This window comes from Maritimibacter sp. (genome assembly GCF_016774595.1).
GTDB lineage: Bacteria > Pseudomonadota > Alphaproteobacteria > Rhodobacterales > Rhodobacteraceae > Maritimibacter > Maritimibacter alkaliphilus.
The window spans coordinates 222424-277462 of the sequence record NZ_JACBWT010000001.1 but is presented as its reverse complement, the minus strand read 5'-3'; the positions used below and the strand labels follow the sequence as shown (position 1 = coordinate 277462).

The 55039-nt window shown below is 64.8% G+C and carries 60 protein-coding genes (2 of these 60 running past the window's edge); 42 read left to right on the top strand and 18 right to left on the bottom strand.

Translation table 11 applies throughout. The features are described 5' to 3' along the window. From tatC to HOY44_RS01415, 3 genes are all read left to right on the top strand, one after another. Positions 1 to 712 carry the 3' portion of a twin-arginine translocase subunit TatC gene (gene tatC, locus HOY44_RS01425; protein WP_287432612.1) on the top strand. 212 nt of this gene lie to the left of the window's left edge, so only the last 712 of its 924 coding nucleotides appear in the window; the start codon falls outside the window, past its left edge; it ends in the stop codon at positions 710 to 712. Then, a complete protein-coding gene (locus tag HOY44_RS01420; protein WP_008328007.1) occupies positions 712 to 1554 on the top strand; it encodes an ATP-binding protein in 843 nt (280 codons plus the stop codon). The genes tatC and HOY44_RS01420 overlap by 1 nt, the downstream gene beginning before the upstream one ends. 111 nt (positions 1555 to 1665) lie before the next feature. Further along, positions 1666 to 2670, top strand: coding sequence for a fatty acid desaturase (locus HOY44_RS01415; protein ID WP_287432610.1), 1005 nt, complete (start codon positions 1666 to 1668; stop codon positions 2668 to 2670). Between the two features lie 188 nt (positions 2671 to 2858). Here the strand turns inward: HOY44_RS01415 and serS are convergent, their stop codons facing one another. After that, positions 2859 to 4151, bottom strand: a complete 1293-nt coding sequence (gene serS / locus HOY44_RS01410; protein WP_287432608.1) for a serine--tRNA ligase — start codon at positions 4149 to 4151, stop codon at positions 2859 to 2861. A gap of 315 nt (positions 4152 to 4466) precedes the next feature. Between serS and HOY44_RS01405 the strand changes: the two genes are divergently transcribed. Together HOY44_RS01405 and HOY44_RS01400 are read left to right on the top strand one after the other, a co-directional pair. Beyond that, entirely contained in the window at positions 4467 to 5588 is a 1122-nt protein-coding gene (locus tag HOY44_RS01405; RefSeq protein WP_287432607.1) for a GNAT family N-acetyltransferase, read from the top strand. A 90-nt stretch (positions 5589 to 5678) separates the two neighbouring features. Next, positions 5679 to 6803, top strand: coding sequence for a cobalamin-independent methionine synthase II family protein (locus HOY44_RS01400; RefSeq protein ID WP_287432606.1), 1125 nt, complete (start codon positions 5679 to 5681; stop codon positions 6801 to 6803). Between the two features lie 116 nt (positions 6804 to 6919). On the opposite strand, the gene HOY44_RS01395 is transcribed toward HOY44_RS01400, so the two are convergent. Beyond that, complete coding sequence (locus HOY44_RS01395) at positions 6920 to 7711, bottom strand: TIGR00266 family protein (RefSeq protein WP_287432605.1); 792 nt, start codon at positions 7709 to 7711, stop codon at positions 6920 to 6922. A gap of 295 nt (positions 7712 to 8006) precedes the next feature. Here HOY44_RS01395 and yajC point away from each other — a divergent pair, with 295 nt between their 5' ends. The 11 genes from yajC (at position 8007) to HOY44_RS01340 (ending at position 15981) form a co-directional block, all read left to right on the top strand. Further along, positions 8007 to 8300: a preprotein translocase subunit YajC gene (gene yajC, locus HOY44_RS01390; RefSeq protein WP_040885374.1), complete on the top strand. Its 294-nt coding sequence runs from the start codon at positions 8007 to 8009 to the stop codon at positions 8298 to 8300. 45 nt (positions 8301 to 8345) lie between these two features. Beyond that, positions 8346 to 10013 (top strand): protein translocase subunit SecD, encoded by a 1668-nt coding sequence (gene secD / locus HOY44_RS01385; RefSeq protein WP_008328020.1) that lies wholly within the window; start codon positions 8346 to 8348, stop codon positions 10011 to 10013. A 1-nt stretch (position 10014) separates the two neighbouring features. Next, complete coding sequence (gene secF, locus HOY44_RS01380) at positions 10015 to 10983, top strand: protein translocase subunit SecF (RefSeq protein ID WP_008328021.1); 969 nt, start codon at positions 10015 to 10017, stop codon at positions 10981 to 10983. 1 nt (position 10984) lies between these two features. Continuing rightward, entirely contained in the window at positions 10985 to 11728 is a 744-nt protein-coding gene (locus HOY44_RS01375; RefSeq protein ID WP_287432604.1) for a TSUP family transporter, read from the top strand. 101 nt (positions 11729 to 11829) lie between these two features. Next, complete coding sequence (locus HOY44_RS01370; protein WP_287432602.1) at positions 11830 to 12183, top strand: Mth938-like domain-containing protein; 354 nt, start codon at positions 11830 to 11832, stop codon at positions 12181 to 12183. Beyond that, positions 12183 to 12806 carry a heme ABC exporter ATP-binding protein CcmA gene (gene ccmA, locus HOY44_RS01365; RefSeq protein WP_287432600.1) on the top strand — a complete coding sequence of 208 codons (624 nt, stop codon included), beginning with the start codon at positions 12183 to 12185 and terminating at the stop codon, positions 12804 to 12806. The genes HOY44_RS01370 and ccmA overlap by 1 nt, the downstream gene beginning before the upstream one ends. Then, the gene (gene ccmB / locus HOY44_RS01360; protein ID WP_138422916.1) at positions 12803 to 13459 is read left to right on the top strand and encodes a heme exporter protein CcmB; all 657 of its coding nucleotides are present in this window, start codon (positions 12803 to 12805) and stop codon (positions 13457 to 13459) included. The genes ccmA and ccmB overlap by 4 nt, the downstream gene beginning before the upstream one ends. A gap of 52 nt (positions 13460 to 13511) precedes the next feature. Then, positions 13512 to 14285: a heme ABC transporter permease gene (locus HOY44_RS01355; protein WP_008328033.1), complete on the top strand. Its 774-nt coding sequence runs from the start codon at positions 13512 to 13514 to the stop codon at positions 14283 to 14285. Then, entirely contained in the window at positions 14278 to 14430 is a 153-nt protein-coding gene (ccmD, locus tag HOY44_RS01350) for a heme exporter protein CcmD (RefSeq protein ID WP_008328034.1), read from the top strand. The genes HOY44_RS01355 and ccmD overlap by 8 nt, the downstream gene beginning before the upstream one ends. Before the next feature lies 1 nt (position 14431). Then, a complete protein-coding gene (locus tag HOY44_RS01345; RefSeq protein WP_287432597.1) occupies positions 14432 to 14953 on the top strand; it encodes a DsbE family thiol:disulfide interchange protein in 522 nt (173 codons plus the stop codon). A 176-nt stretch (positions 14954 to 15129) separates the two neighbouring features. Then, positions 15130 to 15981: an SMP-30/gluconolactonase/LRE family protein gene (locus HOY44_RS01340; protein ID WP_287432595.1), complete on the top strand. Its 852-nt coding sequence runs from the start codon at positions 15130 to 15132 to the stop codon at positions 15979 to 15981. 106 nt (positions 15982 to 16087) lie between these two features. Here the strand turns inward: HOY44_RS01340 and trpE are convergent, their stop codons facing one another. From trpE to HOY44_RS01315, 5 genes are all read right to left on the bottom strand, one after another. Next, on the bottom strand, positions 16088 to 17596 hold the full coding sequence (trpE, locus tag HOY44_RS01335) for an anthranilate synthase component I (RefSeq protein WP_287432594.1): 1509 nt from the start codon (positions 17594 to 17596) through the stop codon (positions 16088 to 16090). 8 nt (positions 17597 to 17604) lie between these two features. Beyond that, positions 17605 to 19446 carry a peptidyl-prolyl cis-trans isomerase gene (locus HOY44_RS01330; RefSeq protein ID WP_287432593.1) on the bottom strand — a complete coding sequence of 614 codons (1842 nt, stop codon included), beginning with the start codon at positions 19444 to 19446 and terminating at the stop codon, positions 17605 to 17607. 226 nt (positions 19447 to 19672) lie between these two features. After that, complete coding sequence (locus HOY44_RS01325; RefSeq protein ID WP_287432591.1) at positions 19673 to 20842, bottom strand: aminotransferase; 1170 nt, start codon at positions 20840 to 20842, stop codon at positions 19673 to 19675. Continuing rightward, positions 20839 to 21858, bottom strand: a complete 1020-nt coding sequence (gene trpD, locus HOY44_RS01320) for an anthranilate phosphoribosyltransferase (RefSeq protein WP_008328045.1) — start codon at positions 21856 to 21858, stop codon at positions 20839 to 20841. The genes HOY44_RS01325 and trpD overlap by 4 nt, the downstream gene beginning before the upstream one ends. Beyond that, the gene (locus tag HOY44_RS01315) at positions 21855 to 22436 is read right to left on the bottom strand and encodes an anthranilate synthase component II (RefSeq protein WP_287432589.1); all 582 of its coding nucleotides are present in this window, start codon (positions 22434 to 22436) and stop codon (positions 21855 to 21857) included. Before HOY44_RS01315 ends, trpD begins: the two co-directional genes overlap by 4 nt. Positions 22437 to 22567: 131 nt before the next feature. Between HOY44_RS01315 and HOY44_RS01310 the strand changes: the two genes are divergently transcribed. Continuing rightward, positions 22568 to 23965 carry a divergent polysaccharide deacetylase family protein gene (locus tag HOY44_RS01310; RefSeq protein WP_287432588.1) on the top strand — a complete coding sequence of 466 codons (1398 nt, stop codon included), beginning with the start codon at positions 22568 to 22570 and terminating at the stop codon, positions 23963 to 23965. A gap of 171 nt (positions 23966 to 24136) precedes the next feature. Here the strand turns inward: HOY44_RS01310 and HOY44_RS01305 are convergent, their stop codons facing one another. Beyond that, positions 24137 to 25423, bottom strand: coding sequence for an O-acetylhomoserine aminocarboxypropyltransferase/cysteine synthase family protein (locus tag HOY44_RS01305; RefSeq protein ID WP_287432587.1), 1287 nt, complete (start codon positions 25421 to 25423; stop codon positions 24137 to 24139). 111 nt (positions 25424 to 25534) lie between these two features. Between HOY44_RS01305 and HOY44_RS01300 the strand changes: the two genes are divergently transcribed. Continuing rightward, positions 25535 to 25948, top strand: a complete 414-nt coding sequence (locus HOY44_RS01300; RefSeq protein WP_287432586.1) for a VOC family protein — start codon at positions 25535 to 25537, stop codon at positions 25946 to 25948. Between the two features lie 8 nt (positions 25949 to 25956). Here the strand turns inward: HOY44_RS01300 and HOY44_RS01295 are convergent, their stop codons facing one another. Beyond that, positions 25957 to 26472, bottom strand: a complete 516-nt coding sequence (locus tag HOY44_RS01295) for a DUF2239 family protein (RefSeq protein ID WP_287432584.1) — start codon at positions 26470 to 26472, stop codon at positions 25957 to 25959. A 60-nt stretch (positions 26473 to 26532) separates the two neighbouring features. Here HOY44_RS01295 and HOY44_RS01290 point away from each other — a divergent pair, with 60 nt between their 5' ends. After that, positions 26533 to 26868 (top strand): hypothetical protein, encoded by a 336-nt coding sequence (locus HOY44_RS01290; RefSeq protein ID WP_287432583.1) that lies wholly within the window; start codon positions 26533 to 26535, stop codon positions 26866 to 26868. Between the two features lie 3 nt (positions 26869 to 26871). Here HOY44_RS01290 and HOY44_RS01285 read toward each other — a convergent pair whose 3' ends face one another. After that, the gene (locus tag HOY44_RS01285) at positions 26872 to 27885 is read right to left on the bottom strand and encodes a GT-B fold glycosyltransferase domain-containing protein (RefSeq protein WP_287432582.1); all 1014 of its coding nucleotides are present in this window, start codon (positions 27883 to 27885) and stop codon (positions 26872 to 26874) included. A gap of 125 nt (positions 27886 to 28010) precedes the next feature. On the opposite strand from HOY44_RS01285, the gene HOY44_RS01280 reads away from it, so the two are divergent. Then, the gene (locus HOY44_RS01280) at positions 28011 to 28415 is read left to right on the top strand and encodes a hypothetical protein (protein ID WP_008328067.1); all 405 of its coding nucleotides are present in this window, start codon (positions 28011 to 28013) and stop codon (positions 28413 to 28415) included. Here the strand turns inward: HOY44_RS01280 and HOY44_RS01275 are convergent. From HOY44_RS01275 to HOY44_RS01260, 4 genes are all read right to left on the bottom strand, one after another. Further along, positions 28412 to 28909 carry a flavin reductase family protein gene (locus tag HOY44_RS01275; RefSeq protein ID WP_287432580.1) on the bottom strand — a complete coding sequence of 166 codons (498 nt, stop codon included), beginning with the start codon at positions 28907 to 28909 and terminating at the stop codon, positions 28412 to 28414. The two genes, HOY44_RS01280 and HOY44_RS01275, sit on opposite strands and share 4 nt — an antisense overlap. Positions 28910 to 28971: 62 nt before the next feature. Next, positions 28972 to 30033, bottom strand: coding sequence for a YeeE/YedE family protein (locus HOY44_RS01270; protein WP_287432579.1), 1062 nt, complete (start codon positions 30031 to 30033; stop codon positions 28972 to 28974). Between the two features lie 122 nt (positions 30034 to 30155). Next, positions 30156 to 30515, bottom strand: a complete 360-nt coding sequence (locus tag HOY44_RS01265) for an ArsR/SmtB family transcription factor (protein WP_040884281.1) — start codon at positions 30513 to 30515, stop codon at positions 30156 to 30158. 84 nt (positions 30516 to 30599) lie between these two features. Next, positions 30600 to 30974 (bottom strand): thioredoxin fold domain-containing protein, encoded by a 375-nt coding sequence (locus HOY44_RS01260; protein ID WP_287432578.1) that lies wholly within the window; start codon positions 30972 to 30974, stop codon positions 30600 to 30602. A gap of 89 nt (positions 30975 to 31063) precedes the next feature. Between HOY44_RS01260 and HOY44_RS01255 the strand changes: the two genes are divergently transcribed. The 19 genes from HOY44_RS01255 (at position 31064) to HOY44_RS01165 (ending at position 47982) form a co-directional block, all read left to right on the top strand. Then, positions 31064 to 31804, top strand: coding sequence for a cytochrome c biogenesis CcdA family protein (locus tag HOY44_RS01255; protein WP_287432577.1), 741 nt, complete (start codon positions 31064 to 31066; stop codon positions 31802 to 31804). Positions 31805 to 31818: 14 nt separating this feature from the next. Then, on the top strand, positions 31819 to 32406 hold the full coding sequence (locus HOY44_RS01250; protein WP_287432575.1) for a thioredoxin family protein: 588 nt from the start codon (positions 31819 to 31821) through the stop codon (positions 32404 to 32406). A gap of 133 nt (positions 32407 to 32539) precedes the next feature. Next, on the top strand, positions 32540 to 33019 hold the full coding sequence (gene soxX, locus HOY44_RS01245) for a sulfur oxidation c-type cytochrome SoxX (protein ID WP_040884283.1): 480 nt from the start codon (positions 32540 to 32542) through the stop codon (positions 33017 to 33019). Between the two features lie 34 nt (positions 33020 to 33053). Continuing rightward, entirely contained in the window at positions 33054 to 33470 is a 417-nt protein-coding gene (soxY, locus tag HOY44_RS01240) for a thiosulfate oxidation carrier protein SoxY (RefSeq protein ID WP_287432573.1), read from the top strand. Between the two features lie 24 nt (positions 33471 to 33494). Then, complete coding sequence (soxZ, locus tag HOY44_RS01235) at positions 33495 to 33824, top strand: thiosulfate oxidation carrier complex protein SoxZ (RefSeq protein WP_040884285.1); 330 nt, start codon at positions 33495 to 33497, stop codon at positions 33822 to 33824. A gap of 25 nt (positions 33825 to 33849) precedes the next feature. Further along, complete coding sequence (gene soxA / locus HOY44_RS01230; protein ID WP_138422950.1) at positions 33850 to 34701, top strand: sulfur oxidation c-type cytochrome SoxA; 852 nt, start codon at positions 33850 to 33852, stop codon at positions 34699 to 34701. Positions 34702 to 34808: 107 nt separating this feature from the next. Beyond that, entirely contained in the window at positions 34809 to 36506 is a 1698-nt protein-coding gene (soxB, locus tag HOY44_RS01225) for a thiosulfohydrolase SoxB (protein ID WP_287432572.1), read from the top strand. 19 nt (positions 36507 to 36525) lie between these two features. Continuing rightward, positions 36526 to 37803 (top strand): sulfite dehydrogenase, encoded by a 1278-nt coding sequence (gene soxC / locus HOY44_RS01220; RefSeq protein WP_287432570.1) that lies wholly within the window; start codon positions 36526 to 36528, stop codon positions 37801 to 37803. Beyond that, the gene (locus tag HOY44_RS01215) at positions 37787 to 38851 is read left to right on the top strand and encodes a c-type cytochrome (RefSeq protein WP_287432569.1); all 1065 of its coding nucleotides are present in this window, start codon (positions 37787 to 37789) and stop codon (positions 38849 to 38851) included. Before soxC ends, HOY44_RS01215 begins: the two co-directional genes overlap by 17 nt. Before the next feature lie 159 nt (positions 38852 to 39010). Continuing rightward, positions 39011 to 39712, top strand: a complete 702-nt coding sequence (locus HOY44_RS01210) for a c-type cytochrome (RefSeq protein ID WP_287432568.1) — start codon at positions 39011 to 39013, stop codon at positions 39710 to 39712. A gap of 27 nt (positions 39713 to 39739) precedes the next feature. Then, positions 39740 to 41011, top strand: coding sequence for an FCSD flavin-binding domain-containing protein (locus HOY44_RS01205; protein ID WP_287432567.1), 1272 nt, complete (start codon positions 39740 to 39742; stop codon positions 41009 to 41011). A gap of 57 nt (positions 41012 to 41068) precedes the next feature. Further along, positions 41069 to 41518, top strand: coding sequence for a DUF302 domain-containing protein (locus HOY44_RS01200; RefSeq protein ID WP_008328101.1), 450 nt, complete (start codon positions 41069 to 41071; stop codon positions 41516 to 41518). A gap of 215 nt (positions 41519 to 41733) precedes the next feature. Beyond that, positions 41734 to 42174, top strand: a complete 441-nt coding sequence (locus HOY44_RS01195; protein WP_287432566.1) for a YeeE/YedE family protein — start codon at positions 41734 to 41736, stop codon at positions 42172 to 42174. A 3-nt stretch (positions 42175 to 42177) separates the two neighbouring features. Then, positions 42178 to 42621, top strand: a complete 444-nt coding sequence (locus HOY44_RS01190) for a DUF6691 family protein (protein ID WP_008328103.1) — start codon at positions 42178 to 42180, stop codon at positions 42619 to 42621. Between the two features lie 268 nt (positions 42622 to 42889). Continuing rightward, positions 42890 to 43789: an MBL fold metallo-hydrolase gene (locus HOY44_RS01185; protein ID WP_008328104.1), complete on the top strand. Its 900-nt coding sequence runs from the start codon at positions 42890 to 42892 to the stop codon at positions 43787 to 43789. A gap of 24 nt (positions 43790 to 43813) precedes the next feature. Next, positions 43814 to 44146, top strand: a complete 333-nt coding sequence (locus HOY44_RS01180; protein ID WP_008328107.1) for a protein tyrosine phosphatase family protein — start codon at positions 43814 to 43816, stop codon at positions 44144 to 44146. Between the two features lie 64 nt (positions 44147 to 44210). Next, positions 44211 to 45980 carry a SulP family inorganic anion transporter gene (locus HOY44_RS01175; protein WP_287432565.1) on the top strand — a complete coding sequence of 590 codons (1770 nt, stop codon included), beginning with the start codon at positions 44211 to 44213 and terminating at the stop codon, positions 45978 to 45980. Between the two features lie 129 nt (positions 45981 to 46109). Beyond that, positions 46110 to 46925, top strand: coding sequence for a sulfite exporter TauE/SafE family protein (locus HOY44_RS01170; protein WP_008328109.1), 816 nt, complete (start codon positions 46110 to 46112; stop codon positions 46923 to 46925). Positions 46926 to 46995: 70 nt separating this feature from the next. Next, complete coding sequence (locus HOY44_RS01165) at positions 46996 to 47982, top strand: TDT family transporter (protein WP_287432564.1); 987 nt, start codon at positions 46996 to 46998, stop codon at positions 47980 to 47982. 4 nt (positions 47983 to 47986) lie between these two features. Here the strand turns inward: HOY44_RS01165 and HOY44_RS01160 are convergent, their stop codons facing one another. Beyond that, positions 47987 to 48325 (bottom strand): MmcQ/YjbR family DNA-binding protein, encoded by a 339-nt coding sequence (locus HOY44_RS01160; protein ID WP_287432563.1) that lies wholly within the window; start codon positions 48323 to 48325, stop codon positions 47987 to 47989. A 183-nt stretch (positions 48326 to 48508) separates the two neighbouring features. Between HOY44_RS01160 and cysS the strand changes: the two genes are divergently transcribed. The 3 genes from cysS (at position 48509) to HOY44_RS01145 (ending at position 52553) form a co-directional block, all read left to right on the top strand. After that, positions 48509 to 49882 carry a cysteine--tRNA ligase gene (cysS, locus tag HOY44_RS01155; protein ID WP_287432562.1) on the top strand — a complete coding sequence of 458 codons (1374 nt, stop codon included), beginning with the start codon at positions 48509 to 48511 and terminating at the stop codon, positions 49880 to 49882. A 246-nt stretch (positions 49883 to 50128) separates the two neighbouring features. Then, positions 50129 to 51751 carry a citramalate synthase gene (cimA, locus tag HOY44_RS01150; RefSeq protein WP_287432560.1) on the top strand — a complete coding sequence of 541 codons (1623 nt, stop codon included), beginning with the start codon at positions 50129 to 50131 and terminating at the stop codon, positions 51749 to 51751. A 49-nt stretch (positions 51752 to 51800) separates the two neighbouring features. Beyond that, positions 51801 to 52553, top strand: a complete 753-nt coding sequence (locus tag HOY44_RS01145) for a squalene/phytoene synthase family protein (protein ID WP_008328115.1) — start codon at positions 51801 to 51803, stop codon at positions 52551 to 52553. Positions 52554 to 52556: 3 nt separating this feature from the next. Here HOY44_RS01145 and HOY44_RS01140 read toward each other — a convergent pair whose 3' ends face one another. The 3 genes from HOY44_RS01140 to HOY44_RS01130 all read right to left on the bottom strand — a co-directional run. Then, positions 52557 to 53222, bottom strand: a complete 666-nt coding sequence (locus tag HOY44_RS01140) for a hypothetical protein (protein WP_287432558.1) — start codon at positions 53220 to 53222, stop codon at positions 52557 to 52559. 72 nt (positions 53223 to 53294) lie between these two features. Continuing rightward, positions 53295 to 54515: an MFS transporter gene (locus HOY44_RS01135; protein WP_287432557.1), complete on the bottom strand. Its 1221-nt coding sequence runs from the start codon at positions 54513 to 54515 to the stop codon at positions 53295 to 53297. A 40-nt stretch (positions 54516 to 54555) separates the two neighbouring features. Then, positions 54556 to 55039, bottom strand: partial view of a cobyrinic acid a,c-diamide synthase CobB gene (locus HOY44_RS01130; RefSeq protein WP_287432556.1) — the end only. It continues 779 nt past the right edge of the window; the window shows 484 of its 1263 coding nt (coding positions 780-1263); the start codon falls outside the window, past its right edge — the gene reads right to left on this strand; its stop codon occupies positions 54556 to 54558.

Below are 55039 nucleotides of genomic sequence, written 5' to 3'. Positions count from 1 at the left end.
GCTGCAAGAGGGCTTCTTCCTCGCCGTGTCGATCTCGCTTTTGGGTGGGCTCGTCCTGTCCTTCCCGATCATCTCCTACCAGATGTGGCGCTTCGTGGCGCCGGGCCTTTACAAGAACGAAAAATCGGCCTTTCTGCCGTTCCTGTTCGCCTCTCCGGTCATGTTCTTCCTCGGCGCGGCCTTCGCGTTCTACGTGGTCACGCCGCTGGCCTTCGACTTCTTCCTGGGATTCCAGCAGGACGGCACACTCACGAGCGATGGCGACATCACCAACACGACGGCGGGCGTCGCCTTTCAGGGGTCGGCGCAGGAATACCTCAAGCTCACGATCAAGTTCATCGTCGCCTTCGGGCTGTGCTTCCAGCTTCCCGTGCTGCTTACGCTGATGGGCAAGGCGGGACTGGTGTCGTCCAAGGGCCTGCGCTCGATGCGCAAATACGCGGTGGTCGGCATTCTGGTGCTCGCCGCCCTCGTCACCCCGCCGGACGTCATCACGCAGGTGATCCTGTTCGTCGTGGTCTACGGCCTTTACGAAATTTCGATCCAGCTCGTGAAGCGGGTCGAAAAGCAGCGCAAGGAAAAGCTTCAGGCTGAAGGTCTGTGGTTCGAGGATGACGATGAAGAGGCGGACGACCCGCTTATCGCCGAGTTCGACGAAGAAGACGGCACGGCCAAGGCGGACGACGACCCCGGCGCGGTCAACAAGGACTGATGACGGACGAGGCGCTCACCCGCATCGCCGAGGCGTTGGAACGGATCGCGCCAGCCCCGCTGGCCGCGCCCGATTTCGACGGGGCCGACGCCTTCGTCTGGCACACCGACCCGGATCGGCTGGTCCCCGTCGCGCGGGTCAACCGCGTCGACATCGCCCTTCTGATCGGGGTCGACCGCGCCCGCGACACGCTTCTCGCCAATACGCAGCAGTTCGCGCGCGGTCTGCCTGCGAACAATGCGCTTCTCTGGGGCGCGCGCGGCATGGGAAAATCGTCTCTCGTCAAAGCGGTGCATGCCGCAGTCAATGTGGACAACCCGGTGAAGATCGTCGAGTTGCAGCGCGAGGATCTGCCGAGTGTCGGGCGCCTGCTTGCCCATCTTCGCGGTAGCGATCACCGCTTTATCCTGTTCTGCGACGACCTGTCGTTCAGCCATGACGACGAGCATTACAAGAGCCTCAAGGCCGTGCTCGACGGCGGGATCGAGGGGCGGCCCGAGAATGTGGTGCTCTACGCCACGTCGAACCGCCGCCACCTCATGCCCCGCGACATGATCGAAAACGAACGCTCCACGGCGATCAGCCCGTCCGAGGCGACCGAGGAGAAGGTCTCGCTCTCGGACCGCTTCGGCCTTTGGCTGGGCTTTCACCCCTGTTCGCAGGACGAATACCTCGCCATGATCCGCGGCTATTGCGATGCACACGGGGTCACCATCGACGACGATGATCTGCGCGCACAGGCGATCGAATGGCAGGCGACGCGCGGCGGGCGCTCAGGCCGGGTCGCTTGGCAGTTCTTTCTCGATCTGGCCGGGCGAGTGGGCGTCAAACTGCCACAGTGATCGTTTACTCACCACCTGTGCCTTGCAAATCGTGAACCGAAATATAACCTCTGGCGTAATGGGTTAGACCGCAGCCACTGCCAGCGGTCTTAATGACTTTGGGGAATCATCATGGATGATCTGACCGTCCGACAGGCGTCCCGCGCCTATAACGAGAAGAACGACGCGCTTGCGTTCTTCAGCCTCGGCACGAACTTTCTGGTCTACTTCGGCTCGCTCTATCTGGCGATTCAGGCCGCGAACCTCGGGCTGTGGTGGCTCTATGCCCCGCTGGTGGTCGTCGTGGCCGTGTCGTCGGGGCGGCTTTACGTGCTCGAGCACGATTTCGGCCATCTCAGCTTCTTCTCGAAGAAACGCTGGAACGTGCTGGCGGGCCACGCCGTGTCGCCGTTCACATTGGCCGAATTCTACACGATGCAATACAACCACGATGAGCATCACCGCCAGATCGGCAACCTCGAACACCGCGAGGCGGGCGAGATTTTCACCATGACCGTGCGTGAATGGAACGAAGCGGGGTTCTGGAAGCGGCTATACTACCGCCTCTACCGCAACCCCTTCGTGCTGATCCCGCTCGGCGCCTTCTACACCTATTTCCTCGTCTGGCGGTTCCCGAAGAACACGATGAAGGTCGCGCCGAAATCGGTGCTGATCCACAACATCGTGCTGTTCGCGTGGTGGGGCCTCGTCTACCTGCTCGCGGGCTGGACCGGCGTGCTCACGATCTGGCTGTCGGTGTTCATCGCCGGGTGTCTTGGCGTGTTCCTCGTCTATCTTCAGCACAACTTCGAGGATACCTATTGGGATCGCCGCCCTGACCTGAGCTTCGACCAAGCCGCACTTCAGGGCGCCTCCTGCCTGTCCTTCGGGACGTGGTTCGATGAGGCCGTGGCGAACATCACCAAGCACGACATCCACCACCTGAACGCCTCGATCCCCTGCTACAAACTGCGGCAGGCGCACCGGGAGCTTGAAGATATCTTCCCGCTCCGGCGCATTTCCTTCCGCGAGGCGCTCCATGCGTTCACGCTGAAACTGTGGGACGAAGAGACCGACCAACTGGTCCCGTTCCCGAAGGAAAGGCAGATGGCGGCGGCACCGACCCCAGCGGAATAAGCCAGACACAAAAAGAAAAAGCGGCGTCTCTCGGGGCGCCGCTTCTCGTTTCAGGGCAGGTTTCGCCCCTTCTCTGGTCCGAAAATACTTCGGAGGGGTCGCCAGTGTCGCGCCATTGGTCCGAGCGACAATGGCGACGGGGGCTGGCCCCCCGCATCGGTCGGATTTCGCGCAAGCGAAATTCGAAATCAGGCCAGAGCGCCCTCGGCGGTGATCCGGGTCTTGCCGCCGAGATAGGGGTGCAGAACGCCCGGCAGCGTGACCGACCCGTCCGCTTCCTGCCCGTTCTCCAGCACCGCGATCAGGCAGCGCCCGACGGCCAGCCCCGAACCATTCAGCGTATGCACGTATTCGGGTTTGGCCCCGGCTTCGGGCCGGAACCGCGCGTTCATCCGCCGCGCCTGGAAATCGCCCGTTGTCGAGACCGAGGAAATCTCGCGATAGGTGTTCTGACCGGGCAGCCACACTTCGATGTCGTGCGTGCGCCGGGCACCGAAGCCGATGTCGCCGGTGCAGAGCTTCACGGTACGGTAGGGCAGTCCAAGCCGCTCCAGAATATCCTCGGCGCAGCGCGTCATGCGCTCGTGCTCGGCCTCGCTGTCCTCAGGTTTCGTCACCGACACCATCTCGACCTTCTCGAACTGGTGCTGACGCAGCATCCCCGCCGTGTCCTTGCCCGCGCTGCCCGCTTCCGATCGGAAGCACTGGGTATGCGCCACGTAGCGGCGCGGCAGGTAATCGGCCGAAATCGTCGCGCCGTTCACGATGTTGGTCAGCGTCACCTCGGCGGTCGGGATCAGCCACCAGCCGTTCGTGGTCTTGTAGCTGTCCTCACCGAATTTCGGCAGTTGCCCGGTGCCATACATCATCTCTTCGCGCACGAGGACGGGCGTGATCGTTTCGGTCAGCCCGTTCTCTTCGACATGCGTGTCGAGCATGAACTGCGCCAGCGCCCGGTGAAGCCGCGCCACCGCGCCCGAGAGCACCACGAAGCGCGAGCCGGAGAGTTTGGCGGCGGTCTCGAAATCCAGCCCGTCCTGAACGGCGGCAAGGTCATAGTGCTCCTTGGGCGCGAAATCGAACACACGCGGCGTGCCCCAGCGCCGAATCTCGACGTTGTCGTCCTCGTCTGCCCCGTCCGGCACGTCGTCCGCGATGACGTTGGGCAGGGTCATGAGAAGCTGGGTCAACTCTTCGTCCTTGGCCTTCGCTTCGTCGTTCAGCGCCGCGATATGCTTTTTCTTTTCAGCCACTTCCGCGCGCAGGCGTTCGAATTCCGCCTCGTCGCCGGAGGCTTTCGCGGCCCCGATTGCCTTGGCCGCCTTGTTGGCCTCGGCCTGCTCGGTCTCGGCTTTCAGGATCGCGGCCCGGCGCGCCTCGTCGATGGCCAGAACCTCGGCCGACACGCCGGACAACCCGCGACGCGTCATGGCGGCGTCGAAAGCTTCGGGATTGTCGCGGATGGTGCGAATGTCGTGCATCTTGGGCGGTCCTTGTCTGCGTTCGGCGTGGTTATGCCCGAAGCCGTGGCGGGACGCAAAGGGCGAAAGCACCGCTGGGAGGGCCGCAGTCGCCACGCCTCGGAGATGTGCCCCAAGGTGTCGCGCCGAACACCGCTCGCCGGGATGCGGTTTCGCGGCGGGCCGGGTGGGAGAGGGGCCGGTCGCCGCGCGCACCGGGATACCCCCGGCCTTTTGGGCGTGCCCATGTTCACCTTAATTTTTCCATGGAAAGGTCCGGTCCGGCGTGCATATGTGCGCGGGTCCGGTAACGAAGCCCCGACGAAAGCGCAGTAAATGGTATCCGAGCAGGTTCACATCGTCACCCAGTCCGAGGTCACGCCCGAAGCGTGGGATGGCGTCCTGTCAGCGCCGTGGCGCAGCCCGAAGCTGCTCTTCGCCTGGGCCAAGGCGATGGCGGCGCATTACAGCCGGATCGGCGCGCTCACGGTCGTGGTGGTCGGGCCCCTGAGCGAACCCAAGGCGCTGCTCGCCATGACGGTCGACAAGGGCTTCGTGCAGCGGCATCACTTCGTCGCGAATGACGATGGCGGCCTTTCGGTCCCGCGTCGCGATGACAGCGTTCTGCCGGCACTCGCCAAGGGCCTCATCGGCCTCGGGAAACCGGCCGATCTGGGCTATTACCCCGTCGAAGACCCGTTCATCGGTGAGGTGCAGAAGGCGGCACAGGGCAAGGCCAAGGTCGTGGTGCGGACCAAGGTCATTCCGGCGGCCCCCTGGCTCGACCTCGATGAAAGCTGGTCCGAACCCACCAACAACCTGCGCCGCAACATGCGGCAGTCGATCCGGCGCAACGAGCGGCGGATGCGGGAACTGGGCGAGGTGACGGTCGATTTCCTCGAACCCGCGACCGGGGCGGTGGACGGTCTGCTGGACACCGCGGTCGCGGTCGAGGCGAAAAGCTGGAAGGAACGCACCGGCACGGCCCTGACCCACGACCATCGGCAACAGGCCTTTTTCCGGGACTATGCCAAGGTGGTGGCGGGCGAGGGGCGTCTGCACGTCGCCTTCCTCCGGCTCGACGGCAAGGCGATCGCCATGAGCATCGGCGAGATCCGCGACAACGTCTTCTGGGCCTACAAGATCGGATATGACGAAGCCGTTGCCAAATACGGCCCCGGTGCGCTCATGCAATACTACCTGATCGGGCATCTCGCGGGGCGTGGCATCCAGCGGATCGAGATGCAGGGACACCTTCTGGAATACAAGAAGAACTGGACCGACAAGGCCATCGATACCGTCGCCGTGCGCATCTATCCCTATAATCCGCGGGGGGTCGCCGCGATGGGATACGACGCGATGCGACAGTTCGCGAAACGGCGCGAGGCGCGGCAGGAGGCGGCGGCGCGAGCGTCCAAATCCGCGGCGGCGAAGGCGGGCGCGGATAGGGACGCCTAGAGGCGCGCGCCCGGCGCGTATCCGGTTGTTTTTCCCCCGTCGCGGTGGTCTGGTGTGTCGGCACGATCAGAACAGGGACGGAGCCAGACCATGACCATCGAAACCACCCATGTCGGAAGCCTGCCGCGTGGTGACGCGCTGTCGGCGCTGCTCATCGCCAAGGACAAGGGCGAGGCATACGATGCCGCGGCATTCGAGGCGACGGTGGAAGAGGCCATTCGCGACGCGATCCGCCATCAGCGCGAGGCGGGCGTTTCGATCGTGTCGGACGGCGAGTTGGGCAAAGTCGGCTATTCGACCTATATGCAGGAACGCTTGTCGGGCTTCGGCGGACACATCGACCGCAAACCGGCCAAGGATCTGGCGGCGCATCCGAATCTGGCCAAGAAACTCAGCGCCATCATGGGGTCGCAGGAATTCACGCGGGCGTCCTGCATCGGTGAAGTGAAACTGGTGAACCTGCAACCGGCGCTGGATGATATCCGGCGGTTCAAGGAGGCGCTGGGGGCCGAGGCCGACACGGGCCGCGCCTTCATGAACGCCGCTTCGCCGGGGCTCATCACCGCGTTTCAGGTGAACAAGTATTACCCGTCGCACGAGGCCTATCTGGCCGATCTGGCGGCGGCCATGCGCCCCGAATACGAGGCTATTCTGGATGCGGGCTTCGACATCCAGTTCGACTGCCCCGACCTCGCCATGTCGGCCCACACCGGGTATCAGGATATGAGCCAGGACGAGTTCGTGAAAGTTGCCGCCGCCAATGTCGAGGCGCTGAACGCCGCGACGGAAGGTTTGCCGAAGGACAGGATGCGGATGCACCTGTGCTGGGGCAACTACGAAGGCCCGCATGACCATGATATTCCACTGGAAAAAGTGATCGACGTGGTGCTGTCGGCGAACCCCTCGACCATCCTGTTCGAAAGCGCGAACCCTTGTCACGAACACGAATGGACCGTCTGGCGCGATGCCGACATTCCCGACGACAAGGTGCTTGCGCCGGGCGTGATCGACACCTGTTCCAACTACGTCGAGCACCCCGAACTGGTGGCGCAGCGTCTTGGCCGGTTCATCGACATCGTGGGCGAAGACCGCGTGATCGCCTCCACCGATTGCGGCTTCGGCACCTTCGCAGGCTACGGCAAGATCGACCCGGAGGTGACGTGGAAGAAGCTGCGGAATTTGCGGCAGGGCGCGGATATCGCCTCGGCACGGTAAGGGGCGGATACCCCGTCAACCCGTGTCTGGCGCATGGCATGTCCATGCGCCATTCATATGAACCCCATGTGAGTCCGGTGCAGGGCCGCAGCCGTGACGGGTTGCGATCTCTGCCCTCACCGATCCCCGAACATATCCCCCAGACCGCCCAGCACCGAGCCTTCGCCCTTCTTGTTGCCGAGGCCCGGACCGGCGGCGCGTAGGACGCGGTCGGCGAGGCGGGAGAATGGCAAGGACTGGAGATAGACGGTGCCCGGCCCGCGCAGGGTGGCGAGGAAGATGCCTTCGCCGCCGAAGATCATCGACTTGAGGTTGCCCGCGCGTTCGATGTCGTAGTTCACGCTGCCGGTCATGGCGGCCAGACACCCGGTATCGACGCGCAGAACCTCGCCCGGGGCCAGCTCGCGTTTGATGACGGTGCCGCCGACGTGGATGAAAGCCATGCCGTCGCCGTTCAGGCGCTGGAGGATGAAGCCTTCGCCCCCGAAAAAGCCCGCGCCCAGCTTGCGTTGAAACACGATGTCGGTCGTGGTGCCGAAGGCCGCGCAGAGGAAGGCGTCTTTCTGACAGATGAGTTCGCCCCCCATCTCGGCCATGTCCACCGGGATGATCTTGCCGGGATAAGGTGCCGCGAAGGCTACGCGCTTCTTGCCCTGACCGTTGTTGGTGAAGTGGGTCATGAAGATCGACTCGCCGGTCAGCACGCGTTTGCCCACGTTCAGAAGCGAATCCATGATGCCGCCCGAAGGGCGCGCGCCGTCGCCCATGCGGGTCTCAAACCCGATGCCTTCGTCCATGTAGTTCATGGCGCCCGCCTCGGCGATGACGGTCTCGGCCGGGTCGAGTTCCACTTCGACGATCTGCATGTCGTCACCGAAAATTTCATAATCAACTTCATGGCATTGCATCGGGCGTCTCCCTTGGAAATCTGGTGGTCTGGAATTGGCGAAAGCCTAGCCGGGACGGTGTGACGATGCCAGACGGAATGGGCCTGTCGCCGCCGACGGCCCGGTCGCGGTTCGGACCTTTGCGCGCGCCCGCCCATTGCTTGCCATCACCCGGACGCCCATATAGGGTCCGCGCCAGCCAAAAGGGGCCGAACGGTCCCGCCTATGACAGGGCCGATCCGCCCAACAGACAAGGGACCAATCTATGCTCGTTTCGCCCGCATTCGCGCAGGCCGCCGCCCCCGCCGGGGGCCTCATGAACTCCATGCTCATCCCGATGGTGCTGGTGTTCGGCATCATGTATTTCTTCCTGATCCGGCCGCAGCAGAAGAAGGTGAAGGAAGACCAGAAGATGCGCGAGGCGCTGCGCCGGGGCGATCAGGTGGTCACGCAGGGCGGGATCATCGGCAAGGTGTCGAAGGTCAAGGAAGGCGAAGAGGTCGAGGTCGAGATCGCCGAGGGCGTCAAGGTCCGCGTGACCAAGGCCGCGATCCTTCAGGTCGTGTCCAAGACCGAACCGGCGGCCGAGCCGAAAAGCGCCAAGAGCTGATCGCGCTGAAACCACACGCAACATGACCGGCAGGGCAGGGGCCAGATGCTGAATATCTCCATCTTCAAGCGGGTCGTCATCATCCTCGTGGTGGTGACGGGGCTGGCCTATGCCATGCCGAACCTGTTCTATCCGCGGGTCGAGACCCATAACGACGCGGTCACGGCGATCGAACAGGCGGGCGGCGAAGCGACGCCGGAACTCGCCGCAGATCGCAGCGCCTGGCCGGGTTGGCTGCCGTCGAACCTCGTCAATCTCGGTCTGGACCTTCGGGGCGGGGCGCATCTCTTGGCCGAAGTGCAGGTCGAAGACGTCTACAAGCAGCGGATGGATTCGATCTGGCAGGAGGTGTTCCCGGTCCTGCGCGACGCGCGCGACATCGTGGGCACTATCCGCCGGGTGCCGACCGAGGACGGGACGCTTCGGGTCAAGATCGGGGATACGACGCATATCGACGATGCCGCCCAGCTCGTGCGCGCGCTGGCGACGCCGGTCGTGACGATCACCGGCACCGGGTCGACCAACTTCACGGTCGATGTCGAGGGCGACGAGATCGTCGTGGCCCTGTCCGAGGCCGAGAAACTGGCCACTGACGACCGCACCATCCAGCAATCGCTTGAGATCATTCGCCGCCGGGTCGACGAGGTCGGCACCCGCGAGCCGACGATCCAGCGGCAGGGCGAGGATCGCATCCTCATTCAGGTGCCGGGTCTGGGGTCCGCCGATGAGCTCAAGGCGCTGATCGGCACCACCGCGCAGCTCACCTTCCAGCCGGTCGTCAGCCGCACGACGAACCCCGATCAGGCTCCGGGGCCGAACAACGTGCTTTATCCGTCGGTGGACGAAGAGGGCGTTTACTACGTGCTCGAAGACGTGCCGGTCGTGACCGGCGAAGACCTCGTCGATGCACAGCCGAGTTTCGACACCAACGGGCGGCCCGCCGTCAACTTCCGGTTCAATCCGCATGGCGCGCGCCTGTTCGGGGACTATACCGCCGAGAACGTGGGCAGCCCCTTCGCCATCGTGCTGGACAGCGAGGTCATTTCGGCCCCGCGCATCAACGAACACATTCCGGGCGGCTCCGGCATCATCACCGGGAATTTCACGGTCGAGGAATCGACCAATCTTGCCGTGCTCCTGCGCGCCGGCGCCTTGCCCGCCGAGATGACGTTCCTCGAAGAACGGACCATCGGGCCGGAACTGGGCGCCGACAGCATCGCGGCGGGTGAGATCGCCTCGCTCGTCGCGTTCGCGGGTGTCCTCGTCTTCATGGCGCTGAGTTACGGCTGGTTCGGCATGATCGCCAACGTGGCGCTCATCCTGAACGTCGCCATGCTCTTCGGCCTGCTCTCCGCCATCGGCGCGACGCTGACGTTGCCCGGCATCGCCGGGATCGTGCTGACCATCGGTATGGCGGTCGACGCGAACGTGCTGGTGTTCGAGCGGATCCGCGAGGAGCTTAAGAACAAACGCGGGCCTGCGCGTGCCATCGACCTCGGGTATGAAAAGGCGCTGTCGGCCATCATCGACGCCAACATCACCACGTTCCTGACCGCGGGCATCCTGTTCATCATGGGCTCCGGTCCGGTTCGCGGCTTCGCCGTCACCCTTGGCCTCGGCCTGATTACATCGGTCTTCACCGCGATCTTCGTGACGCGCCTGATGGTCGTGATCTGGTTCGAACGCCGTCGTCCGAAAACGCTGGAGGTCTGAGATGCGTTTGTCTCTGGTTCCGAAGGAAACGAATGTCGATTTCTTCTCGCGCTCGTGGCTCTCGCTCGGGCTGTCCGGCGCGCTCATGGTCATATCCATCGTGGCCTTTCTGGTCTTCGGTCTGAACTTCGGCATCGATTTCCGGGGCGGCACGTCGATCCGCACGCAAAGCACCGAGGCCGTCGATGTCGGCGCCTATCGCGACGCCATCGCTCCGCTGGGGCTTGGCGATGTTGCGATTTCCGAGGTGTTCGATCCGTCTTTCGGGCCGGACGAGAACGTCGCGATGGTGCGTATCCAGTCGCAGGACGGGGACGAGGCGATTTCGGTCGAGACCATTCAGGCGGTCGAAGACGCGCTGACGGCCTACGACCCGAACATCACTTTCCCCAGCGTGGAAAGCGTGGGGCCGAAGGTGTCGGGCGAGTTGATCTGGACCGCCATCGAAGCGGTGGCCGCCGCTATGGCGACGGTGCTGATCTATATCTGGCTCAGGTTCGAATGGCAGTTCTCGCTGGGCGCGGTCGCCGCGCTCATCCATGACGTGACGCTGACCATCGGGGTGTTTTCGCTGTTCCAGATCCAGTTCGGCCTGCCGATCATCGCGGCCCTGCTGACCATCGTCGGCTATTCGCTGAACGATACGGTGGTCGTCTTCGACCGGGTGCGCGAGAATCTGCGGCGCTTCAAGAAGCTCGACCTGAAGGAAGTACTGAACCTGTCGATCAACGAAACCCTGAGCCGGACGATGATGACCTCGGTCACCACGCTGATCGCACTGATCGCGCTTTTCGTGCTGGGCGGCGACGTGATCCGCAACTTCGTCTTCGCGATGATCTGGGGCGTCGTGGTCGGCACCTATTCCTCGGTCTTCGTGGCCTCGGCCATCCTGCTCCGCCTAGGGGTAAAGCGGGACTGGACCAAGCCCGACGCCGAAGCGGGCACGCAGTTCGGCAACTCCGAGACCTGAGGTGATCGAACAGGCGCTGGCCACACCGGGTCTCGTGTGGCTGGCGGTGACATTCGTGTTCGCGGGTGTCGTGCGCGGGTTCTCGGGCTTCGGCACGGCGCTGATCTTCATGCCTGTGGGCGCGATCTTCCTTCCGGTGTCGACCGCGATCGTCGTCGTGACGATCACGGGCGTCGTGACCTGGGTGCTGATCGTGCCGCGTGCGTTTCGCGAGGCGGACAAGGGCGAAGTCGGCGTTCTGGCCCTTGCAGCCGTGGCGGCCGCGCCCCTCGGCGTCTGGATGCTGACATGGCTCGACCGCGAGGTCTTGCGCTGGACCGTCGCGGTGGTGGCGACCGTGACGCTTGCGGCGCTCGTTTCCGGCTGGCGGTTCGGCGGGCGGGTGCGCTGGCCCGGTCTGGGCGCCATCGGCGCGGCCGCCGGTGTGCTGGGTGGCACCACGGGGCTGACCGGGCCGCCGGTGATCCTGTTTTATCTCGCCGGCCCCTCAGGCGCGGCCAAGGTGCGCGCCAATACGATCCTGTTTCTCGCCTGTCTCGATATCGGCATCATCGTGAACCTGCTGGCGCGTGGGCTGGTCGGCTGGGCCGAGGTCACGCTGGCCACGGTGCTGGCGGTGCCCTATGCGCTCGGCATCGCGCTTGGGCAATGGGCGTTCCGCCCCGAGGCCGAGCGCGGGTTTCGCGCCGTCGCCTATGGTGTGATCGGGCTGGCCATCGTCACCGGCCTGCCGCTCTTCGACTGATCGGGCGTTTTTCAGCGGTGCGCGCAGGGTTCGGGGCATCGGTTTCCGCGTCGCCTGCGGTGGGTCTTTTCCCGGCTGCGCGAACGGGTTAGGAAACGGCCATGCAGATGCACGAAATCACATATGGTCAGGCCATGCCGGTCGAAAGCTACGGGCCGGGGTTCTTCCGGGTCGCGGGCGACGTGATCCGGGGGCCGATGCTGGCCACGGGAAAGCGCGCGGTGAGCTGGGGCGGGTTGGACGATGTCGACGCGCTCATCGCGCTCGCCGCCGATGTCGACGTGCTGTTTCTGGGCATGGGGCCGGAGATGGCCTTCGCGCCCAAGGACATGCAAAGCGCCCTCGAGGCCGCCGGGATTGGGGTCGAGGCGATGGCCACCCCGGCCGCCTGCCGGACCTACAACATCACGCTGTCCGAAGGCCGACGCGTGGCGCTTGCGGTGTTGCCCGTCTGATGGAGCTCGTCGTCCGCGACCTCACGGTGGCGCGCGGTGGCGTGCCGGTGCTGGAGGGGCTGGGCTTCACGCTCGGGGCGGGCGAGGTGCTGGTCCTGCGTGGGCCGAACGGGTCGGGCAAGACCACGCTTCTACGCACACTGGCCGGATTGCAGCCCGCCGTGGCCGGTGAGGTCAGCCTGCCGCCCGAAGCGATTGCCTATGGCGCCCATGCGGATGGGTTGAAGGCACAGCTTTCGGTGGCCGAGAACCTTGCCTTCTGGGCCAGCGTCTATGCCACCGGCGATATCGAGGACGCGCTGACCCGGATGAACCTTCTGGGGCTGCGCGACCGGCCTGCCGCGAACCTGTCTGCGGGGCAGAAACGGCGGCTGGGTCTGGCGCGGCTTCTCGTCACCGGGCGGCCGATCTGGCTTCTGGATGAACCCACGGTGTCGCTCGACACCGCCTCGGTCGCGCTCTTCGCGACCTGCGTGCGTGAGCATGTTGCGGGCGGTGGGGCGGCCCTGATCGCGACCCACATCGACCTTGGGCTCGAAGCCGGGATTTTCGACGTGACGCCGTTCAAGGCCGATCCGACCCGCGCGGCGGAACCCGGTTCGTTCGACGAGGCGTTCCTGTGATCGCGCTTCTCATCCGCGATCTGCGCCTGTCGGTGCGGGCCGGGGGCGGTTTCGGCCTTGGGCTTGCGTTCTTCCTGATCGTCACGGTGCTCGTCCCCTTCGGCGTGGGGCCGGAGGCCGAGATCCTCGGGCGGATCGCGCCGGGTATCCTGTGGGTCGGCGCCCTGCTGGCCTGCCTTCTGTCGCTCGACCGCATCTTCCAGCTTGATTTCGAGGACGGATCGCTCGACCTGCTCGCCACCGCGCCGCTCCCGATGGAGGGGGCGGTGGTGATGAAGGCGGTCGCGCACTGGCTGGTGACGGGTCTGCCCCTCACGCTGGCCGCGCCTGTTTTCGGCGGGCTGATGTCGATGCCCGAGGGCGGGGCGTGGTGGATGTTCGTCACGCTTCTGATCGGCACGCCCGCACTCAGCATGATCGGGGCGTTCGGCGCGGCGCTGACCGTGGGGCTGAAACGGGGCGGGTTGCTCCTGTCGCTGCTCGTCCTGCCGCTTTACGTGCCCACGCTGATCTTCGGGGCCGAGGCGGCGGCGCGCGGGATCGGAGGCTTCGACGCCTCGACGCCGCTTCTGATGGTCGCGGGGATCACGGCGGGGAGCATCGCGCTCCTCCCTTTCGCGGCGGCTGCGGCATTGCGTATCAATCTGCGGTGAGGGACACGGGTTTTTCTTGCCCGATTGGCCCATGACACATAGGACAATTCGCATGGATAACGTGCGCACGAAACAGGCGAGAGACGGGTGGAACTGGCTTTGGGCCTGGGCCAACCCGGTCAAGTTCATGGCCCTGTCCGGCAAGGCGCTGCCTTGGGTGATCGGGCTGACGATCCTCACGCTGGCGGTCGGGCTGATCTGGGGCTTTTTCTTCACGCCCGAGGCGGTGAATTTCGGCTCGTCGGTCAAGATCATCTACGTCCACGTGCCAAGCGCGATGATGGCGATCAACATCTGGGTGATGATGCTTGTGGCCTCGCTCATCTGGCTCATCCGCCGCCATCATGTCAGCGCGCTGGCCGCCAAGGCCGCCGCCCTCGTGGGCGTCGTCATGACGATCATCGCGCTTCTCACCGGGGCGATCTGGGGCGAGCCGATGTGGGGCACCTACTGGGCGTGGGATCCGCGCCTGACCTCGTTCCTCGTGCTGTTCCTGTTCTACCTCGGCTACATGGCGCTTTGGGCCGCGATCGAAGACCCGGACACCGCCGCCGACCTGACCAGCGTTCTGGCTATCGTGGGCAGCGTCTTCGCGCTTCTCAGCCGATATGCGGTGAACTTCTGGAATCAGGGCCTGCATCAGGGGGCGTCCCTGTCGCTCGACAAGGAAGAGAACGTCTCGGACGTCTACTGGCAGCCGCTGGTGATCTGCCTGACGGGCTTTGTTCTGTTGTTTATCGCGCTTCTCTTGGTGCGCACACGGACCGAGGTGCGCAAGCGGCGCATTCACGCGCTGGAGATGCGGGAGAGGATGTCGGATGCCTGATCTGGGAAAATACGCGGGCGCGATCCTGACCTCATGGGCCGCGACGATCCTGCTCGTGGCGCTGGTCATCGCGGTCAGCTGGTGGCAGTCCGCACGCGTGAAAAAGAAGCTCGAAGCCGCCGAGGCGCGGCGCAAGGGAGCCTGACATGAAACCCCTCATGATCCTGCCGCCGGTGGTCTTCGCCGGGCTGGCGCTGATGTTCTACTTCGGCATGAACCGGGGCGACGATCAGTTGGCATCCACCCGCGAAGGCGGGCCGGTGCCCGCGCTGACGGTGGCCGAGTTCCCCGGTGAGCCCGGCTTCACGGTGGAAGAGCTGGCCGATGGCGAGGTGAAGCTGGTGAACTTCTGGGCCAGTTGGTGCGCGCCGTGCCGGGCCGAGCACGAATACCTCATGGCCTTCGCCGAGGAAGGCATCCCGATCTATGGCATCAACTACAAGGACGAGCCCGTGAACGGGCGCAAGTTTCTGGATGACCTAGGCAATCCCTTTACTGCGGTCGTATCGGACGAAAGCGGGCGCACCGGGATCGACTGGGGCCTTTACGGTGTGCCGGAAACCTTCGTGGTCGATGGCGACGGCGTGATCGTCAAACGCTTCGCCGGGCCGATCACCGGGGCGATCCCCGACACGGTCATCCGACCCGCGATCGACGCCGCGCGCTAAGCTTCGCCGGACGACCCGGCGGCGGGCTGTCTGCCGCCTCCAATCCTCCTTCAGGGGTGTTCCCGCGCCGTGGTCCGCCCGGTGACGGAGGCGGATTGCCGCCGTCTATATCTGATATTGGTAGGCAGGCGCCCGCGATGGGCGCAGCGTGAGCGCGGAGATCACGGGAGGATTCCATGAAGTATGTCATTGCAACCATCGGTATCGGATGCGCGGGCGCGGCCATGGCCGCGAGCCACGGGGGCGGCTGGACGCTCGAGGGGTTCGAAACGCCCGAGTCGGCCTATTACGAGGCCGGGTCGGACCAGATCGTCGTGTCGAACATCGCGACCTTCGGGCCGGACGGGCAGATGGACGGGTATCTGTCGCTGGTCACGCCGGACGGTGAAATGAAGCAGAAGGACTGGGTCACGGGGCTGATGGACCCCAAGGGCATGGCCTCGATGGACGGCAAGCTCTACGTCGCGGATGCGATGGGGCTGCATGTCGTGGATATCGCGAGCGGGACGGTGGACGAGACCATCACGCTCGAAGGTGCGATGTTTCCCAACGATGTGGCGATCGGGCCGGATGGCGCGGTCTATGTCACCGATATGTTCGGCGGGGCGGTGTTTCGCGTGATGGACGGAAGCGCCGAAGCCTTCGTTCCCGCAGGCTCCTTGGACTTGCCCAACGGGATCTGGGCGCAGGAGGACCGGCTGGTCGTCGGTTCGATGGGGAAGGAATGGCTGATGGATCAGGGCCGGATCGAGGGGAAGGGGCAGCTTTACGCCGTGACCTACGACAGCGCCGACGTCACCACGCTGCCGGGCGCCGAGGAAACCGGGGCCATCGACGGGATCGTGGAGATCGGCGGCAAGCTGATCTATTCGGACAACCCGACGGGCGAGATCGTCGCCTATGACGGGGCGGGGCTGGAAACGCTGACCACGACCGAGACCGGGGCGGGCGACATCGGCATGATGGGCCAGATGGTGCTGGTGCCGTTCTTGCAGGGCGGCAAGATCATGGCGGTGCCTGTGGAGTGAGTTTTCGACCGGGCTTGCGCCCGGTCGACCCGCTGGAGGGGGCTGCCTGCCCCCTCCAGACCTCCCCCGGGGATATTTCGGGACCGGAAAGACGGGGCGGGCGGTGTCAGCTGTTGCCGCCGCGGGTGAACAGGCCGGCCTCGGCAGCCGCGCGGGCGATGGCTTTGGACTTGTTCACGGTTTCCTGAAACTCGGCTTCCGGGTCGCTGTCGTAGACCACGCCGCCGCCGGATTGGATATAGAGCTTGCGGTCCTTCAGGACGGCGGTGCGCAGCGCGATGCACATATCCATGTCGCCCATCGCCGAGAAATAGCCCACGCCGCCGCCGTAGACGCCGCGCTTTTCCGGCTCGAGCTCGTCGATGATTTCCATCGCGCGCACTTTCGGCGCGCCGGAGACGGTGCCCGCGGGCATCCCGGCAAGGAAGGCCGAGAGCGCATCGTGGTCTTCGCTGAGTTCGCCCACCACGTTCGAGACGATGTGCATGACGTGGCTGTAGCGTTCAACGATGAATTCCTCGGTCGGGCGCACGGTGCCGATCTTGGCGACCCGGCCCACGTCGTTGCGCCCCAGATCGAGCAGCATGAGGTGTTCGGCCAGTTCCTTTTGATCGGCGAGCAGGTCTTCCTCCAGCGCCTTGTCCTCTTCCGGGGTGGCGCCGCGGGGCCGGGTGCCTGCGATCGGACGGATCGTCACCTCGCGCCCGAACACGCGGACGAGGATTTCCGGGCTGGCGCCGATGACCTGAAAGCCGCCGAAGTTGAAGAAGAACATGAAGGGCGAGGGGTTCATGCGGCGAAGCGAGCGGTAGAGCGCGAAGGGGGGCAGGGGGAAATCCTGCGTCCAGCGTTGCGAGGGGACGACCTGAAAGATGTCGCCTGCGCGGATGTATTCCTTGGCCGTTTCGACCGCCGCGAGGTATTCGTCATGGGCGAAGTTCGACACAGGCTCGCCGATGTCGGCGGTCTCGCCCAGATCGTGGGTCGTCGCGGGTTGGCGTTCGAGGTCGCGCAGCGCGTCCTGCACCCGCTCGGCGGCTTGCGCATAGGCGGCGCGGGCCGACAGGCCCGACGATTGGAACACGGGCGAGACGAGGATCACCTCGCCCTTCACACCGTCCAGAACCGCCACGACCGAGGGGCGAATCATCACCGCATCGGGCAGGCCGATGGGGTCGGGGTTCACGTTCGGCAGGTGCTCGACCAGCCGGATCATGTCGTAGCCCAAATAGCCGAAGAGGCCCGCCGAGGCGGCGGGCAGGTCGTCGGGCAAGTCGATCTTGCTTTCGGCCAGCACGGCGCGCAGCGAAGTCAGGGGATCGTCGGCCACGTCCTGAAACGCGTCGGGGTCGAAGCGGGCCTGACGGTTGATCCGGGCCTTGGTCCCGTCGCACTGCCACACGAGGTCCGGCTTCATCCCGATGATCGAATAGCGCCCGCGCACTTCGCCGCCCGTCACCGATTCCAGCATGAAGCTGTCGGTGCGTGCCTCGGTCAGCTTCAGCATGAGCGAGACGGGGGTGTCGAGGTCGGCGGCGAGGCGGGTATAGACGATCTGGTTCGCGCCAGCGTTCCAGCCAGCCTCGAAGGCGTCGAAGGACGGGATCAGGGCCATCGGTCAGCTCACGGGAAGTTGGCGTGGACGGCGTTTATCATCGCCTGATCCAGCGTGACGCCCGCATCCGCTTCCAGTGCGGCGGCGAAGGCATCCTGCACGTCGGCGGCGATCTGTTGCGACACGCGGGCACCGAAGGTGGTCTTGATTTCCTGTGCCTCGGCGCTGTCCTGATCGGGCGCGTTGACGTCGGTGAGGCCGAGGACCACGACCTGACCATCGCCCGAGACGACCTGCCACGTGCCTTCTTCCATCTCGAAGGCGGTTTCGATCATCGTGGACGGCGTGCCCTGAATGAAGCTGGTGCGCGCGATGTCCTCTTCCAGCACCTCGGTCAGTCCGACGGTGGAGGGGGCTTCGGCGCCGCTTTCGAATTGCGGGATCAGGGCTTCGGCGCGGGCGACCAGCGCCTCGGTCAGCGTCTGCGCTTCCCAGCCCGCCACGACCGCGTCGCGCACCTCGTCGAGCGGCTGGAGCGCGGGCGGCGTGATCTCGTCGAGCCGCAGCGCGAAGACCGAGCCGTCTTCCAGTTCCGTGACCTCGGGGAAGTCGCTTTCGCTGGCCTCGGAGGCCGCTTCGCGGAACGGGGCGTAGGCGGCGATGCCGTCCTGGTTCCCGTCGAAATAGCCGATGGTGTCGACGGTGATGAGGTCATCGTCCGCGAGTTCCTCGAGCGTCGCGCCCCCGGCCATCATCTCGTCGATCTCGGTCGCGCGGGTGCGCACGAGGCGGCGCGCGGCATCGGCCGCATATTCCTCGAACAGCTGATCGCGCACCTCTTCGAAGCTGGTTTCCTGCGCAGAAAGGATCGCGTTCATACGGAACAGGGCGGGGCCGAGGTCGGTTTCGATGGGGCCGACGACGCCGGGCTCTTCGAGCGCGAAAATCGGCTCGCCCGCCTGACCGAGGGCGCGGCGGGTCACGTCGCCCATATCCACGTCGGACAGCGAAAGGCCACGCGCCTGAACCTCCTGGTCGAAGGTCGTCTCGCCCGCTTCGATCCGGTCCGCGGCGGCCTGGGCCTCATCCGCCGAGCCGAACACGAGGCGTTCGACGAGGCGGCGTTCGGGCACTTGAAATTCGTCGATGCGCTGGTCGTAGAGGGCCTGAAGCTGGGTGTCGTCCATCGGAATCTCGTCCAGCACGTCCTCGGGCTTGAGCCAGCCATAGGTGATCTGGCGGGTTTCCGGCGTGGTGAAATCGTCCGGGTTCGCCTCGTAATAGGCTTCGAGATCGGCCTCGGTCGGTTCCGGCAGCGGCTCTTCGAGCGCCGAGCGGGTCACCGGGGCCCATGTGAAGTCGCGGGTTTCGCGCGCCCAGCCGAACAGCGTGTCGGTATAGACATCGGGCATTTCCAGATCGCTGGTTACGGCGCCGGCAAGGATGGTGCGCGCCACTTCGAGCCGCAGCGTCTCTTCGAACTCGCGGGCGGTCAGGCCGGATTGTTCGAGGACGAAGTCGTAGGTGTCGCGGTCGAATTGGCCGTTCGGGCCTTGGAACGCCGGAATCTCGGTCACGCGGGAGGCGAGGTTCTGATCGCCCACCGACAGCCCCAGACGGTCGGTTTCGTTCTCGACCGCCGTGATCGCGATCACGCGCGACAGAACGCGCTGGTCGAGACCGATTTCCTGCGCCTCGGCCATGGTGAGGTTCTGGCCGGTCTGCTGCTGCCAGCCCTGAAATTCGGCGTTGAGTTCGCGGAAGTAGGCGGAGGCGTCGATTTCGGTGTCGCCGACCTTGCCGATCGACTGTCCTGAACCGCCGAAATTGACCGAGCCGAAGCCGATCAGTCCGACCATGACGAGCGCCATGATGATCCAGACGAAAAAGCGCGAAATGTTCGAGAACATGCCCGTTTGCCTCCGGTTGGGTCAGTGGGTTGTAACGGTGCGATTGGGGAATGCCAACAGGGGTTTTGGGCGTTTGGAGGGCCGTGCGGAATCGGGCGGGCCGGCGCCCGCGCAGGATTTGCGCCGCCCCGGCTTTCGCCGGGCCGTCGCGGTGGAACGCGGCCGGGGGCCGCGTCCGGAGGGCCAGCCCTCCGGACCTCCCGAGGTATTTGGAGACCGAAGAAGATCAGGACAGGGTTGCGAGGCGATCCATCAGGGTCGCGATCCCGGTGGTGTCGATATTCGCGAAGGCGATGCGCAGGTGCGCGGCGCCAGACGGGTCGCCTTCGGGCGTGAACATCGAGCCGGGGAGGGCGAGGACGGCGATGTCGTCGACCATACGGCGGGCGAGGGTGCCGCTGGGCTCTTTGAACGGGTGGCGGACATAGGCGAAATAGGCGCCCGCGCCGGAGAGGTGCCAGTCCGGCAGTTTAGCAAAGCCTTCTTCGATCGCGCCACGTCGTGCGAGGATTTCCGCACGTTCGCCGGCGAGCCACTGGTCGAGGTTCATCAGGCCCCAGAGGGCGGCGTGCTGGCCGAGCTGGCTGGGGCAGATCGCGACCGTGTCGAGGAATTTCTCGACCGAGACGAGGCGTTCTGGGCTGGCCACGAGCGCGCCGACGCGGTGTCCGGTCAGGCGGTAGGCCTTGGAAAAGGAGTAGAGCTGGATCAGCGTGTCCGACCATGCCGGGTCGGAGAAGAGGTCGTGCGGCGCGGAGGGGCGGCTGTCGAAGTCACGGTAGGTTTCATCGAGGATCAGGGCCAGGCCGTTGGTGCGGGCGAGGTCGGCGAAGGCGTGGACGAGGTCGGCCGGATACTCGACCCCCGCCGGGTTGTTCGGCGTGACCAGCACGATGGCGCGGGTGCGGTCGGTGAGGCGCGCCTCGGCCTCGGCCACGGTGGGGAGAAGCTCGTCGCCCGTCGGCAGCGGCACGGTCCGCACGCCGGACAGGGAGAGCCACATCTGATGATTGAAATACCACGGGGTCGGCAGGATCACCTCGTCGCCGGGGCCGGCGAGGGTCGAAAGGGCCGCGCAGAACGCCTGATTGCAGCCCTGCGTGATCGCTACGTTGCCGGGTGTGATCGGGCCGCCGTAGGCCTGCGAAAAGCGGGCGGCGAGGGCCTCGCGCAGGGCGGGCAGGCCCAGCACGGGGCCGTAGACATGGGCTGCGGGCAGGGTGAGGGCCACATCCGCCATCGCTTCGCGCAGGGCGAGGGGCGGCGGGTCGACGGGGGCGGCCTGACTGACGTTCAGGAGCGGCAGATCAGGCGAAAACGTCTTGCCCGCAATCCATCGCTTCGCCTCGACCACCGGCGAGGGGCGGGTCGCGGCCATGTTCGGGTTCAGGATCATGCGGCTTTCTGGGTGACGGCGGCGAGGGCTTCGATCTTTGCCTTGGCGGCACCGGAATCGATGGACTCGCGTGCGATTTCAACGCCTTCCGGCAGGTTCGCCGCCTTGTCCGCGACCACGAGGCCTGCGGCGGCGTTCAGAAGCACCGCGTCGCGATAGGCCCCTTCGGCCCCGGACAGAAGTGCCGCGAAGGCCTTGCCGTTCTCTTCGGGCGTGCCGCCGAGGATGTCTTCGAACGGGTGAACGGAAAGGCCCGCGTCTTCGGGATGCACCTCGCGTTCGGTGATCGTGCCGTCTTCGAGGGCGGCGAGCCAGGACACGCCCGCGATGGACAGCTCATCAGTGCCGTCGCCGCCGTGGACGAGCCACGCCTTCTCGGAGCCCAGCGTTTGCAGCACTTCGGCCATCGGACGGATCATCGCCTTGGAAAACGCGCCTGTCAGCTGCCGGGTGACGCCCGCCGGATTGGTGAGCGGGCCCAGAATGTTGAACATGGTGCGGGTGCCAAGCTCGGCGCGGATCGGGCCGACATGGGCCATGGCCGGGTGGTGCAGGGGGGCCATCATGAAAGCGATGCCGGTTTCGGCCAGCGCCGCCTCGACCACCTTGGGGCCGACCATGACGTTCACGCCCATCGCGCCGAGCGCGTCGGCGGACCCGGATTTCGACGACAGGTTGCGGTTTCCGTGCTTGGCTACTGGCACGCCCGCGCCCGCGACCACGAAGGCGGTGGCGGTCGAGATGTTCAGCGTGCCCTTGCCGTCGCCCCCGGTGCCGACGATGTCGATGGCGCCTTCGGGCGCGCGCACCTTGTTCATCTTGGCGCGCATCACGGCGGCGGCGGCGGCGTATTCGTCGACGGTTTCGCCGCGCGTGCGCATGGCCATCAGAAGCCCGCCGATCTGGCCCGGCGTCGCCTCGCCCGTCATGATGATGTTGAAGGCCGCCTCGGCCTCGTCACGGGTCAGGGCACGCTCGGCGGCGGCCCCGATCAACGGCTTGATCGCATCGCTCATGCAGGGACTTTCACGGAATTCAGGAAGGTGCGGATCATGGCGTGGCCATGTTCGGACCGGATGCTTTCGGGGTGGAACTGGACGCCTTCGATGGGCAGGCTCTTGTGGCGCAGGCCCATGATGGTGCCGTCTTCGAGCCACGCGGTGATTTCAAGGCTGTCGGGAAGGCTGTCGCGTTCCACGACGAGCGAGTGATAGCGTGTGCCCTTGAGGGGCGAGGGCAGGCCGGAAAAGACGCCCGCGCCCTCGTGATGGATTTCGCCCAGCTTGCCGTGCACGATCTCGGAGTGGCGCACGACCTTGCCGCCGAAGGCCTGACCGATGGTCTGGTGGCCAAGGCAGACGCCCATCAGCGGCAGCTTCGCCTCGGCGGCGGCCAGCGTGAGCGGCAGACAGATACCCGCCTGATCCGGGTCGCAGGGGCCGGGCGACAGGATGATCGCCTCGGGGCGCATCGCCATCGCCTCCTGCACGTTCACCGCGTCGTTGCGCACGACTTTGATCTCGGCACCCAATTCGCCGAAGTAATGGACGAGGTTGTAGGTGAAGCTGTCGTAATTATCGATGAGCAGGATCATGGGCTTGCCTTGGGGCTTTCACTGAAGCTTGGTCGCGGTATACATGGTCAGAGCCGGGCGCGGGGGTCAAGGGCGGCCGGGCGCAAGACGGATCGCACGGCTTCGGATCGTGCGCGAGACTGGAGGCAGAATTGGCGAACGGAATGGTTTCGGGGGTGTTTGCCGGCGTGGTCGTGGCGGCGGTTGGCGTTGCGACGGCGGCACTGGTGATCGAGCCGGTCGAGATGGGTGAACCGGGGCCGGTCGCCGAAGCGCCGGTCGCCAGCGAGACGCCTGAGCCTGTCGAACCTGACGAGAGCGCACCCGACGGGCAGGAGCCTGAGGCGGAAACTGCCGATGCGACCGAGACGGAGTCTGCGACGCCTGCGGTCACGGCCAGTAGTGAGACGCAGGCGCCGGAAGCGGACCCGATCATGGTCGAACCCACTCCGCGACCCAGCGAAGAAGAGATGGAGCGGGACGAGGCGGCGGCGGAAGCCGAGCCTGCCATGGACCCCGAGCCGATGGTCGAGGCCGAGCCGGAGACCGTGAGCGAGGCCGCACCTGACCCTGCGGTGCCGGACGCGCCGGACGAAGATCTGGCCGAGGCCCCCGAAGCCGATGCGCCGGAGGCGACGGACACCGAGGTGGCGCAACTGCCCATGGTGGTCGCGCCGTCCAACCCGACCGAGCCTGACGTGGCGATGCCGGAGACCGGCAACGACACCGTGCGCGCCGAAGGGGCGAGCGTGTTCGACCCGCCGCCGCTGGAAGACGACACGCTCGAAGAACCCGCGCCCTCCGGGCCGGTCGTGACCGGCCGCCTACCCACCATCGGGGAAAGCGCCGCCGACGAGGCCGCCGTCGATGCCGGGCCGCAACCCGCGATCCGGCGCAATGCGGTGCCTTATGACGGGATCGCGGAACTGCCTGAAATGGCGGTGCTTCTGATGGATATGGGACCGGGGCGCGCGGACGTGGGCGACCTTGCCGTCATGCCGTTCCCGATGTCGGTCGCCGTCGATGCCTCGTCCCCCGACGCGGCTGAGGCGATTGCGTTCTACCGGGCCAACGGGGCCGAGGTGGTGCTGATCGTGCCGCTGCCCGAACTTGCCACCGCGATGGACGTGGACGTGACCTTTCAGGCCTACGATCCGCTGATGACCGACATCGTCGCGGTGATGTTCCCGCCCGAGGCCGGGTTTCAGGGGTTGGGCGACGCCGCCGCGCAGGTGGTGACGAACCTCGACGAACGGGGCCTTGGCCTCGTCACCTATCCCGAGGGGCTGAACACCGGCCACAAGGTCGCGGTGAGCGAGGACGTGCCGGCGGGCCAGATCTTCCGCGATCTCGACGGGGACGGGCAGGCCGGTGACGTGATGCGCCGGTTTCTGGACAACGTGGCATTCCGGGCGCGCAACGACGAAGGCGTGATCGCCGTGGCGCGGGTGCGGCCCGAGTCGATCCAGGCGCTCTTGGAATGGTCACTGGGCAACCGGGCGCAATCGGTGAACTTCGCCCCGGTCTCGGCGGTTCTGCTGGACGAGTGAGTGTCGTCTGAAGGAGTGCGCTGACGCGCACGCATTTTCAGTTTGCGTTCAAGCCACGCGAGGCTTCGGGGGCTGTCTGCCCCCGAGCCCCCGAGGATATTTCGAGACCGGAAAGACGTTTTGCGTGATAGGTTAAGAGGCGCGCCCAAGGGTCTGGGCGCGCTTGGTTTTTCACAGGGCGGCGAGGGCCTGATCGAGGTCGGCGATGATGTCGTCGGCGTCTTCGATCCCGATGGACAGACGCACCACGTTGTTACCGGCCCCTGCCGCCTCGCGCTGCTCGTCGGTCAGCTGGCGGTGGGTGGTCGACGCCGAGTGGATGATGAGCGAACGGGTGTCGCCAAGGTTCGCCACGTGGCTGAAAAGCTTGAGGTTCGACACCAGTTTCACGCAATCCTCGTAACCGCCCTTGAGCGCCACGGTGAACAGCGCCCCGGTGCCGCGCGGGAAGATGCGCTTGCCGACCTCATGCGCGGGCGAGGATTTCAGGCCCGCGTAGTTCACTTTGTCGACCTTGTCGTGCGCTTCGAGCCATTCGGCCACCTTCTGCGCGTTCTCGACATGCTTGCGCATCCTGAGCGACAGGGTTTCGATGCCCATCAGGGTGTAATGCGCGGCCTGCGGGTTCATCGTCATGCCCAGATCGCGCAGACCGATGGCGATGGAGTGGAAGGTGAAGGCCATCGCGCCCAGAGCGCCGTGGAAATTCACGCCGTGATAGGCCGGTTCGGGTTCCGAGAGCGACGGGAACTTGCCGGAGGCCGACCAGTCGAACTTGCCCGAATCCACGATGGCACCGCCGGTCACCGTGCCGTTGCCGGTGAGGTATTTCGTGGTCGAATGCACCACCAGCGTCGCGCCGTGGTCGATGGGGCGGCACAGATAGGGCGTGGCCGAGGTGTTGTCGACGACCAGCGGCAGGCCGGCCTTGTCGGCCACCTTCGCCACGGCCTCCAGATCGATGGGGTAGCCCACCGGGTTCGCCAGCGATTCGCAAAAGATCGCGCGGGTGTCGTCGTCGATGGCGGCCTCGATCGCCGCCGGATCGTCGAAATCGACGAAGGTGCAGGACCAGCCGAAGCGTTTGAACACTTGCGTGAACTGCGTGTAGGTGCCGCCATAAAGGCGCGTCGAGGCCACGATGTTCTTTCCCGGCGCCATGAGTGGGTAGAGCGCCATGATCTGCGCCGCGTGACCCGACGAGGTGCAGACCCCGCCCGCGCCGCCTTCGAGCGCCACGATCCGGTCGGCAAGCGCACCGACGGTGGGGTTCGTGAGGCGGGAATAGATGTAGCCGACTTCTTCGAGGTTGAAGAGCCGCGCGGCATGGTCGGCGTCTTTGAACACGTAGGATGTGGTCTGGTAGATCGGCACCTGCCGTGCGCCGGTGGCCGGGTCCGGGGCGGTGCCCGCGTGGACCTGAAGCGTGTCGAATCCGTTCATCTGTGCGTCTGACATAATGTCCTCCCGTAACTGTCCGCGACGACGCTACGGGGATTTTCCCCATCCATCAATTGCGCTAAGCCGTTGGGCAGACACATTCAATTCGCGCAATCCGAGGAGGGGCTCATGCTCACACCGTTTCATCTGGCGATCCATGTCACCGATCTGGAGGACGCGCGGGGGTTCTATGGCGGAGTTCTGGGCTGCACTGAGGGGCGCTCGACCGAGACATGGGTCGATTTCGATTTCTTCGGCCATCAGTTGAGCCTTCATCGCGGCACACCCTTCGCGACGACGAACACCGGGAAGGTGGGCGAGCACATGGTGCCGATGCCGCATCTGGGCCTCGTGCTGGCACTGGACGACTGGCGCGCGCTGGCGGACCGGCTCGAGGCGGCGGGCACCAATTGGATCATCCCGCCGTCGGTGCGGTTCGAGGGTGAGCCGGGCGAACAGTGGACGATGTTCTTCCGCGATCCGGCCGGGAACCCCATCGAGATCAAGGGATATGCCGACATGGCCGGGGTTTTCGCGACCTGACGCACGGGTCAGGCGTTCTGCGGACCGGCCCCGGCGAGGGTGAGAGCATGGTCGCGCAGGTCGTCGGGCCAGCCGTCCATCGCGTCCGCGAAGCCGCGCATGTCGCCCGCGTAGAGCGCGCGGATCGCCTCTTCGAACCGTGGCAGGTTTCCCGCTATGGCGGACAGGAACCGGTAGGCGCGGTCGGGTGCGCGCGGGTCATCCGTCGGGGCCGCGTTCATGGCGTCGTCCACGATACGCCGCAGGGCGGCGGACGCGCCGCCGCGCTGGCCCGCCAGCCAGTCCCAATGGCGCGGCAGCAGCGTGATCTCGCGCGCCTTGACACCCATCTTCGGCCTGCCGCGCGGGGCAGGTGCGGGCGTGCCTGACAGGTTCAGGTCGGTTTCCCGCCCGGTCAGGTCTGAGAACACCAGCAATCCTTCGGGATGCGGGCCGAGCGGGGCAAGGTCGGTTTCGAGCGCGCCGCGCGTGCCTGACGCGAGGCGTTTTGTGCCCTGAAAGGCGGTGAAGGTTTCTTCGATCATCTATTTACACCCGGATAAAATTATGGGACGTGAATAACATCCGGGTAAAAAGGTGGCAAGATGGCGGTGTCGAAGGATCAAAAACGAGCGGCGAAGGCGGCGTGGAGCGAGCGCAAGGCGGATTGGGCGATCTGCATCGTCCGCATCGGTGCGGCGACGTGGGTCAAGGCGGTGTCCGATGCCGCCGCGCTGGAACGGCGGTTGTCGTTCACGCTGCGCACGGGCGGCGCCAACGGCGCGCCCGCCGGGATGCAGGCGGCGTTTCGTGAGGAGGGGACCGTCACGGTCGAGGTGGTCGAGCGGTTGGACGACGACCTTTCCGACATGGCGCGCGAGACGCTTGTGAAGGACCGGATCGCGCACTGGGCGGACGAGCTGGGCGCGACCCCGTTCTAGCGGTCACCGCATCCAGAACCCTTCGCGTTTGATCTGGTTGCGGATCATTTTTTCCATCGGCGGCAAGTCGTCACGGTCGAACATCCCGCGCACCTTGTGACCGCGCCCCTGATAGATCATGCGCAGCATAGGCTCATGGTTTTTCAGGACTTTCTTGACCTTGTTGGGGGCGGCCGCGGTCTCCAGCGCCGTGATCGTCGCGTCCGACTCGCGGGCATAGGCTAGCGGCAGGACGCGCCAGTGGCAGGTGATGTCGCCGTCCAGCCCGGCAAGCTCCGGCCCCGGACGCCCGCCCCCCATCTCATGTATGACGAGGGGCAGGGCGATCTGGTCGAGCCAGGGATAGATCTCCTGACACACCAGCGCCTCGGGCGCGTCGTCGCGGATGGTGAGTGCGATGTCGAGGTAGCGGTCGCGGAAGACGGCGGGATCGGCCCCGAAGAACCAGCCTGCGTTGAAATACAGGTATCGGCCCCAGTATTCGTCCGGCTCCGAGAGGTCGAGCGAGCTTTCGAAGTCCAACCCGAAGCGGTCGTAGAGCGATTTCCAAGTTTCCGTGTAACCGGGGCCATACAGTTCGATCTGCGGCCACGTGCCTTCGCGGTTCATTGAGGCCGAGGGGCGGGCGAAGTCGAAGGGCACCCGCGACAGCGGGCCGGTGACCACCGTGTCGCTGTCGAAAAAGACGAAGGGCTCGCCAGCGGGCAGGGCCGCCAGACCTTCGATCTTGTTGCCGTTCGGATAGGATGCGCCGAAATGGACGCTTTCGAACGGAACGATTTCGGCGCCCTGTTCTTCGAGCGCCGTGCGCTGGTCGCCCGACAGGCGCGGGTCGTCGGGCCAGAGCGGGCCGGGCTGCGGTTCGGCCACGATCAGGCGTCCGGGGAAGTCGGGATCGTGTTTGCGCAGGGAGGCCGCGAACAAAAGCGCCTCGTATCCGACCCGTCCCGCCTGTCCGATGACCAGCACGTTGAACGGGTGCGGCACACCGCTGCTTTTTTTCGCCGCTTTCGCCATGAACTGTCGCCTGTCTTTGCCCGGTCCCGGATTTTCTGCCACTATAGGCTCAGGCCGGACGCGGCAAAAGCGTCCATCGGGGCCGGGGCGTGAGAGACCCGAAAAACAGCGAGGGCGACAGGCAGATGAGAAAGCTCAGGACGGTGGCGCTGGCCACGGCGACGGTGGTGGCGGGCCTCGTGCCCGCGGCGGCGCAGGATGCCAAGCAGATCCTGTCGATGACCAAGGCGAACTGGGTGGCGGTGCGTGAATACGACGGGCGCGATCTCTTGTATTTCACCAACCTGCTGGCCTGGCGCTGCGGGGTCGACCGCATCCGGTTCTCGGTGAACGGCGAACGGCTGGGCGCGCTCGAACACGAGCCGTGTCACGAGGACGAGGCGTCGCCCAATGCGTTGTATTCCGAGGACATCCTGCCCTATCTCACCTATCCGCTCGGATCGGTGCAAAGCGTGACGGTCGAGGTGTCGTTCCCGGATGGGAGCGAGGAGCGTGGCGAATATCAGCGCGGGTCCGTGCTGATCCGCTAGTCCTGATGCAGGAAGTTGCCCCAGTTCCCCGCCATGAAGACGCGGGGGGTGGCGGGCGTGGTGGTCACGCGGTCGACATGGCCGATGATGACGGTGTGGTCGCCCGCGTCGATCCGGTCGCGGATGTGGCATTCAAACCGGGCCGGGCAGTTTTCGATCAGCGGCACGTCCTTGTCCGAGGTGATCCAGTCGAACCCGTCGAAGGCCTCGGCGGTCCTTGTGAAGCCAAGCGCGACCTCGTCCTGATCCTCGCCCATGATATGCAGCGCGAAATTCGAGGCCGAGGCCATGGCGTCGTGACGGCGCGATGCCTTTGCCGGGCACCACAGGATCAGCGGCGGGTCCATCGAAACGCTGGTGAAGCTGTTGACGGTGATCCCCATCGGTCCACGCGGCGTCATGCAGGTGACGACCGTGACGCCGGTCGCGAACAGGCCAAGCGCCTCGCGCATCTGCCGTTGGGTGTCCGGCGCGGGAATGAAGCTGTCGATCATATCTCACCTGCTCGCGTTCGTCGCGACCCTATGCGAGATACGGACCGGATTGAAGGCCGGTTCTATTCCGCCGGCTGAAAGCCCGAGATCAACTGGCGCAGGCCGAACGCGGCCCCGGCCATGATGGCGAGGAAGGTGACGGGGGCGCCGACGTAGAGCACGGAAAAACCCGACAGGCCTTGACCGATGGAACAGCCGAACGCGATCACCGCGCCGAAGCCCATCAGCACCGCCCCGCCGATCTGACGCTTGAGTTCGCGCGGGTCTTCGCAGGCCTCCCACCGGAAATGGCCTTTGAGGGCCGAGCCGATGAAGGCACCCGCGAGCACGCCCGCCACGCTGCCCACGCCGAAATTGAGCGAAGTGCCCGAGGCGGTCATGAGATACAGGATCGTGTCGCCCAGAGGCGCGGAATAGGTGTGGCTTTCCACGGGAATCGCGGCGAAGCCCGTGTTGGCGATCCATTGCGTCCCGCCCCAGCCGACGACGACGGCGAGGCCGGCGACGACCGACCAGACGGCCTTCATCCGGGCCTTGCGCATCTCGGGCGAGGTGAACATCGCCGCGATGACGATCAGGCCGAGCGCGATGCCGAAGGTCGGCGCGGACAGTCCGGTGAGGTGTTCGATGTAATGTGCGATCCCCGGCACGGTCTCGCCCGGGTCGAGGGGGCGGACGGGGAAGGCGAGGACGCGCAGGTTGGCGAGGGGGCCGGATATGGCGACATAGGCGGCAAGCCCCATGACCAGCACGATGACGAAAGACCTGAGGTCACCGCCGCCGAGGCGGGCGAGCGCCCCGAAGCCGCAGTTGCCGGCCAGCGCCATGCCATAGCCGAACACCAGACCGCCGACGACCGAGGCCCACGGCACCCAGCCGAACTGGAGGTAACTGGCCGCGCGGGCATCGAGCAGACCCATCTGCATGAGCGCGAAGCTGCCCGCGATGGCCGTGCCGATCGCGATGCCCCACATCCGCATTCTGACCGTCGAGCCGGCATAAAGCATGTCCTCGATCGCGCCCAGCGTGCAGAAGCGCCCTAGCCGGGCGGCAAGGCCGAGCATGATACCGCCGACCAGACCGACGAGGGCGGCGACGTTGGATTCGCCCAGCAGTTCGAGCATGTGGTGCCTCCCGCGAACCGCAGTCCTCCCAGAGCCGGGGGCGGTTCCTCCCCGACGTCTTCATTCAATCGAATGTGGTGGTGGGTTTGCAAGCAAATCCGTCGCTGCGGCGCAGTGACGGGTTACTCGGCGGCCTTCGACTTGCCCTGATCGACCGAGCAGAACATGTCGTAGATGACTTCCAGAACGCGCCGGGGCCGGTCGTCGGCGAGGGAGTAATAGATCGCCTTGCCGTCACGGCGCGGTGTCACCAATCCTTCGAGCCGGAGCCGGGCGAGTTGCTGGCTCACCGCAGCCTGACGGGCCGACAGGAGTTCCTCGAGCTCGGTCACGGATTTTTCGCCGGTCACCAGATGGCACAGGATCATGAGCCGGCCTTCGTGGCTGATCGCCTTGAGAAAGGCTGAGGCGTCGCAGGCGGACGTAATCATCTTGTCCATGTCCTCGTCGGACATATCAGGTGTGATTACGGGAAGGGCCATCATCGGGTCCTGATTGTTGATCGTTTCGCTAGAAGTTAAATCCATCGGGTCTATCCATGCAAATATTAACGTTCGAGCCTGCGTTCAACCATCCGCCTGTGTTGCCGGATCGAAACCGATCTGCGCTTTCAGCATCATCCCGAGCAGGCCCCAGAAGAAATCTTCGCCCGGATAGCCCTCGATCCGGGCCAGTTCGGCACCGTCCTCGACCAGCACGAAGGTCGGCGTGAAGTTCACCGGGCGGGCGAAGTCGAACTCCGTGCGTCCCTTTTGCACATCGACCAGCTGCACGCGCACCAGCGGCGCAGTCTGTCCTTCGGGGGTCTTGGGGTAGATCTCGGACAACTCGGCATCCCATTGGCGGCAATAGGCGCAGCCGGGCTGTTCGACCATGACGAGGTCGGCCGCCAAAGCGGGCAGGGCGGCGAAGATCGCGAAAAGGGCGGCCAGAGCACGCATCGAAATTTCCGAGTTGACCAGACGATTTCAAAAAACATAATTCGTTTATGCGATTTGTTCAAGAACGGAACGGTCGCGTGGGAGGTTCTATGTTCGGTGACATTTCCTATGGCGGGGCCGCATTGGCGGGACTGGTGGCGTTCTTCACGCCCTGCATTCTGCCCATGGTGCCATTCTACCTGAGTTACATGGCCGGGATCTCGATGGCGCAGTTGACGGGCGAGGGCGACATCCAGCCCGGTGCGCAGCGTCGTCTCGTCGTCTCGGCGCTGTTCTTCGCGCTTGGCGTGACCACGATCTTCGGGCTTTTGGGCCTGGGCGCCACGGCCGCCGGGCAGGCCTTCGCCCAGTGGAGGCAGGAGTTAAGCTGGATCGCGGCCGCCGTCATCTTCGTCTTCGGCCTGCATTTCCTGCATGTCATCCGTATCCCGTTCCTGATGCGCGAGGCGCGGATGCAGTCCAAGGCGGACCCGTCCACCATCGTCGGGGCCTATGTCATGGGTCTGGCCTTTGGCTTCGGCTGGACGGCCTGCGTGGGGCCGGTGCTGGCCTCGATCCTGATGATCGCCGCGATGAAGGACAGCCTGTGGCAGGGGGGAAGCCTGCTTATCACCTTCGGCCTCGGCATGACCGCGCCTTTCGTCATCGCGGCGGTCTTCGCCAAGCCGTTCCTCGCCTTCATGGCGCGCAACCGCAAATACATGCCATACGTGGAAAAGGTCATGGGCGTCATGCTCATCCTCTTCGCCGTGCTCATCGCCACGGGATCGGTCAACACGATCTCGAACTGGCTTATCGAAACCTTCCCCGTGTTTTCGAACATGGGCTGACGGGAGATCTGACAATGCGCTTTCTGACGACCATCGCCTCCGCCGTGTTTCTGGCGCTTCCCGCCTTCGCCGCCACGATGGGCGACGACGGGCTGCACAAGGCCGAGTGGATGCACGAGACGTTCAAGGATATGTCCGAAGATCTTGCCGATGCCGAGGCCGAGGGCAAACGCCTTTTGGTGATCTGGGAACAGCGCGGCTGCGTCTACTGCCGCAAGATGCATGAGGAGGTGTTTCCGGTTCAGGCGATCCACGACAAGCTGATGGACGACTATTACGTGATCCAGATGAACATGTTCGGCGATGTCGAGGTGACCGACTTCGACGGCGAGGCGCTGTCGGAAAAGGAAATGGCGCTGAAATGGGGGGTGATGTTCACGCCCACCATGATGTTCTTCCCGCCGGAAGCCGAGGTGGCCGAGGGCACGACCGGGCGCGAGGCGGCGGTCGTCGTGATGCCGGGGGCCTTCGGCAAGTCGACCACCGACCATCTGCTCGATTGGGTGCTGGAAGAGGGCTACAAGGGCGACGAAAACTTCCAGAAATACCATTACGAGCGTTTCAATGCCGAACAGGCCAATGGAACGGCTTTGTCGGATTAATCGAGTCTCACTTCAAAAATAATGCGCGACATCAGTGCCTTGTTAACGAAATCATTCACAAAGAAGAATTTGTGATTGGCAAGTTGTCGCAGGTGGCATACAGTCGTATTCACAAATCGTGATGGGAGGAATCATGAAGCGGACAATGATCGCGCTCGCCGCGTTCGCGATGGGGACCGGGGCGGCTTTCGCCGAAGAGACGGCTCCCGAGAACGTGTCGTTCGACGGCTACGAAGTGGCCGAGTCGCTGACCGGCGTGCCGGGCGACCCGGAAAAAGGTCGCGAAATCATGACCAACAAATCTGCGGGCAACTGCATCTCGTGCCATGCGGCCGAGGCCTATGCCGACGTGCCGTTCCACGGCGAGGTCGGGCCGGTGCTCGACGGGGCCGGCGATCGCTGGAGCGAGGCCGAGCTTCGCGGGCTGGTCGTCAATGCCAAGATGGCGTTCGACGGCACGGTGATGCCCGCGTTCTACAAGACCGACGGGTTCACACGCCTCGGCGATGCCTTCACCGGCAAAGCCTGGCCGGAAGGAGAGCCGGTGACGCCGCTTCTTACCGCGCAAGAGGTCGAAGATGTGGTCGCCTACCTGAAGACACTCACCGAGTGAGCCGGGCGGCGGACAGACTAATCAGGAGAGACACATGAAACTCACACGACGTGATGCACTGGCCTGGGGCCTCGGCGCGACTGCCGTCGCCATGCTGCCGATGCGCGCATTCGCGGCGGCGGAAGACGCCATCGCGGCATTCACCGGCGGGGCCGACGTGGGCGAAGGCGACATCAGCCTCGACGCGCCGGAAATCGCCGAAAACGGCAACACGGTTCCGGTGACGGTCGCCGCTCCGGGTGCGGTCGCGATCCGCATTCTGGCGGCGGGCAACCCGACGCCGGGCGTGGCCACCTTCAACTTCGGCCCTGCGGCGGGCAGCCAGTCGGCCTCGACCCGCATCCGGCTCGCCGGCACGCAGGACGTCATCGCCATCGCGCAGATGGAAGACGGCAGCTTCATCCAGACCGCCAAGACCGTGAAGGTCACCATCGGCGGCTGTGGCGGCTAATCAGCGGATCAAGGAGTAAAAACAATGGCATCTGGTGTTAAACCCCGCGTCAAATCTCCCAAGACCGCTGCGGCGGGCGAAGTTGTGACGCTCAAGACCCTCATCAGTCACCCGATGGAATCGGGCCAGCGCAAGGATAGCGACGGCAACGTCATTCCGCGCTCGATCATCAACCGTTTCACCTGCGAACTGAACGGAAACATGGTCGTCGACGTGACGCTGGAACCGGCGATCTCGACCAACCCCTACTTCGAATTCGAAGCCAAGGTGGATGCGACCGGCGAGTTCAAGTTCACGTGGTACGACGACGACGGCGACGTCTACGAAGACACGCAAGCCATCGAAGTTGCCTGAAACCGGCACGCAGGGAGGAGACATAATGAAAGCGAAACTGCTTACAGGTATCGCGGCGGCTGCTCTCGCGTTCGGCGCGGGGGCGGCAATGGCCGACGAGGACGCGGAGCTGGTCATCAACGGCGAGATCGAGATCGTCACCAAGACGGCGGCACCGGCCCATCTGGACGGTGCGCTGGACGAGATCATGTCGGGCTGGCGCTTCCGGGACGACACGACTCAGGCCATGCAGATGGACGACTTCGACAACCCGGCGATGCTGGCGGTCGAAGACGCGCTTGAGATCTGGGCCACCGCCGACGGCTCCGAAGGCAAATCCTGCATGGATTGCCACGGGGCGGCCGAGGATATGGCAGGCGTGAAGCCGGTCTATCCGAAGTGGAACGAGGCCGCGGGCGAAGTCTACACGCTGCAAATGCAGGTGAACGACTGTCGCGAAAACCGCATGGGGGCCGAACCGTGGAAGGTGGACGCCTCCGACGCGCTCGCGATGGAAGGTCTGTTGTCCTCGGTCAGCCGCGGGATGCCGATGAACGTCGCGATCGACGGTCCGGCCCAGTCGACGTGGGAGCAGGGCAAAGAGCTCTACTACACCCGCACCGGCCAGCTCGACCTGTCCTGCGCGACCTGCCACGAGCAGAACTACGGCAACATGATCCGCGCCGACCACCTCAGCATGGGGATGGTCAACGGGTTCCCGACCTACCGTCTGAAGGACACCAAGCTGGTGGGCGTTCAGAGCCGGTTCAAGGGCTGCGTGCGTGACACGCGGGCGGAAACCTACAGCCCGGGTTCGCCGGAGTTCATCGCGCTGGAACTGTACGTCGCATCGCGCGCCAACGGTCTGTCGGTCGAAGGTCCGGCCGTCCGCAACTAAACCTCAGACCCCGCGCGGGCCGGTCTCGCGCGGGGTTTTGTCTACCTAAATATATTCCGTTTTTAGCATACGACCAAGGTCGCAGACGGAAGCCAACGGAGAACCCAATGATTTCTCGCCGCGATTTCCTGCAAGTGGGCATGGCCGCCAGTGCGCTGGTCGGTGCCTCGGGCTTCGGGAACTGGGCGCGCCTTGCCGCGCAGCAGACCCTGACGCAGGACCAGCTTCTCGATTTCGACACGTTCGGGAACGTCACGCTGATCCACGTCACCGACATCCACGCGCAGATGAAGCCGATCTACTTCCGCGAACCCGAGATCAACCTCGGCGTCGGTGAGAACAAGGGGCAGGTGCCGCATATCACGGGCGCCGAGTTCAAGGCGCGCTACGGCGTGGCCGATGGAAGCCCGTCGGCTTATGCCTTGACCTACAACGATTTTTCGGCGCTGGGCCGCGAGTATGGCAAGGTCGGCGGGCTCGACCGCGTGGCCACCGTGGTCAAGTCGATCCGCGCCGCGCGGCCCGATGCGCTGCTGCTCGACGGCGGCGACACTTGGCACGGCTCCTACACCTGCTACCAGACCGAGGGGCAGGACATGGTCAACGTGATGAACGCGCTGGCCCCCGATGCGATGACGTTCCACTGGGAATTCACGCTCGGCTCGGACCGCGTGCGCGAGTTGATCGAAGGGCTGCCCTTCGCCGCGCTTGGTCAGAACATTTTCGATGCCGAATGGGACGAGCCCGCCGAAAGCTTCGAAAGCTACAAGATGATGGAAGCGGGCGGCGTGAAGATCGGTGTGATCGGTCAAGCCTTCCCCTACATGCCCATCGCCAACCCCGGCTGGATGTTCCCCGAATACTCCTTCGGCATTCGTGACGAGCGGATGCAGGAGATGGTGGACGAGGTGCGCGCGGCGGGGGCCGAGCTTGTCGTTTGCCTCAGCCACAACGGCTTCGACGTGGACAAGAAGATGGCGGGCCGGGTGCAGGGCATCGACGTGATCCTGTCGGGCCACACCCATGACGCGCTGCCCGAGCCGGTCGTCGTCGGGGATACCATCATCATCGCCTCGGGGTCGAACGGCAAATTCGTGAGCCGCGTGGACCTCGACTTGCGCGACGGGCAGATGATGGGGTTCCGGCACAAGCTGATCCCGATCTTCTCGGACGTGATCGAAGCCGACGCCGAAATGACTGCGCTGATCGACGAACAGCGCGCGCCCTATCTGGCGAACCTGGAAGAGGTGATCGGCACCACCGATACCGAACTTTACCGGCGCGGCAACTTCAACGGCTCGTGGGACGATCTGATCTGCGATGCGCTGATTTCCGAGCGCGAGGCGGACATCGCCATGTCGCCCGGCGTGCGCTGGGGGCCGAGCCTTCTGCCCGGCGACAGCATCACGCGCGAAGATATCTGGAACGTCACGTCGATGACCTACCCGAACGCCTATCGCACGGAAATGACGGGGGAATTCATCCACACGATCCTGGAGGACGTGGCGGATAACCTTTTCAACCCGGACCCCTATTACCAGCAGGGCGGCGACATGGTGCGCATCGGTGGCATGGGCTACCGCATCGACATCACCAAGCCGCAGGGCAGCCGGATCACCGAAATGACGCTTCTCAAGACCGGCGAAGCGATTGACCCCGCCAAGACCTATCAGGTCGCGGGCTGGGCAAGCGTGAACGAGGGCACCGAAGGCCCGCCGATCTGGGACGTGGTGGAAAGCCACATCAGGAAACTGGGCACCGTGACGCTCGACCCGAATACCTCGGTCGAAGTGGTGCAGGGATAAGACGCGGATAGGAGGCGAGATGTCGATGGACGATCTGAAAACCTCACGTCGTGGGTTCCTCATGAGCAGCGCCGCCGCCGGTGGCGCGCTCTTGGCGGCCGGCACGGCGCGGGCCGAGGGGGCCGACCCCCTCATCACCGAAGTGCAGGACTGGGCGAGCGGTCTGGGCGACGGCGTGGATGCCACGCCCTATGGAATGCCGATCGAGTTTGAGGCGGATGTGGTGCGGCGCAACGTGCCGTGGCTGACCGCCGACCCGATCAGCTCGATCAACTTCACTCCGATCCACGCGCTCGACGGCACGATCACCCCGCAGGGCTGCGCGTTCGAGCGTCACCATTCGGGCGCCATCGAACTGCGCAAGGAAGACTACCGGCTGATGATAAACGGGCTGGTCGATAAGCCGCTCGTCTTCACCTATGCCGATCTCGAACGCTTCCCGCGCGAAAACCACGTCTATTTCTGCGAATGCGCGGCGAACACGGGCATGGAATGGGCGGGGGCGCAGCTCAATGGTGCGCAGTTCACCCACGGTATGATTCACAACATGGAATATTCCGGCGTGCCGCTGCGCAAGCTTCTGGAAGAGGCCGGGATGGATGCCGCCGGCGATCTGGCTGACAAGTGGGTTTACGTGGAAGGGGCCGATGCCTCGTCCAATGGCCGCTCGATTCCGATGGAAAAGGCGCTCGACGACGTGCTGGTGGCCTTCAAGGCCAACGGCGAGGCGCTGCGCAAGGAACACGGCTATCCCGTCCGGCTCGTGGTGCCGGGTTGGGAAGGCAACATGTGGGTCAAGTGGCTGCGCCGGATCGAGATCACCGATCACGCGGTGGAAAGCCGCGAAGAGACATCCAAATACACCGACACGCTGGCCGACGGCACATCGCGCAAGTGGACATGGGTCATGGACGCCAAATCGGTCGTGACCAGCCCAAGCCCGCAGTCGCCGATCACCCACGGCCCCGGCCCGCTGGTCATCACCGGGCTGGCATGGTCCGGTCACGGCGCGATCACCGGTGTCGACGTTTCGATCGACGGTGGCGCGAACTGGCAGAAAGCCCGCCTCGCCAAGCCCGGCGAGAAGATGGCACTCACGCGCTTCTACCTCGACATCGACTGGGACGGCTCCGAGATGCTTCTGCAAAGCCGCGCCCATGACGAAACCGGCTATGTCCAGCCCACCAAGGCGCAATTGCGCGACGTGCGCGGGCTGAACTCGGTCTACCACAACAACTGCATCCAGACCTGGCATGTGAATACCGACGGGAGCGCAGAAAATGTCGAAGTTTCCTAAGTTTATCGCGGGAACGGCGCTGGCCACCCTGATCGCCGCGCCCGCCGTCGCGGACGTCTACGGCCTTGGGCGCGAAGCGTTGCCGGAAGAAATCGCGGCGTGGAACGTCGACATTTCCCCGGACGGCTCGAACCTGCCCGAAGGGTCGGGATCGGTCGAGGACGGCGAGATCCTGTTCTCGGACAACTGTGCGGCCTGTCATGGCGAATTCGCCGAAGGGGCGGGCAACTGGCCCAAGCTCGCAGGCGGCGATGATACGCTGGCCAACGACGATCCGGTCAAGACCGTGGGCAGCTACTGGCCCTATCTGTCGACGGTGTTCGACTATGTGCATCGGTCCATGCCCTTCGGTGCGGCGCAGACGCTGTCCTACGACGACACATATGCGATCACGGCCTATATCCTGTATTCCAACTTCCTCGTGGACGACGATTTCGTGTTGTCGAAAGAGACGTTCATGGATGTCGAGATGCCCAATGCGGACGGGTTCATCATCGATGACAGGGCCGAGACGGAATACACGCAGTTCACCGAAGCCAACGCTTGTTACGAGAACTGCAAGGACAGCGTCGAAATCACGATGCGGGCCACGGTGCTCGACGTGACGCCGGAGACCGAGGAAGAAGCCTCGGTTCAGGAGGCGTCGGAGGAGGCGCCGGTCGAGGTGGCCGCGGCCGAAACCGAAGCCCCGGCAGAGGAGGCCGCAACCCCCGCGATGGCCGAACCCGACCCGGAACTGGTGGCGGCGGGTGAAAACGTCTTCAAGAAGTGCAAGGCCTGCCACAAGGTCGGCGAGGGTGCCAAGAACGGCACCGGGCCGATGCTGAACGGGATCATCGGCCACCCCGCCGGTGCCGTGGAGGGCTTCAAATATTCGAGCGGCCTTCAGGATGCGGCGGCGGGTGGTCTGGTCTGGGATCAGGCTGCGATGACGGAATTCCTGACCAAGCCGCGTGACTTCATCAAGGGGACCAAGATGTCCTTCGTGGGCCTCAAGGATCAGGAAGATATCGACGCGGTGATCGCGTATCTCTCGACCTTCGAATAGGTCGGATGTATCCTCCCGACGGTCGGCGTTGCACGGAGTGTCGTGCGGCGGCGACCGTCATTTAATTTCATATTGCGATTTAAAAACAGACACTTACGACATTGAATTCATGCGAAAAGCGTTGTGCGATCAAGTGTCGCAGAGTAAGCTGAGATCGTGATGAAACGATTGTCTCTTTTCGGCGCGGCGACCGCGATCCTCATCGCGACGGGCGCGCAAGCCAACGAATTCGGCGATGCCGAGGACGGGGCGAAAATCTATCGCAAATGCCGGGCCTGCCACATGGTCGGGCCCGAGGCGTTCAACCGGACCGGCCCGCAGCTGAACGGCATATTCGGGCGCGCGGCGGCGTCGGTCGATGGCTTTCGCTATTCCGATGGTCTGACCCGCATGGGCAACGACGGGCTGGTGTGGGATTTCGACACGCTGGACGCCTATATCGAGAACCCCAAGGCCTTCGCCTCGGACACGCGCATGAACTTTCCGGGGGTGAAGGACGCGGACGAGCGCGCCGATCTGCTCGCCTTCCTGCGCCAGTATTCCGACAAGCCGCGTGACATCCCCGAAGCCGCGCCGACCGCCACCCCGCGTGAGGTCGACCTGTCGGACGAGATCCTCGCCATCGTCGGTGACCCCGAATACGGCGAATACCTCGCCTCGGAATGCACGACCTGTCACCAGCTCGACGGCGACAACGACGGGATTCCGGCGATCGTCGGCTGGCCGGAGGAGGATTTCGTGGTCGCGATGCACGCCTACAAGGAAAAATTCAGGCCGCATCCCGTCATGCAGATGATGGCGGGTCGGCTGTCGAACGAAGAGATTGCCGCACTGGCGGCGTATTTCGGAGGGCTCGAATAGCCCTCGTTTTCAGGGAGGAGAACGAAAATGGCATTGAACAGACGGACTTTCATGGGCGCCACGGCGGGCGCCGCCGCTGCGACATTGGCCGCGCCGCATGTCTATGCCGCGAGCCACGGAGGCAAGCCCAAGGTCGTCGTCGTGGGTGGCGGGGCAGGCGGTGCCACGGTGGCGCGCTATCTGGCCAAGGACGCGGGCGATGCGCTCGACATCACCTTGGTCGAACCGACGCGGGTCTATTACACCTGCTTCTTCTCGAACCTCTATCTGGGCGGCTTCCGCACGATGGAAAGCCTTGCCCATGACTACGGCAACATCGTCTCGGCGGGGGTGAACGTGGTGCACGACTATGCCGTGGGCGTGGACCGGGATGCCAAGACCGTCACGCTCGCCAGTGGCGATACGCTGATGTACGACCGACTGGTCCTGTCGCCGGGGATCGACTTCATCGACGGCGCGGTGCCCGGATGGGATGTGAGCCAGCAGAACAAGATGCCCCATGCCTACAAGGCCGGGAGCCAGACCGAGCTTCTGAAAGCGCAGATCGAAGCCATGCCCGAGGGCGGCACCTTCGCCATGATCGCCCCGCCGAACCCTTATCGCTGCCCGCCGGGGCCGTATGAGCGGATTTCGATGGTCGCCCACATGCTCACCCAGATGAACCCGACGGCCAAGATCCTCGTCGCGGACCCGAAAGAGAAGTTCTCGAAGCAGGGCCTCTTCGAAGAAGGGTGGAACACGCACTACTCCGGCATGATCGAGCGGATCGGACCGGACTTCGGCGGCAACAACGTCTCGGTGGACCCGGATGCGATGACCATCGACATCGACGGGGCGGTCGAGAACGTCGACGTGTGCAACGTGATCCCCGCGATGAAAGCGGGCGTGATCTGCGAGCGGGCCGGGCTGAACGACGGCAATTGGGCGCCGGTGGACGGGGCCACGATGCAAAGCCGGATCGACGAGAACGTGCATGTGCTGGGCGATGCCTGCGCGCAGGGCGACATGCCCAAGTCGGGCTTTTCCGCCAACAGTCAGGCCAAGGTGGCGGCGATGGCCGTGCGCGCGGCCCTGACCGACAGCCGGATGTTCCCCGCCAAGTTCTCGAACACCTGCTGGTCGCTCATCGCGCCCGACGACGGGGTCAAGGTCGGCGCAAGCTACGAGGCGACCGAGGAAAAGATCGCCTCGACCGACAGCTTCATCAGCCAGACCGGCGAAGACGCGGCGCTGCGAAAGGCGACCTACGAGGAAAGTATTGGCTGGTATGCCGGTATCACCTCTGATATATTCGGATAATCGAATGTATGGCGCGGGCTGGCATCATGCCGGCCCGCCACACAGCGGGAGGACCCCATGAAACGCATTCTGATCGCGGCCATCGCCGCCGTCTTTGCCGCCACCGCAGCGCAGGCCGAAAGCCACGCGGGCGGTCAGGCGACGACCTATACCTATGACGGCAGCTTCGACGATGCGGCCTTCGCCGTCGAGAACGCCATCGTGGGGCAGGGGCTGGTCATCGACTACACCTCGCACACCGGCGAAATGCTCGCGCGCACGGCGGTCGACGTCGGCTCGGACGTTGTGCTGTTCGAAGAGGCGGACGTCTACCTGTTCTGCTCGGCGGTGGTGAGCCGCAAGGTGATGGAAGCCGATCCGATGAACATCGCCCATTGCCCCTACGGCATCTTTGTTGCCGAACGCGAGGGCGAGGTGATGATCGGTTACCGCAACTACCCCGAAGGTCCGATGCAGGAGGTTCAGGCCCTGCTCGACAGCATCGTTCAGGACGCATTGGGCAACTGACGCGACTGGGTGCTGGCGGAACACTGTTCTCAGGCCGGGGGTTTTCCTTGGCCTGATGTGGAACAGTTTTGGTTTCTGCCCGCTTACTGACGGGACAACGTTCCGTCTTGGCGGCCAAAACCACAAAATAATCATTTTTTTGAATGTTTACTTGCGAACCGCGGGCTGGCCGAATAGCTAGACCCTTCAAGACGACATGAACGAGTGAGGCGAACATGGAAGTCATCGAAACGGCCTTTACCCCCTGGGCCTCTCTCATCGGGGGACTACTGATCGGACTGGGCACCGTGCTGCTCATGGCCGTGCGCGGCAACGTGCTCGGTGCGACCGGCATTCTGGCGGGGTTCATGACGCCCTCGTCCTCGTCCGACTGGGCGTGGCGAGCGGTGATGATCCTCGGCATGATCTCGGCCCCCATCGCGATCCTTCTGGCGACAGGAAGCTTCCCGACCATCGAAGTGCCCGTGAACCGCTGGATGATGATCGTCGGCGGCATCATCGTGGGTGTGGGCGTGACCTATGGCTCGGGCTGCACCTCGGGTCACGGGGTCTGCGGCGTTGCGCGGCTCTCCCCGCGTTCCATCACCGCCACGATCAGCTTCATGCTGACCGCCGGCATCACCGTCTACATCCTGCGCCACGTGATCGGAGGCTGACCCATGGAAAAGCTGCTTGTCTACATTTCCGGCCTGCTCTTCGGCCTCGGCGTGTCCATCGGGGGCATGGCGAACCCGGCCAAGGTTCAGAACTTCTTCGACGTCGCGGGGGCGTGGGATCCGTCCCTGATCCTCGTCATGGGCGGCGCGCTGGCCGTGACCGCGCCCGGTTACTGGTTCCTGTTCAAGCGTGGCAAACCGATGTTCGCGAGCGCGTTCAGCGTGCCGACGAACCGGACCATCGACACCAAGCTCGTCGCCGGGTCGGCGGTGTTCGGGATCGGCTGGGGGATCGCAGGGTTCTGCCCCGGTGCGTCGATCCCGGTGCTCTCGACGCTGAACCCCGACGTGCTGATCTTCACCGCATCGCTCATCGGCGGCGTGCTGATCGCCAAGGGCGCGATGAAGATGACCGCGAACCGCAAGGCCGCCGCTCAGGCCGCCTGACGGGTCCACACAGACCAGACGAAAGGCCGCGTCCGCCGGGCGCGGCCTTTTTCGTGCGCCGGACCTTGGCCAAGCCGGTGCAATCGGGCCGCAAAACATGCGCCCCAGAAAAATAAATTCAAAAAAACGAATGTGAGGGGTTTACGCATCGCTCAGGCCCGCCTATCTCATCTTCAACGGCTTGAATGCGTGCATCGAACGCGTATTCAGGGCAAACTGGACCCGCCGGGGCTGGGCATGGCTCCCCCGGTCAATTCTGGAGGGAGTTATGAAGGACATGACCCAGAGCTATCCCGTGGACACCTCGGTCAAACCGGACGTGAAAGCGTTCTTCGATCCGGCGACGAACACGATTTCCTACGTGGTGAAAGATCCGAACTCGAACGCCTGTGCGATCGTCGACAGCGTCATGGACATCGACTATGCCGCAGGGCGCATCACCTATGACAACGCCGACGAGATCATCGCCTATGTGCAGGATCAGGGCCTCGACGTCGAATGGCTGATCGAAACCCACGTTCACGCCGACCACCTGTCCGCCGCGCCCTATATCCAGAGCAAGGTCGGCGGCAAGATCGGCATCGGCGAGAATATCGTCGTGGTGCAGGACGTGTTCGGCAAGGTCTTCAACGAGGGGACCGAGTTCCAGCGTGACGGCTCGCAGTTCGACCGCCTTTTCAAAGAAGGCGACACCTACCAGATCGGCGGCCTGACCGCCTTCGCGATGCACACGCCGGGCCACACGCCCGCCTGCATGACGCATGTGGTGGGCGACGCGGCCTTTGTCGGTGACACGCTGTTCATGCCCGACGGCGGGTCGGCCCGTGCCGATTTCCCGGGCGGCGATGCCGGTGTCCTTTACGACTCGATCCAGAAAGTACTGGCCCTGCCGGACGAAACCCGTCTGTTCATGTGCCACGACTACGGTCCGAACGGCCGCGATATCGAGTGGGAAACCTCGGTCGCTGCCGAGAAAGAGCACAACATCCACGTCGGTGGCGGCAAGTCGAAGGAGGACTTCGTCAAGTTCCGCACCGAGCGCGATGCGCAGCTCGACATGCCGCGCCTCATCATTCCGTCCTTGCAAGTGAACATGCGGGCTGGCCAGATGCCCCCCAAGGACGAGCAGGGCGACGTTTTCTTCAAAGTGCCCGTCAACAAGCTCTGATCGGGACATGAGGAGAACCGCGCGATGCATATGAACAAGCTCGACGACAAGGTGACCGTATCGCCGCAGATCGCCGTCACGGACGTGGCCGAGATCGCGGCGCAGGGCTACACTGGCCTGATGTGCAACCGCCCGGATGGTGAGGATCCGGGCCAGCCGACATGGGCCGAGATCGAGGCGGCTGCCAAAGAGGCCGGTCTCAAGACCTATTTCCTGCCGGTGCAAAGCCGGCCGGAAGCCGAAAGCGCAGCCGAAGGGTTCGCCGCGGCGATGGACGAGAACGACCAGCTTTTCGCCTATTGCCGCAGCGGCACGCGCTGTCAGCTGATCTATCAGGCCGCCAAGGCGCGGGCCTGACCGGGCAGGGGCCGGATCGACCGGCCCCGCCGCACCGGGTTTCCGAAAAAAAGGGGGGCAGCGCATGGCGCGTCTCGCATCCAAAAGCCGGGCGGCATCGATCCGGCGTTTCTTTCCTATTCTCGATTGGGGTTCGGAGTATTCGAAGGACACGTTCCTGTCGGACTTCGTGGCCGCCCTGATCGTCACGATCATGCTGATCCCGCAGTCGCTCGCCTATGCGCTGCTCGCGGGTCTGCCGCCCGAGATGGGGCTTTACGCCTCGATCCTGCCGCTGGTGGCCTATGCCATCTTCGGCACGTCGCGGGCGCTGGCCGTCGGCCCGGTCGCGGTCGTGTCGCTGATGACGGCTGCCGCCATCGGCAAGCTGGGCCTCGCCACACCCGCCGAATACGCCGCCGCCGCGATCACGCTGGCCTTCCTGTCCGGTCTCATCCTGACGGTGATGGGCGTGTTCCGGCTGGGCTTCCTCGCCAACTTCCTGTCGCATCCGGTCATCGCCGGGTTCATCACCGCCTCGGGTCTGCTCATCGCGACCTCGCAGATGAAGCACATCCTCGGCGTGCCGTCGCATGGCGAGGCGCTGTTCGACCGGCTCGCGACGCTTATCAGCCATGTGGGTCAGACGAACCTTATCACCTTCGCGGTCGGCGCGGCCTCCATCGCGTTCCTGTTCTGGGTGCGCAAGGGGATGAAGCCGCTCCTCATCACGCTGGGGCTGAAGCCGCGCCTTGCGGATATTCTCGCCAAGGCCGGGCCGGTGGCCGCCGTGGCCGTGACGACGCTTCTGTCGTTCGCCTTCGATTTCGCGGGTCACGGGGTGTCCATCGTGGGTGACGTGCCGCAGGGCCTGCCGCCGCTGACGTTCCCGAGCTTCAACCTCGATCTCGTCGGCCAGTTGATCGGCCCGGCGATCCTGATCTCGATCATCGGCTTCGTGGAGTCGATCTCGGTCGCCCAGACGCTCGCCGCCAAGCGCCGCCAGCGGATCACGCCGGATCAGGAACTCGTCGGTCTGGGCGCATCGAACATCGCGGCCTCGCTGTCGGGCGGTTATCCGGTCACGGGCGGTTTCGCGCGTTCGGTCGTGAACTTCGACGCCGGGGCCGAGACGCCCGCCGCCGGGGCGTTCACCGCCGTGGGGATCGCGCTGGCCGCGCTGCTTCTCACGCCGCTGCTTTACTTCCTGCCGACCGCCACGCTGGCCGCCACGATCATCGTCGCTGTCCTGAGCCTTGTCGATTTCGGTATCCTCAAGCGGACGTGGAAATACTCCAAGGCCGATTTCGCCGCCGTCGCCGCGACGATCCTGCTGACGCTTACCTTCGGGGTCGAGCTCGGCGTGTCCTCGGGCGTCGTGCTGTCGATCGTGCTGTTCCTTTACAAGACCTCGCGCCCGCATATCGCGGAGGTGGGGCTGGTGCCGGGAACCGAGCATTTCCGCAACATCGACCGCCACCACGTGCTGACCCACCCGGAGCTTCTGAGCCTGCGTCTGGACGAAAACCTCTATTTCGCCAACGCCCGCTATATCGAGGACTACATCCTCGACCGGCTCGCCAAGGGCCAGCCCGTGAAGCACGTGGTGCTCATGTGCTCGGCGGTGAACGTGATCGACCTGTCGGCGCTCGAAAGCCTCGAGGAACTCAATCGCCGGATGGACGACATGGGGATCAGGTTGCACCTGTCCGAGGTGAAGGGGCCAGTGATGGACCGGTTGCAGAAGACCCATTTCCTCGACGACCTGACGGGACAGGTGTTCCTGTCGCAATACGGGGCGATGAAGGCGTTGGGGCCGGTGGACGGGTTGAAACCCAAGCTGGCGGCGGAGTGAGGCCGCACCACGCCATGAGGGGCGAAGGGGGACACCTCTTCGCCCCTTTGCCTGTCCCACCCCGCCAAAACCTGCCAGTGGCGCGCCACGCGCCGTTGGGCTAAGGGAAGGCGAAAGAAGGGGACGGGAATGGATATTGCGACACTGGCGTTGATGGGCGGTCTGCTTCTCGTGATCGGGGCGGTCGCGGGTATCCTTGCCGGGCTCCTGGGCGTGGGCGGCGGCATCGTTCTGGTCCCCGCCTTCTATTATGCCTTCGCCGGATTGGGATACGACGGGCCGGAACTGATGCAGGTCTGCCTTGCCACGTCGCTGTCCACGATCATCGTGACCTCGATCCGCTCGGTGTCTTCGCACAACAAGAAAGGCGCGGTGGAATGGCCGATCCTCAGGGCCTGGGCGCCGGGGATCATGATCGGGGCCGTGATCGGCGTGCTCGTCGCCTCCGGTCTGCGCACGCCCACGCTACAGGTGATCTTCGGCACCATCGCCATCCTCGTCGCGTTCTACATGCTGTTTTTCAAGTCCGAATGGCAGATCGCGGACCGGATGCCGGGACTGGTCGGGCGGTCGATCCTGTCGCCTCTGGTCGGCTTTCTCTCGGTCCTCATGGGGATCGGCGGCGGCAGCTTCGGGGTGCCGATCATGTCGCTGCATGGCGTGGCGATCCATCGCGCGGTGGCGACGGCGGCGGGTTTTGGCCTTATCATCGCGGTGCCGTCTGTCATCGCCTTTCTGTTCGTCGATGTGGCGGGCGCGCCGCCCTATACCATCGGCGCGGTGAACCTGCCCGCCTTCCTCGTCGTGATCGCGATGACCACGCTGACCGCACCGCTGGGCGTGAAGCTTGCACATGCGATGGACCCGAAGCCGCTCAAGCGGGTGTTCGGGGTATTCCTGTTGCTCGTCGCGCTCAACATGCTGCGCAAGGCGCTGATGGGCTAGGGCGCGACACCCCGGCGCATGGCGATGCCGCCCGCCGGGGCGCATAGGAACCGAAGCAAGGAGTAGCCCGATGCAACCGCCCAATTTCGGTGTCCCGCCCAAGAAACCCGGCCTCTGGCGCCGCACCCCGCCCGCGCTTTTCCCGCCGGTCTTCGGCCTTTTCGGTCTGGCTGTCGCGTGGCGTCGCGCGGCGGACGCTTTCGCGATGCCCTACTGGCCGGCCGAATTGCTGTTCGGCGCGGTGACGCTGCTCTACCTCTTCCTGCTGGTGGCATACGGCGCCAAGGTGATGCGTCGTCCCAGTGTGGTGGTCGAGGATCTGCGGGTTCTGCCCGGACGTGCCGGACTGGCCGCGATGTCGCTGTCGGGGATGCTGATGGCGCTGGGCCTGATCGCGCTGAACGAAACGCTCGCCGCCGTCGTCCTCACCCTTGCCGTCGGCCTCCATGCCGTTCTGCTGTTGCTGGTCGTGCGCGGACTGTTGACGGGGCCTGCCGAGGGGCGGGTGGTCACCCCCGTTTGGCACCTGACGTTCGTGGGGTTCATCATCAGCCCCATCGCGGGCGTGCCGCTGGGCTGGAATCTGTGGTCGACGGTGGTGTTCTGGGTCTCGCTCGCCATCGCCGCCGCGATCTGGGGCACGTCGCTGTCACAGTTCGCCCGCCGCGACGTGTCTGCGCCGCTGCGCCCGCTCCTCGCGATCCATCTGGCCCCTGCAAGCGTGCTCGGCTCCGTCGCGCTGCTTCTCGGCTATCACACGCTGGCGCTGGGGCTGGGCGTGCTCGCCATCCTCATCCTCGTGGCCTTGCTCGCCCGTCCGCGCTGGCTGCTCGCCTCCGGGTTCTCACCGCTTTGGGGGGCCTTCACCTTTCCCGTTGCCGCCTTTTCGTCGCTCATGCAGATGCTCGGCTCGGTCGGGGACGGCGAGGTGTTTCGCATCCTCGGCGGCCTCGCTCTGGTCGCGGCCACGCTGGGCATCCCGGTCGTGATGTGGAAGGTCGTCCAGCTTTGGGGCAAGGGCCAGCTTGCGGTCAAGACCAACGCCGCCGAGGCGTGAGGGCTTACGCCAGAGCGGCCTGCACCTTTTTCGGCAGCTTCGCGCGGATCGTGTCATAGGACACGGCAAGGCGGTGGCGAAACTCCTCCTCGCTGGTCGCGCCGAATGGCAGAAGCACCCATGATTTATGAAAATACGCGGCCTTTTGCGCGACGCCCGCATCCTTGAGCATGTCCGCCGTTTCCACATCGGGGCATTTCACCGCGACCCCGGTGCCCATCGCGCCGATGCAGGCGAACATCTTGTCGCCCACCTTCCACGCGTCATGTCCGCCGCCCCACGGGTCCGATACTTCGGCCCCGGCGAAGCCCTTGCAGATCTCGTTGACCAGTTCACGCGACATGGGGGCGAGGCTAACACGCTTGGCACACCGCGCGAAGCCTGCTATCCAGCGCATATGAACGCCAACCGCAACATCATCATTTGCTGCATTACCTGCTGACATCGTCAGGCGGGCCGTTCTTCTATTCCTCATCCAGATCGAAGCTGCTAGGTCCGCCGCGGGAGAAGTGCGCGCGAGGACGCCATGGTAGAGATCAAGTTTCACAACACCGCCACCCGGTCGAAAGAGGTGTTCACGCCCATCGACCCGGACAACGTGCGGATGTACGTCTGCGGGCCGACCGTCTACGACCGCGCCCATCTGGGCAACGCGCGCCCGGTGGTGGTGTTCGACGTGCTCTATCGGCTCTTGCGGGAGGTCTACGGGCCGAACCACGTGACCTACGTGCGCAACTTCACCGACGTCGATGACAAGATCATCGAACGCGCCAACCGCGACGGCAAGGAGATCGACCAGATCACGTCGGAAACGACGCAATGGTATCTGGACGACATGGCCGCGCTGGGGGCGTTGGAGCCGACCGCGATGCCCCGCGCGACGCAGCATATCGATGATATGGTGACGATGATCGAGGGGCTGATCGACAGCGGCCACGCTTATGCCGCCGAGGGTCATGTGCTCTTCGCGGTCGACAGCTACGACGATTACGGCAAGCTCTCGGGCCGCTCGGTCGACGACATGATTGCCGGCGCGCGGGTCGAGGTCGCGCCCTATAAGCGCAACCCGATGGACTTCGTGCTGTGGAAGCCCGCCAAGGAGGGCGAACCGGGGTGGGACAGCCCGTGGGGCCGGGGTCGGCCCGGCTGGCATATCGAATGCTCGGCCATGTCTTATGAACTGCTGGGAGAGAACTTCGACATCCACGGCGGCGGCAACGACCTGATGTTTCCCCACCACGAGAACGAGATCGCCCAGTCGAAATGCGCCCACGCGGGGGCCGGGTTCGCGAATGTCTGGCTCCACAACGAGATGCTTCAGGTCGAGGGCAAGAAGATGTCCAAGTCGCTGGGCAACTTCTTCACCGTGCATGATCTGCTGGAACAGGGCGTGCCGGGCGAGGTGATCCGCTTCGTGTTCCTCGGCACGCATTACCGCAAGCCGATGGACTGGACCGAGAAGAAGCGGGAGGAGGCGGAGGCGACACTCGGCAAGTGGCACCGGATGCGAGGCTCCAACAAGCCGGGAGCGGTGCCAAAGGCAGTCGTCGATGCGGTCGCAAACGATCTCAATACTCCCGAGGCGATTTCTGTGCTCCATAAGTTGGCAAACATTGGAGACATTGAGGGGCTGTTGGGCGGTCTCGACTTCTTGGGGCTGAAAACTATCGACACTGAAATGCTCGATCTTATTCGAGAGGGAGAACAGGAAAGGCTTTCAGAGTTGGAGGCAAAGCTCACTCAACTGCGCATCGGGGCGATGGATACTAAGGACTTCTCGCAGGTGGACGCGATGAAGTCAGCTTTGATTGCGGCGGGTGTCGAAGTGCGCATGTCCAAGGCTGGGATAGAACTTGTGCCCGGAGCCGGATTCGACCGAGCCAAGCTGGAAGGGCTGTGATGGTAACGGTCTTCCCGGCAGAGGGCAGCGCATGGCCGCGGGTGGGCGCATCTGCCGCCCGTGGTCGCCCGTTTATCTCAACGCCTCATCGAACCTCAGGCCGCGCGCTAATGGCAACGAAGCGCCCGGCCGTCGGGGCGGCCGTGCGCTGCCCGGGCCGCGTGCGCGGCTGTTCCGGGCGGGTGCGCCGCTCGACCGTTTCCAGACAACGCGCTTCCGTCGATTGTCAGTTCAAAGGACAGGCTCATGACTGAACGTCTCTACCTCTTCGACACCACGCTGCGCGACGGGCAGCAGACGCAGGGCGTGCAGTTCTCGACGCCGGAAAAAATGGCCATCGCCAAGTCTCTCGACGAATTGGGCATCGACTATATCGAGGGCGGCTGGCCCGGTGCGAACCCGACCGACAGCGAGTTCTTTCACGTCCGGCCCCAGACCCGCGCGACCTTCACCGCCTTCGGGATGACCAAACGGGCGGGGCGGTCAGCGGAGAACGACGACGTGCTGGCGCAGGTGATGCAGGCCGAGACGCCCGCCGTCTGCCTCGTCGGCAAGACCCACGATTTCCACGTGACCACCGCGCTCGGAATCACGCTGGAGGAGAACCTCGAAAACATCTCGGCGAGCGTCGCCTATCTGAAGCGCGAGAACCGCGAGCCGCTGTTCGATGCCGAGCACTTCTTCGACGGCTACAAGGCGAACCCCGACTATGCGTTGTCCTGCGTCTTGGCGGCCCATGAGGCGGGAGCGCGTTGGGTCGTGTTGTGCGACACCAATGGCGGCACGCTCCCGAAAGAAATCGAAGCGATCACGCGGGCGGTGATCGACGCGGGCATCCCCGGCGATCATCTGGGCATCCACACCCACAACGACACCGGCAACGCCGTCGCCAATTCGCTCGCCGCCGTCGATGCGGGCGCGCGGCAAATTCAAGGCACACTCAACGGGCTGGGCGAACGATGTGGGAACGCGAACCTCATCACGATCATTCCCACCCTGATGCTCAAAGAACCCTACAAGTCCGCCTACGAGATCGGGGTCCCGCAGGAGGCGCTGATCTCGCTCACCCGCGTGTCGCGGCAGTTGGACGACATTCTGAACCGAGTGCCGACCAAAAGCGCGCCTTACGTGGGCGGATCGGCCTTCGTGCACAAGGCGGGGCTGCACGCCAGCGCGATCCTGAAAGACCCGACGACCTATGAACACATCGACCCGGCGCTCGTGGGCAACGAGCGCGTCGTGCCGATGTCCAATCAGGCCGGGCAATCGAACCTGAGGGCGCGGCTGCAAGCCGTTGGAATCACGCTTGAAAAGGGCGATCCGCACCTGTCGGAAATCCTCGACGCCGTGAAGGAGCGCGAGGATCAGGGTTATGCCTATGACAGCGCGGAAGCGTCGTTCGAACTCGTTGCGCGCGGCATCCTCGGCACCTTGCCCAATTACTTCGACGTGGAACGCTACCGCGTGATTTCCGAGCGTCGGCGCAACGCGAAGGGCCGCATCGTCGTGGAATCCGAGGCGATGGTGACGGTGCGCTATCCGGACGGGGTCGAAAAAACCTCGTTCTTCAAGAACGAGCACCCGCAGGAAATGTCGGACGATGGCCCGGTCAATGCGATCTGGCTGGCGTTGCAGGCCGACCTCGGCCCGTATCAGGCGTCGATCGAGCCGGTGAAACTGACCGACTTCAAGGTGCGCATCACCCAAGGCGGGATCGAGGCGGTCACGCGCGTCATCATCGACTTCACCGACGGCGAGAAGCGGTGGTCCACGGTGGGCGTGTCGTCGAACATCGTCGACGCGAGCTTCGCCGCCCTCCTCGATGCGCTGGTCTGGAAACTTCTGGATGACGGCGTGCGTCCGGCGTGAACAGGGGCGTCGTTCATATCGGGCAGGATCCACGCCGCGAGGTCGCTGAATGACCGTTCAGGAATGCGCAGAGATCGTCGAGCGCGGCGACCCGGATCGGCTTGTGGCTGCGATGAGCGCGCCGGTGCCGGACCGCGAGGTGCTGTTTCCGCTTTACGCCTTCAACCTCGAAATCGCGCGTGCCCCGTGGCTGACGCAGGAGCCGTTGATCGCGGAAATGCGGCTACAGTTCTGGCGCGACGTGCTGGACGAAATCGAACAGGGCAAGACCCCGCGGGCGCATGAGGTGGTGGCACCGCTGGGCGCTGCGATCCATGCCCGCGCGATCCCGCTGGCCCCGCTGCGTGCGATGATCGACGCGCGGCGTGCCGACATCGCGCGGGAGCCTTTCGTCGCCCCCGCCGACCTGTGGGATTACATCAACGCGGGTGCCGGGTCGCTCATGTTCGCCTCGGTCGCGGCGCTCGGGCGCACGGACGAGGCCGAGGCGCGGGTGTTGGGCCGGGTGCAGGGGCTGGCCGCGTGGCTCGAAGCGCAGCCGGAGCTGCTGGCCCACGGCTGGCGGGCCTTCGACGCCGGGTTCTATCCCGAAATGATCGACGTGGCGCTGGCCGACCTCAGGTCGGTCAGGGGGCACGACTTCGGCAAGGCGACCCCGGCCGCGCGGGCCGCGAGCCGGGCGGGCGCGATCCTGAAACGGGCGAAAGCCGACCCCGATGCGATCATCGAAGGCCGGCTTTCGGAAAGCGAATTCGCCCGGCGGGGTCGGTTCTTGTGGAAGACCCTGCGTGGGCGATGGTGACGCCTACTTGGTCGCGTTGATGTAGATCTGGCCTTCCTGCGCGCTGCCGTTCTCGCTCAGCGTCGATTGCGTGCCGAACCCGTTGAGCGTGGTGCCGCCATAGACCTTCACCCCGTCCGCATCCGCGCCGACGAACTGGCCCGCGCCGGTGCCGCCGACCTCGATCGTGTCGCCGTCCTGCGTGAGGGTGCCGGAAAACCCGACGGTGAAACGCTCGCCCGTCGAGGTGTCGGCGGTCACGTCGATCGTGCCGTCGACCGGCGAGAAATCGGCGAGTTGGGTTTCGATGTCCGCCACCGTGCCGGTGTAGATCGCCGCGTTGAACGCCTGCATGTCCACGTCCTTGGCCCCGACGAAGTTCTGAAGCGTTCCGCTGACCGCTCCGCCAGCCGCGCTGAAGCGCGCGTCGAGTGTCGCTTCGCCCGCCATGACGCGTTGGTTCGCATCCGTCGCGCTGTCGGCCATCTGGATCAGGGCCGATCCGGTGTAGCTGGCCGTGCCGGAGGTGGGCATGGTCGTGGTCTCGTTCTCGAACTCGCCGACCTCGGTGATCGAGTCATAGACCACTTCGGCCAAAGACCCCTGCAATCCGGTGCCCTTGAGGCAGCCGGACAGGGCGAAAGCGGCGCAGAGCGTCAGGCCAGCGCGCAGCATCGGTTTGGTATTCATGGATAAATCCCTCGTTAGATGTGAGGGTTTTAGTCCCGACTCCCGGTCCGGGCGTATCCCCCAAACGGGGGGTCAGTCCTCATTCGGTCGCAGCACCAGCCAGATCAGCGCCGCACCGGCGAGCGCCAGGAACGGCACCATGGCAAGGTTCACGGCGGTCCAGCCGTCCTGCGGGGTGCCGCCCGAACAGTTCATGAGACCGCCCGAGGCCAGCGAGGCGAGCGTGACGCCACCGAACACGATCATGTCGTTCATGCCCTGAATGCGGCCCCGCTCATGCGCTTGGTGCGCGCCCGCGAGCATGGTGGTGGCGCCGATGAAGCCGAAGTTCCAACCGATGCCCAAAAGCACGAGCGCGATGAAGAAGTTTTCGAGTTCCACGCCCTGTAGCCCCACGACGCCCGCCGCGGCGAGAATGACGAGGCCGGTCGCCATGATCTTGCGAACGCCGAAGCGCGCGATCAGGTGGCCGGTGAAGAAGGACGGGATGAACATGGCGAGGACGTGGGCCGACACCACGTCGGCGGCGGTCGAGCTTTCGAAACCGCAGCCCACCACCGCGAGCGGGGTCGAGGTCATGACGAGGTTCATGAGCGAATAGCTGACCATGGCGACGATGATCGCCACGGTGATGGTCGGGGTCGTCAGCATCTCCCACGTCGTGCGTCCGCGCGGGGCATCGTGGCTGGGCACCGGCGGTTTCGGGATGTCGAGCGCGAGGAAGAGGAGCGAGCCGACCACGTTGATCGCGACGATGGCGGCATATACCCCGAGGAAGGGAATGACGCTGACGTCCACGGTGGCCTTGACCAGTTGCGGCCCGATGATCGCCGAGACGAGGCCGCCCGCCATGACGTATGAGATCGCCTTGGGCCGGAAGCTGTCCGATGCCGTGTCGGCGGCGGCGAACCGGTAAAAACCCTGCGCGGACATATACATGCCGGTGAAAGCCGAGCCGACGATGAACAGGGTGAAGCTCGCCTGACTCAGGCCATAGGCGGCAATCGCGGCGCCGATGGTTCCGCCCAATGTGCCGGTCCAGAACCCGGCGCGGCGGCCGAAGCGTTGCATGATCCAACTCATCGGGTTGGCCGAGAGCATCGACACCAGCACGATGGCCGAGATCGCCAGCGTCGCGAAACAGGGGTTCGGGGCAAGCGACTGACCCGCCAGCCCGCCGACGGTGAAGATCATCGGCATCTGCGCGCCAAGGAGCGCCTGCGCGATGACGAGGATCGCCACGTTGCGCTTGGCCTTGCGGTCGTCGGTCTGGGAATAGGTCGCGTCAGTCATGCAAGATCGCTTATATGTTCTGCGGGCCGCAGAAAAGGGGTCATGCGATGATATGGGCGAACGACCCGGCGACGCGCCCTTGGATCAGGCCCATGGCGGGCAGCGTGGCCCCCTCGGCATCCTGCGCGTCGAACAGGGGCGCGCCGTCGGCGGCGAGCGTGGTGGCGTAATGAAACTCATGCGCCATATGCGTGCCGGGCAGGGCGGACCAGTGGCTGGTCAGGCGCCGGTAGCCAAGGTGAAGCTTGCGTTGGGCAAAGGATGTGGCGACACCCAGAAGCCCGGCCATCCTGTGAACCGTGCCGTCCGCGTCGGTCAGCGTTTCGCCCAGCACCATGTAGCCGCCGCATTCGCCGTAGATGTCGGTGGTGCTGGCGGCGTCGCGCAGACTGTTCAGGAAGGTCGTGTTCGATGCGATCCGGCCTGCGTGCAATTCGGGGTATCCGCCGGGAAGATAGACGAAATCCGCCTCCGGCACGGCCTCGTCCGCGAGCGGGGAGAAAGGGAGGATCTTGCTGCCCGCG

Coding starts and splice junctions, on each gene's coding strand:
- HOY44_RS01315 (WP_287432589.1), bottom strand. CDS start 22,436: ATGATCCTGCTCATCGATAATTACGACAGCTTCACCTACAACCTCGTC.
- HOY44_RS01145 (WP_008328115.1), top strand. CDS start 51,801: ATGACCGTTCAGGAATGCGCAGAGATCGTCGAGCGCGGCGACCCGGAT.
- HOY44_RS01215 (WP_287432569.1), top strand. CDS start 37,787: ATGTCGAAGTTTCCTAAGTTTATCGCGGGAACGGCGCTGGCCACCCTG.
- soxA (WP_138422950.1), top strand. CDS start 33,850: ATGAAAGCGAAACTGCTTACAGGTATCGCGGCGGCTGCTCTCGCGTTC.
- HOY44_RS01405 (WP_287432607.1), top strand. CDS start 4,467: ATGGTATCCGAGCAGGTTCACATCGTCACCCAGTCCGAGGTCACGCCC.
- soxZ (WP_040884285.1), top strand. CDS start 33,495: ATGGCATCTGGTGTTAAACCCCGCGTCAAATCTCCCAAGACCGCTGCG.
- HOY44_RS01305 (WP_287432587.1), bottom strand. CDS start 25,423: ATGTCAGACGCACAGATGAACGGATTCGACACGCTTCAGGTCCACGCG.
- HOY44_RS01140 (WP_287432558.1), bottom strand. CDS start 53,222: ATGAATACCAAACCGATGCTGCGCGCTGGCCTGACGCTCTGCGCCGCT.
- ccmD (WP_008328034.1), top strand. CDS start 14,278: ATGCCTGATCTGGGAAAATACGCGGGCGCGATCCTGACCTCATGGGCC.
- soxB (WP_287432572.1), top strand. CDS start 34,809: ATGATTTCTCGCCGCGATTTCCTGCAAGTGGGCATGGCCGCCAGTGCG.
- HOY44_RS01330 (WP_287432593.1), bottom strand. CDS start 19,446: ATGTTCTCGAACATTTCGCGCTTTTTCGTCTGGATCATCATGGCGCTC.
- secF (WP_008328021.1), top strand. CDS start 10,015: ATGCGTTTGTCTCTGGTTCCGAAGGAAACGAATGTCGATTTCTTCTCG.
- HOY44_RS01290 (WP_287432583.1), top strand. CDS start 26,533: ATGGCGGTGTCGAAGGATCAAAAACGAGCGGCGAAGGCGGCGTGGAGC.
- HOY44_RS01250 (WP_287432575.1), top strand. CDS start 31,819: ATGCGCTTTCTGACGACCATCGCCTCCGCCGTGTTTCTGGCGCTTCCC.
- HOY44_RS01175 (WP_287432565.1), top strand. CDS start 44,211: ATGGCGCGTCTCGCATCCAAAAGCCGGGCGGCATCGATCCGGCGTTTC.
- cysS (WP_287432562.1), top strand. CDS start 48,509: ATGGTAGAGATCAAGTTTCACAACACCGCCACCCGGTCGAAAGAGGTG.
- HOY44_RS01265 (WP_040884281.1), bottom strand. CDS start 30,515: ATGGCCCTTCCCGTAATCACACCTGATATGTCCGACGAGGACATGGAC.
- HOY44_RS01135 (WP_287432557.1), bottom strand. CDS start 54,515: ATGACTGACGCGACCTATTCCCAGACCGACGACCGCAAGGCCAAGCGC.
- HOY44_RS01395 (WP_287432605.1), bottom strand. CDS start 7,711: ATGCAATGCCATGAAGTTGATTATGAAATTTTCGGTGACGACATGCAG.
- serS (WP_287432608.1), bottom strand. CDS start 4,151: ATGCACGACATTCGCACCATCCGCGACAATCCCGAAGCTTTCGACGCC.
- HOY44_RS01270 (WP_287432579.1), bottom strand. CDS start 30,033: ATGCTCGAACTGCTGGGCGAATCCAACGTCGCCGCCCTCGTCGGTCTG.
- HOY44_RS01190 (WP_008328103.1), top strand. CDS start 42,178: ATGGAAAAGCTGCTTGTCTACATTTCCGGCCTGCTCTTCGGCCTCGGC.
- HOY44_RS01180 (WP_008328107.1), top strand. CDS start 43,814: ATGCATATGAACAAGCTCGACGACAAGGTGACCGTATCGCCGCAGATC.
- HOY44_RS01420 (WP_008328007.1), top strand. CDS start 712: ATGACGGACGAGGCGCTCACCCGCATCGCCGAGGCGTTGGAACGGATC.
- trpE (WP_287432594.1), bottom strand. CDS start 17,596: ATGGCCCTGATCCCGTCCTTCGACGCCTTCGAGGCTGGCTGGAACGCT.
- HOY44_RS01355 (WP_008328033.1), top strand. CDS start 13,512: ATGGATAACGTGCGCACGAAACAGGCGAGAGACGGGTGGAACTGGCTT.
- secD (WP_008328020.1), top strand. CDS start 8,346: ATGCTGAATATCTCCATCTTCAAGCGGGTCGTCATCATCCTCGTGGTG.
- HOY44_RS01200 (WP_008328101.1), top strand. CDS start 41,069: ATGAAACGCATTCTGATCGCGGCCATCGCCGCCGTCTTTGCCGCCACC.
- soxY (WP_287432573.1), top strand. CDS start 33,054: ATGAAACTCACACGACGTGATGCACTGGCCTGGGGCCTCGGCGCGACT.
- HOY44_RS01255 (WP_287432577.1), top strand. CDS start 31,064: ATGTTCGGTGACATTTCCTATGGCGGGGCCGCATTGGCGGGACTGGTG.
- HOY44_RS01400 (WP_287432606.1), top strand. CDS start 5,679: ATGACCATCGAAACCACCCATGTCGGAAGCCTGCCGCGTGGTGACGCG.
- soxC (WP_287432570.1), top strand. CDS start 36,526: ATGTCGATGGACGATCTGAAAACCTCACGTCGTGGGTTCCTCATGAGC.
- soxX (WP_040884283.1), top strand. CDS start 32,540: ATGAAGCGGACAATGATCGCGCTCGCCGCGTTCGCGATGGGGACCGGG.
- HOY44_RS01415 (WP_287432610.1), top strand. CDS start 1,666: ATGGATGATCTGACCGTCCGACAGGCGTCCCGCGCCTATAACGAGAAG.
- trpD (WP_008328045.1), bottom strand. CDS start 21,858: ATGAGCGATGCGATCAAGCCGTTGATCGGGGCCGCCGCCGAGCGTGCC.
- HOY44_RS01345 (WP_287432597.1), top strand. CDS start 14,432: ATGAAACCCCTCATGATCCTGCCGCCGGTGGTCTTCGCCGGGCTGGCG.
- HOY44_RS01370 (WP_287432602.1), top strand. CDS start 11,830: ATGCAGATGCACGAAATCACATATGGTCAGGCCATGCCGGTCGAAAGC.
- HOY44_RS01260 (WP_287432578.1), bottom strand. CDS start 30,974: ATGCGTGCTCTGGCCGCCCTTTTCGCGATCTTCGCCGCCCTGCCCGCT.
- HOY44_RS01205 (WP_287432567.1), top strand. CDS start 39,740: ATGGCATTGAACAGACGGACTTTCATGGGCGCCACGGCGGGCGCCGCC.
- HOY44_RS01280 (WP_008328067.1), top strand. CDS start 28,011: ATGAGAAAGCTCAGGACGGTGGCGCTGGCCACGGCGACGGTGGTGGCG.
- HOY44_RS01295 (WP_287432584.1), bottom strand. CDS start 26,472: ATGATCGAAGAAACCTTCACCGCCTTTCAGGGCACAAAACGCCTCGCG.
- HOY44_RS01300 (WP_287432586.1), top strand. CDS start 25,535: ATGCTCACACCGTTTCATCTGGCGATCCATGTCACCGATCTGGAGGAC.
- HOY44_RS01195 (WP_287432566.1), top strand. CDS start 41,734: ATGGAAGTCATCGAAACGGCCTTTACCCCCTGGGCCTCTCTCATCGGG.
- ccmA (WP_287432600.1), top strand. CDS start 12,183: ATGGAGCTCGTCGTCCGCGACCTCACGGTGGCGCGCGGTGGCGTGCCG.
- cimA (WP_287432560.1), top strand. CDS start 50,129: ATGACTGAACGTCTCTACCTCTTCGACACCACGCTGCGCGACGGGCAG.
- yajC (WP_040885374.1), top strand. CDS start 8,007: ATGAACTCCATGCTCATCCCGATGGTGCTGGTGTTCGGCATCATGTAT.
- HOY44_RS01210 (WP_287432568.1), top strand. CDS start 39,011: ATGAAACGATTGTCTCTTTTCGGCGCGGCGACCGCGATCCTCATCGCG.
- HOY44_RS01285 (WP_287432582.1), bottom strand. CDS start 27,885: ATGGCGAAAGCGGCGAAAAAAAGCAGCGGTGTGCCGCACCCGTTCAAC.
- HOY44_RS01170 (WP_008328109.1), top strand. CDS start 46,110: ATGGATATTGCGACACTGGCGTTGATGGGCGGTCTGCTTCTCGTGATC.
- HOY44_RS01325 (WP_287432591.1), bottom strand. CDS start 20,842: ATGATCCTGAACCCGAACATGGCCGCGACCCGCCCCTCGCCGGTGGTC.
- HOY44_RS01275 (WP_287432580.1), bottom strand. CDS start 28,909: ATGATCGACAGCTTCATTCCCGCGCCGGACACCCAACGGCAGATGCGC.
- HOY44_RS01340 (WP_287432595.1), top strand. CDS start 15,130: ATGAAGTATGTCATTGCAACCATCGGTATCGGATGCGCGGGCGCGGCC.
- HOY44_RS01165 (WP_287432564.1), top strand. CDS start 46,996: ATGCAACCGCCCAATTTCGGTGTCCCGCCCAAGAAACCCGGCCTCTGG.
- HOY44_RS01185 (WP_008328104.1), top strand. CDS start 42,890: ATGAAGGACATGACCCAGAGCTATCCCGTGGACACCTCGGTCAAACCG.
- HOY44_RS01160 (WP_287432563.1), bottom strand. CDS start 48,325: ATGTCGCGTGAACTGGTCAACGAGATCTGCAAGGGCTTCGCCGGGGCC.